This window comes from Clostridium celatum (assembly GCF_021412605.1).
GTDB lineage: Bacteria > Bacillota > Clostridia > Clostridiales > Clostridiaceae > Clostridium > Clostridium celatum.
The window spans coordinates 1-57,671 of the sequence record NZ_JAJKGM010000007.1; the positions used below are offsets into that span (position 1 = coordinate 1).

The following is a 57,671-nucleotide window of genomic DNA, read 5'->3' on the forward strand; positions in this document are numbered from 1 at the left end:
CGCTTCATTGGCTCAATGGCAGAGCAGCTGACTTGTAATCAGCAGGTTGTTGGTTCGACTCCGACATGAAGCTCCAAATAAGGGGGAGTTCCCGAGTGGCCAAAGGGGGCAGACTGTAAATCTGTTACGTTTCGTTTCGATGGTTCGAATCCGTCCTCCCCCACCATTAAACATGATATATTATATATCATGTTTTTTTTGCTTTAGAATAAATTTTTGAAGATAGTAGTATATATTTAAAGTACTGATTTATAAATCTTATGTACATTCACTTATTCAGAATTTATTCAGCAGTACAAGTAAATGTATGTAAAAATAACATAAAAATAGTATTGACATAGTATAATTAAATTGATATTATATTCAAGAAATAAAATTTGATATTAGTTCTTATCCAGAGAGGTGGAGGGAAAAAGGCCCTGTGAAGCCCGGCAACCTATTTAGAAACTAAGGAATTAAGTAATTAACTTTAAATTACTTAATAAGCTAAATGCTCTTAATTAATAAGATATATTAATTAGCGTAAGTAACTTAGTTACTATTTGTGGTGCAAATTCCTGCAGAACATTATATTTTTGCAAGATAAGAAGAAAGACCTTTAGATAATATAGTCTCTTCTTATTTGAAGAGACTTTTTTTATTGCTTAGAATTAATATCAAAAGATTTGAAAGGAGCTAAGCAAAATGAAGAGATTATTTACATCAGAATCAGTAACAGAAGGGCATCCAGATAAAATTTGTGATCAAATATCAGATGCAGTTTTAGACAGTATATTAGCAAAGGATCCAATGGCAAGAGTTGCTTGTGAAACAGCAGTAACTACAGGAATGGTATTAGTTATGGGAGAGATATCAACTAATTGTTATGCTGATATTCCTAAAATTGTTAGAAAGACAATAAGAGAAATCGGATATGATAGAGCAAAGTATGGATTTGATTGTGATACATGTTCAGTTTTAACATCTATAGATGAACAATCAGGTGATATAGCTATGGGAGTTGATGAAGCCTTAGAATCTAGAGCAGGAGAAAAAGATGAAGTTGAAGCAGTTGGAGCTGGAGATCAAGGAATGATGTTTGGTTTTGCAACTAATGAAACTCCAGAATATATGCCTTCTCCAATTGCTATGGCACATAGATTATCTAGAAGATTAACAGAAGTAAGAAAGAATGGAACTTTACCATATTTAAGACCAGATGGAAAAACTCAAGTAACAGTAGAATATGATGATAATAGAGTAGTGAGAATTGATGCTATAGTAATTTCTACTCAACATGACGAGCATGTTACGCAAGAGCAAATAAGAGAAGATTTAATGAATCATGTAATTAAAGCTGTAATACCAGCAGAATTATTAGATGATGAAACTAAATATTATATAAATCCAACTGGAAGATTTGTTGTTGGTGGTCCACAAGGTGATAGTGGATTAACTGGTAGAAAGATAATTGTTGATACTTATGGCGGATACGGAAGACACGGTGGTGGTGCATTCTCAGGAAAAGATCCAACAAAAGTTGATAGATCAGCAGCATATGCAGCAAGATGGGTTGCAAAAAATTTAGTAGCAGCAGGGGTTGCAGATAAATTAGAGATTCAACTAGCTTATGCTATTGGTGTTGCAAAACCAGTGTCAATAGAAGTTGAAACATTTGGAACAGGTAAATTAAATGACAGTCAAATAACAAATATTGTTGAAAAGGTATTTGATTTAAGACCAGGTGCTATAATAAGGGATTTAGAATTAAGAAGACCTATATATAAACAAACAGCTGCATATGGTCATTTTGGAAGAAATGATTTAAATCTTCCTTGGGAACAATTGAATAAGGTTGAGGAAATTAAAAGATACCTTTAGTTAGATTTTAATAATTAGTAGTTTAAAGATAATAAAACCAGTAGAAATTAGATTAGAATTCTACTGGTTTCTTTTATAAATTTTTTTAGTATTAATTTAAAATATTGTGTACAATTTTTCCACCAACTATTGTCATTTTAACATCTATATTTTCATCAAATATAACTAAGTCAGCATCAAAATTTTCTTTAATTTGCCCTTTTCTATCATCTACGTTACAGTATTTAGCTCCATTATAAGATGCCATTTTAACTACTTCATATAATGGGTAATTAGTATTGTTAAATACATTTCTTACTGCTACATTTAAGGTTAAAACTGAACCGGCTAATGAGCCATTTTCAAGTCTTGCGGCACCATTTTTAACAATAACTGGTTGTCCGCCAAGAGCATAAGTTCCGTCAATCATTCCACATGCACACATAGCATCACTTACTAATAAAGTTTTATCAGTTCCTTTTTGATTATAAGCAACTCTTAATGATGGATAAGAAATGTGTATACCATCAGAAATTGTTTCTGTAGTTATATCAGAATCAAAAGTTGCCCCCACAACTCCAGGTTCTCTATGAGTAAAAGCTGTCATTGCATTAAATAAATGTGTTGAATGGCAGAATCCAGCTTTAATACCTTCAAAAGCTTCTTCATAAGTAGCTTTGGTATGTCCCATAGAACAACGAATTCCCTTAGAAGTTAAAATAGTAGCAAGTTCTTTTGCACCTTCCACTTCAGGAGCCATAGTAATAGATACTACAGCATCTTCAGCATCGCCAGTCATGGCTTTAAAGTTTTCATAAGAAGGTTCAATTAAGAAATTAGGATTTTGAGCTCCTATGGCACTAGGACTAATAAAAGGACCTTCTAAATGAGCACCTAAAACTTCAGCACCATCAGTACCTTCTAATTTTGCTTTTTTAATTTCAAGTATTGATTTTAATATAGCTTCAGATGACATAGTCATAGTTGTTGGAGTAAAGGCTGTTGTTCCGAATTTACAAATAGTTTTAGAAATTTCATTAATAGCTTCGTATGTTCCATCCATAGTATCGTGCCCACCAGCTCCGTGTATATGAATATCTATAAATCCAGGTGATACGTATAAACCTTTACAATCGATTGAATCGATATCATCTTGATTAGCAGGATTTATTTCTTTAATTTTACCATTTTCAATAAGTAATGAACCGTTTACTATTTCGTTTAGTAGTATTATTTTGCAATTTTTTAATAACATTTATATTCCCTCCATTTATATGTTTACAATAAGCATTATATGTCCATATTAAATAATAAGTAAACCTATAACTTATATTTAAATATGAAAAAAGTTTCTTATGATATAATTATATAATATTAATAATTATAATAAAAGGTTTGGAGCGATAATATGGAGATATTAGAAGGTTTAGTAGAGGCAATTGTTTTTAAAAGTGATGATAGTGGTTATACTGTAGCAAAAATTACTACTGATAAAAAAGTTATAACTATAGTTGGAATTATGCCTTTACTAAAGGAAGGGCAACAAATTGAAATTAAGGGTAATTGGATAAATCATAAGCAATTTGGCAAACAATTTAATGTAGAAGAATTTAAAGAAATATTGCCTACTTCTGTAAAGGAAATAGAAAAATATTTAAGCACTGGAATAATACATGGAATTGGACCAGTAACAGCAAAAAAGATAGTTAAGGCTTTTGGGGATAAAACATTAGATATATTAGATAATGATATAGAGAGATTAAAAGAAGTTGAAGGTATTGGTGAAAAAAAATTTAATATTATATATGAATCTTACTTAGAAAGTAAAGAGTTAAAGGATATAATAATATTTTTTCAAAAGCATGGAGTTACAACCAATCAATGCTTAAAAATTTACAAGAAGTTTGGACCAGACTCAAAAAATATTGTATCTAATAATCCATATATTTTGAGTGATGAAATATCAGGAATAGGTTTTTTAACGTCTGATAGAATAGCTAAAAGTTTAGGAATAGAAGCAACATCAGATTTTAGAATTCAAAGTGGAATAAGATATGTTTTGAATAATTTTTCAGGCCTTGGAAATACGTATATGCCAAAGGATAAACTTATATCTGAAAGTCAGAAAGTATTGATGGTAGACAAGGAATTAGTAGAAGCAAATATATATAATAGTGTTTTAGATGGAAAGCTTAAAGCAGAAAAAATAAATGATATTGAAGCAGTGTATGCTCTGCCATATTATTATTGTGAATTAGGAGTAACAAATAAAATAATTACATTAAGTATAGAAAATTTTCAAACTATAAATTCAGATATATTATTTGAAATAGAGGCTTTTGAAAGAAAGAATAACATAAAGTTTGCTGATTCTCAAAAAGATGCAATAATAGGTGCTTTTGAAAATGGTATAGAAATTATTACAGGAGGACCAGGTACAGGAAAAACAACTATAATAAAATGTATAATAGAGATATATGAAAATAATGGAATGAAAGTGCTTTTAGCTGCACCTACAGGAAGAGCTGCAAAAAGAATGACAGAATCTACAGGAAGAGAAGCTAAAACAATACATAGACTGCTTGAAATGGGAGTAAGTGATGAGGATAACTCTTTCTTTGGTAGAGGAGAAGGGGAACCTTTAGAAGGTGATGTAATAATTATAGATGAAGCATCTATGATAGATATAATGCTAATGAATAGTTTACTTAAAGCAATAAAATTAGGAACTAGAGTAATTATAGTTGGAGATGTGGATCAATTACCTTCCGTTGGTCCTGGAAATGTATTAAGAGATTTAATAAATAGTAATTTTATTAATGTAGTAAGATTAAATGAAATATTTAGACAAGAAAAGGAAAGCATGATAATTGTTAATGCACATAAAATAAATAATGGAGAGATGCCTTACTTAAATAAAAAAGGAGGAGATTTCTTTTTCGATAATAGAGAAAGTAATGAAGGAATTTTAACTACAATAATAGATTTAGTAAATAGAAGATTACCATCATTTAATCCAAATTGGAATAAAGTAAGGGATATCCAAATACTTTCTCCTACAAGGAAAGGTATTTTAGGTGTTGATAATTTAAATAACGAGCTTCAAGCTATACTAAATCCACCAGATGAAAAAAAGCGAGAGAAAAAAGTAAAAGAAGTTATTTTTAGAGAAGGCGATAAAGTTATGCAAACTAAAAATAATTATTCATTAAAGTGGACTAGAATAAGTGGGTATGGTGATAAAGAAGGTGTTGGTGTATTTAATGGTGATATGGGGTTTATAGAATCTATAAGCGAGGAGAATAGAACTATTACTGTTGTATTTGATGACGAAAGAAGAGTAGTGTATGAATATATTTATTTAGAAGAATTGGAACTTGCATATGCTATTACAATACATAAAAGTCAAGGGAGTGAGTTTAGAGTGGTAATAACACCTGCATTTATGGGATCAGCATTCTTAATGAATAGAAATATTTTATATACAGGAATAACTAGGGCAAAAGAACTAGTAGTTGTTGTTGGAAGTCAGAAGGCATTAAAATTTATGATAGAAAATACTAATAATATGGAGAGATATTCATCTTTAAAGGAAAGAATAATTGAAATTACATCTGAGGATAAAATATATAAAGAATAGAAAAAATGAGGTTTTATAGCTATGAATTATAATGAGTTAAATAAAATTTTAAATGAAATAAATAAGTGGTATAGCAGAAGAACCAAGGTATTGTCTATAAAAACAAGGCCTTTTAATACATTTGAAGTATTTACAAATATAATAAATAAAATACTAAATAATAATGGTAAAGTATTGTATATTTTATGTTCAATAATTAATGAAGATATGTATAAAAAACAAAAAGAGATAGAGGAGAGTATATTTAAAAATAAAACAGATGAACAATTAAAGAAAAACTTAGTATTTTCTCCTATTGATAATATTAATGATAAATATGAAAAATATGATTTGGTAATATTTGATGATATAAGCTTATTTTCTAAAATAGGAAATGAAAGTATTAAGGAGCGTGTAGAGCAATTATATTGGAATTCTAGAAAGATGATAATATACACAGCGGAATTTATCTTTCCGATAGGAGAAAGATTGGAATTAATGTATTTACGATCTAAAAATCCAATGGTTGAACCAAGATTATTAATGACTAGAATAAAGCTAGAGGAAGATATACCATTAGCTTTATTTGAATATTTTAAATGGTTTAAGGAAAATAAAAAAAAGGTGTTAATAATTGTTCCATCTAATGATAAAGTGAATAAGGTGTATAAGCATTATTATGGAATTTTGAAATCTTTTAATATAAGTGTTGTTAAATATAATAAAAATCAAAATTTTAAATTTTTAATTAATGTTTTTAAAGAACACAAAGAAAGCGTGTTCATAATTACTAATAATGTTGGAGATTATATAAATCAAATTAATGATTTAAATATAGTAATGTTATTTGCAGATGATTTTTATTTTAATTACAAAAAGATAGTGTATATATGTGGAGCAGTCCACAATGATATCAATATAGTATCTGAAGTGTTAATGGTAACAAAGGAATTATCAGAGGATATAGATGTGGCTAAAAGTATTATAAGGGGATTTAATCAAAGCCTATGGGAAAAGGGTTATTTAAAAATATAAAGACTATCATTAAAGAAGTAATAGAAATAATATATCCAATAGAAGAAAAATGCACTCTATGTAATGCTGATGGTTTTATAAAGATATGCCCTAATTGTAAGTCTATGATAAAAAGATCAGAAATAACAAACCAAGAAGAGATATCATATGGATTTTATGGAGGAATATTAAAGGAGCTTGTATTAAGTTTTAAATATAGGAAAAATTTTGTAGCAGGTGAAGTTTTAGCTGATTTATTTATAGAAATTATAAGAGAACAAAATATAAATGCAGATTATATTTGTTATATACCAATGAGTAAAAAAGCTGAAAAAAAGCGCGGATTTAATCAGTGTGAAGTTATTGCGAAAAATGTTAGTGAATATATAGATATTCCTATTAATAATTCAATAATAAAAAATAAATACACAAAAGAACAAAAAAAATTATCAAAAGAACAAAGGATATTAAATATTAAGGGAGCATTTTCAATTAAAAGAAAGAGTAATCTTTATGGAAAAGATATTATATTAATAGATGATGTTACAACAACAGGGGCAACTTTGACTGAATGCAGAAAAGTATTAAAAAAATATGGTGTAAATAAAATTATTTGCTTGACAATAGCCAAAAGCAATATATAATAGTAATGTAAAGTTAGGTCTGTGGATGAAAGTCGATGCCAGTCGCAGGCGAAACGATCCACGTAAGTTAAACAAAGTTTTAATGAGCATGGTGCGGTATAGAAGTAAGCCCTGCCAGTAGAGATACTGAGAGTGTTAGTAGTGAGAGGTTAATTCCGGGTAGCAAAAGCTCCAGCAGGCGAGTGTGGGGTCAAAATCCAGGTCAGCTAACTTTATGAAAAAACATCAATTCATATGAATTGATGTTTTTTTATTTTAAATTAAATGAAAAATTAAGCTAGAGTTAGTAAAAGTAAGTTATGTAGAGTAAAGAAGAAGAAATTTTCTGCAAATTCTGAAAAAAGACTTTGAGTAATAAAATAGTTAATGGTAAAATATACATATAGTAAATAATAACTATATTAGTTGAAGTCTTAACTATATAATATAACTTAAAGAGAGGGGTTGACCTTATGAGAGTAACTGTAATAGGAAAGAATATTGATGTGACACCTGCATTAAAGGAGATAGTAGAAAAAAAGATTTCAAAGCTAGACAGGTATTTTGATCCAGAAGTACAAGCAAGAGCAACTTTAACTGTACAAAAAAACAGACAAATATTTGAGGTGACAATACCTTTTAATGGAGTAATTTTAAGATGTGAAGAATCAACAGACGATATGTATAAATCTATTGATTTAGTAGAAACAAAACTAGAAAGACAAATAAGAAAACAAAGAACTAAGTTACAAAGAAGAAATAATGAATCTTTAAGATTTAATAATTTTGATGAAATAGCATCAGAAGAAGATGAACATAATGAAATAGTAAAGATTAAAAAATTTAATATAAAACCAATGAGTACTGAAGAAGCAATATTACAAATGGAACTAGTTGAGCATAATTTCTTTGTATTTAAGGATTGTGATACAGATAATGTTAATGTTATATATAAAAGAAAAGATGGAAATTATGGACTTTTAGAACCAGATTATATTTAATAAAATAAGGTTTTCAGTTAAAAAAAGAGAGAACATTAATTAATGTTCTCTCTTTTATACTATACAGAAATATAGAAAAAATTGATATTTTAGCTTGTTGTGACATTATTTGTAATGAAATTTAAAAGCATACATATTTATTGTTGAATTATAAACGCTATAAATGGTATAATTTATATATATGAAATATAAAAGGGGTAACTTTGTATAGTAGATAAAATAGATTAAGTAAATTAATATTTAATTTAATGTTTTAAGTATTAATTATTGAAAGGAAATACATTATGGGATTTTTAGAAAAACTTTTTGGGACATATAGTGAAAGAGAAGTTAAAAAACTTCAAGTTATAGCAGATAAAATAGAAGCTTTAGATGAATCAATGCAAAAGCTAAGTGATTCAGAGCTTCAAGCAAAAACAGTTGAGTTTAAAGAGAGAATAAATAAAGGTGAATCTTTAGATAATATATTACCTGAAGCTTTTGCGGTATGTAGAGAAGCTTCAAGCAGAGTTCTTGGAATGAAGCATTTCAGAGTACAATTGTTAGGTGGTATGGTACTTCATCAAGGAAGAATTGCTGAAATGAAAACAGGTGAAGGTAAAACTCTTGTTGCAACATTACCAGCTTATTTAAATGGATTAACAGGAAAAGGTGTTCATGTAATAACAGTAAATGACTACTTAGCAAAAACTCAAATGGAAGAAATGAGTGTATTATATAATTTCTTAGGGTTAACTACTGGATGTGTAATTCACGGAATAACTCAAGATCAAAGAAGAGCAGCATATAATGCAGATATAACTTATGGAACAAATAATGAATTTGGATTTGACTATTTAAGAGATAATATGGTAATTCATATGGAAGAAAGAGTTCAAAGATCATTAAACTTCTGTATAGTTGACGAAGTTGACTCTATCCTAATAGACGAATCTAGAACTCCACTTATAATATCTGGAATGGGAGATAAATCAACTAAGTTCTATAATGTTGCAGATAATTTTGTAAAAACATTAATAAATGAAAAAGACTTCACTGTTGATGAAAAAGCAAGTGCCGTTTTATTAACAGATGATGGTGTTGTTAAGGCAGAAAAATATTTTGGAATTGAAAACTATGCTGATTCTCAAAATTTAGAATTACAACACTATGTAACTCAAGCATTAAAAGCTAATTATACTATGAGAAATGAAAAGAACTATATGGTTAAAGATGGAGAAATAGTGATAATAGATGAGTTTACAGGAAGACTTATGGAAGGTAGAAGATACTCTGATGGTCTTCACCAAGCTATTGAAGCTAAAGAAGGAGTTAAGATTCAAAGAGAATCAAAAACTCTTGCTACAATAACATTCCAAAATTACTTCAGAATGTATGAAAAATTATCAGGAATGACGGGTACAGCATTAACAGAAGAAAATGAATTTAGAGAAATTTATAATCTTGATGTTATTGTAATACCAACTAATAGACCTGTTCAAAGAATAGATAGACCAGATATGGTATATAAGAATGAAACAGGAAAGTATAAGGCTATAATTGAAGAGATAATTGAAGCACATAAAAAAGGTCAACCAGTTCTTGTTGGTACTGCAAGTGTTGATAGATCAGAATACCTTTCTTCTTTATTAAAAAAGAGAGGAATAAAACATCAAGTTCTTAATGCTAAATATCATGCTCAAGAAGCTGAAATTATATCTCATGCTGGTGAACTTGGAATGGTTACTATAGCTACTAATATGGCAGGTAGAGGTACTGATATAAAGCTTGGAGAAGGTGTTTTAGAAGCGGGAGGATTAAAAGTTCTAGGTACTGAAAGACATGAATCAAGAAGAATAGATAATCAGTTAAGAGGTAGAGCAGGACGTCAAGGAGATGTTGGTGAATCTATATTCTTTATATCATTAGAAGATGATCTAATGAGAATATTTGGTTCAGAAAGAATTCAAGGAGTAATTGATAAATTAGGACTTGAAGATGATGAAGCAATAGAAAGTAAAATGGTTACTAAGGCTATAGAAAATGCTCAAAAGAAGGTTGAAGGAAATAACTTTGATGTAAGAAAAAATCTTCTTGGATATGATGATGTTATGAATGTTCAAAGAGAAATTATATACAGACAAAGAACTGAAGTTTTAGAAGGTAAAAATCTTAAAGAACAAATAGAATCAATGATTGAAGAAGTAGTATCTGATGCAGTTAACTCACATTTAATTGGTGAAATGGAAGATATAGAACATGAAGTTAATACATTACTTCAATACTTAGGTGATATTTGCTTACCTCATGGATCAGTAACAGCTGATGAATTAGTTGATTTATCGAATGAACAAATAAAAGATAAATTATTAGAAGTAATTATGAACACTTATAGAGGTAAGGAACTTGAATTTGGTGAAGAACAATTAAGAGAAATTGAAAGAGTAGTTCTTTTAAGAGTTGTTGATCAAAAATGGATGGCTCACATAGATAATATGGATCATTTAAAACAAGGAATGGGATTAAGAGCTTATAAGCAACAAGATCCAATTCAAGCATACCAAATGGAAGGTAGTGCTATGTTTGAAGAAATGATTGAAGGAATTAAGACTGAAACTGTTAAATTCTTATTCCATGTAAGAGTTGAAAGACCAGTTGAAAGAGAGCAAGTTGCAAAAGAAACTTCAGCTAGCCATGGAAGTGATGATAAAAGCTTAAAGAAAGAGCCAGTAAGAAGTGAGCATGTAGCAGGAAGAAATGATATGTGTCCATGTGGAAGTGGAAAGAAGTATAAAAACTGCTGTGGCAGGGAAGTATAATAAAAAAAGTGCCTGAAAAGGCACTTTTTTCAGTGAAAAGTTAGAAGTTAAGAGTGAGTAGTTTAAGAAATAAAGTTATTATTTTTGGATTAAATCAAAACATCTAACTACATTAAAGGGGTGATTTTTTTGTTAATAAAGTTAGAGCAAGAACTAGCTAAGGTTAGTGGATTAAAACAAACATTAAAAGAAATGGGGGCTTCACTTTGACAAAGAAAGCCTAGAAAAAAGATTTCAAGAATTAGAACTTCAAATGCAAGAAAAAGGCTTCTGGGATGATATAAAAAGAGCAGAGGATGTAACTAAAGAAAGCAAAAGTATTAAAGATAAAATAGATAGGTATGAAAGCTTAGTTACAAGGCTTGATGATGTAGAAGTTTTAGCTGAACTTGCAGAAGATGATGAAGAGACTATAAATGAAGTAATAGTTGAAATTAGAGATATAGAAAAATTAATCGATGAATATAAAATAGAGTTGTTATTATCAGGTGAGTATGATAAAAATGATGCAATATTAAACCTCCATGCTGGAGTTGGAGGCAGTGATGCAAATGATTGGACACTTATGCTCCTTAGAATGTACACTAGATGGTGTGAAAAAAAAGGATATAAGGTTGAGACTTTAGACCTACTTGAAGGTGATGAGGCTGGTATAAAGAGTGCAACACTTAGAGTAAAAGGTGAATTTGCTTATGGATATTTAAAGGCTGAAAAAGGAGTACATAGATTAGTAAGGATTTCACCATTTAATGCCAATGGTAAGAGACAAACATCTTTTGCATCAATAGAAGTTCTGCCAGAGCTTACAAAAGATCAAGATATAGAGATAAGACAAGAGGATTTAAAAATAGATACTTATAGAGCTAGTGGAGCTGGTGGGCAACACGTAAATAAGACAGAATCAGCTATAAGAATAACACATATACCAACAGGTATAGTAGTTCAATGTCAAAATGAAAGAAGTCAATTTGCAAATAAGGATACAGCAATGTCAATGCTTAAATCTAAACTTATAGAGCTTAAAGAAAGAGCTCATAAAGAAAAGATTGAAGATTTAACTGGCGAACTTAAAGATATGGGATGGGGAAGTCAAATTAGATCATATGTGTTCCATCCATATAATATGGTTAAGGATCATAGAACTAATGAAGAAACCTCAAATGTAAATGCTGTTATGAATGGAGAAATAGATGCGTTCATAACAACATATTTAAAGAGTATTTCGAAATAAAAATGAATTTCTGAAAATACAGTTATAATATTTTTAATTTATTATATGACAAATGGCAAATTAATAATTATCACTAATTTTTTAATTTGCCATCTGTCTTTTTTATTTAATTTTAATATTAAGCGTTAAGTTTTTTATTTCCAAGTATTAATGTTAATATAGAAAAAACAAATATTAATATAATGAAAAGTGAAGTTTTATAACCTTTAAAATAAAATATAGTGGATACTATTGATGCTATTAGACCTATCAAACAAAAGAACTTTATTCCTTTTTTATCTAATATTACTTTGCTCTTATCGAAAATTCCCCAAGCTATTAAAATTATTAATGTTATAAATAGCCAAAGCAATGATTGAGAGCTATATACAAAACGAGTAAAGCCACTATAACAAGAAGTTTTTATTTTTTCATCAACTATATTATAAACAGTATCGATAGCTTTTGTATCTATATAGTCAATAGTATCATTAGGAGTATGGATTTTACTCATATCACTATGACAAAAAGTAACAGCATCAATATTCAAGTTATTAAAGCTAGCGTGATCACTAGAATTTTCAAAAACTACTGTATAGTCAGTATTGTATTTTTTACAAATCGTTTCTATTGAGGATAGGAGCTCAGAGCCATTATTTTTAAAGGCAACACCTTGCATTAAGCTAATTGGACAATTAGAACTTCCTATCATATCAAAATTAATTACTTCTGAATTTTGAATTTTAAATAGATTTTTTTCGGCAAAGGCTTTAGAGCCCAATAATCCAAATTCCTCTGCATTTAATCCAACGAAAATTATATCTCTTTTAGGCTTGCCATAAGTAGAAAGACTTCTACTAAGCTCTAGCATAAATGAGGCGCCAGAAGCGTTATCTAAAGCACCATTATAATTTGTTCCAGCAGCATCTTTTCCAAGATGATCATAGTGTGCAGTAATTATAAAAGGTGCAAGGGAAGAATTAGAACCTTTTATAACTCCAACAATATTAGAGATAGTTTTTTCCTCATTAGAAAATGGGATGTGCACCGAAATTTCTTTACCTAATTCTAGGCTATCCTTTATTTTTTTATAAGTATTAGATGTAATCATTATTATTGCATCATGAGAATATTCACTAAAAAAAGAACTTCTAAAAGAAAGATTATCATTTTCAGGAATATAAAATAAGAATTTACCATCAGAACATTTTACCTCTATAAAGGAAGAGTATGAAGTTATAGTGTCTTTATTAGAAAAAGAAAAAGTATTGTTTCTGAAATTTATCATATCTTCTTTAAAGTCAACTCCATATTGTAATTCTTCTTCTTCATCATTAGATAATATCTTTAAATATGGAGAAGTATTTGTATTTACAGGACATGTAGTTACAAAATCTTCATTGTAGTCATCATCTAAAGGTACTAAGCCATAGGATTTAAAGCGATTTTTTATTATTTCACCAGCAACAGAGTTTTCAGTACTACCAGCTAATCTTCCTGTCAAAACATCAGAAGATAAAATATAGATATTATCTAATACATTGTTAGAATTAAAGTTTGAATATGTATTATTAAGAAAAATAGTAGTGAGCAACAAAAATGAAGTAATAGATAATAATGAAAAGTATATAATTTTTTTTCTCATAAAAAATACCTCAAAAAATAGTAATTTATAATAAATACTATTAAATGAGGCTTTATAATATGATAGTTACATAAATTAAACTTGAATTTTTAATTAAAATATTAGGCATTACTATGAACAAGATCAAGAAATCCTTGAAGAAGTGAAAAAAACAAACAAAAGTAAATTAATATGTTAAGTTGTTTATCGGCAACTGTATATATACCACCAATTATTGCACAAGCTAATATTAAGATGCTTAATGCTTTGCTAATCCTAGAGCTTCCAGTTAAAAGCTCTTTTGAAGAAGTTAGTAATATTAGAGTTAATGTTAAAAATATAAATACATCTCTAATGCTATCTGAAAATTGTATAATATAAAATTGATTTAAAACTAAAAAGGTTATTAACATTATAAGAACTATATTTAAAAATCTATTTATAAACTTATTCAAAGAAATTCCTCCTTTTTAATATTAATTGTAAAATTTTTACAATTTAATTATACTATTAATTTTACTTAATATCAATAGTGTAAAATTATGTTATAATTGAAATTACAATATTAGATTAAATAATAAAAATTTATAGGAGGTACAGATGGTAAATGTAGAAGAAAGATTGTCTAAAGAATTAGGCATATCCTTAAAACAAGTACAAAATGTAATTAATTTATTAGATGAAGGAAATACAGTACCTTTCATTTCAAGATATAGAAAAGAACAAACAGGTGGGTTAAGTGATGATGTTCTTAGAAAGTTTTTTGAAAGATTAACTTATTTAAGAAATTTAAAAGAAAGAAAAGAAGATGTATTAAGATTAATAGATGAACAAGGTAAACTAAATGATGATATAGTTAAAGCTTTAGAAAAAGCAGAAACATTAACAGAAGTAGAGGACATATATAGACCGTATAAACAAAAAAAGAGAACAAGAGCAACAATAGCTTTAGAAAAGGGATTAAAACCATTAGCAGATTTAATATTAGAGGGGATTTTTAAAGGTGATATAAATAATGAAGCTGTTAAATATATAGATGATGAAAAGAAGGTATTAACAGTTGAAGATGCCATAAATGGCTCTTTAGATATAGTAGCTGAAATTATTTCAGATGATGCATCATTTAGAAAGTGGATAAGAGAACTTGTTGTTAGGGAAGGTAAAATTGAATCCAAAGGTTCAAGTGAAGAACCAACTGCTTTTGAAATGTATTATGAATATAGTGAAGATGTGAATAAAATTCCTGCACATAGAATATTAGCAATAAATAGAGGTGAAAAAGAAAAAGTATTATCAGTTAAAATAATATCTAATGAAGATAAAATAATAACATATCTTCAAAATAGATTATTAAAAGGTAATACAAATACAGATGAATATTTAAAATTAGCAATTAAAGATTCTTTAAAGAGATTAATATATCCATCTATTGAAAGAGAAATTAGAAATGAATTAACTGATAAGGGAGAAGAAGGAGCAATATTAATATTTAAAGAAAATTTAAAAGCATTGCTTATGCAACCTCCAATAAAGGGAAAAGTGGTTATGGGTTATGACCCTGGATTTAGAACAGGATGTAAGGTGGCTGTATTAGATTCTACAGGTAAATTTTTAGAAAAGGCTACAGTATATCCAACAGTACCAAAGAGGGATGTTGAAGGTACAAAAAAGGTATTAAAGGAACTTATTTATAAGTATGATGTTGATGTTATTTCTTTAGGAAATGGAACTGCATCAAGAGAATCAGAAGAAGTTATTTCAGAAATGCTTACTGAAATAAAGAATGAAAGTGGAAAAGAATTAGCATATGTAATAGTGTCTGAAGCCGGTGCATCTGTTTATTCTGCTTCTGAACTTGCAGCTAAAGAGTATCCAGATTTAGATGTTACTATAAGAGGAGCAATATCAATAGGTAGAAGACTTCAAGATCCAATGGCTGAATTAGTTAAGATAGATCCAAAAGCAATAGGGGTTGGACAATATCAACATGATGTTACACCAAAAAGGTTAGAAGAATCATTATCAGGTGTAGTTGAAGATTCGGTTAATAAAGTTGGTGTAGATTTAAATACAGCCACACCATCATTGTTAACTTATATAGCTGGTATTAATGCATCAATTGCGAATAATATAGTTGCTTATAGAGATGAAGTTGGTGGATTTAAAAGTAGAAAGGAATTATTAAAGGTTAAGAGACTTGGTCAAAAAGCATTTGAGCAATGTGCAGGATTTTTAAGAGTTATGGAAAGTAAAGAACCTTTAGATAATACATCAATGCATCCAGAGTCATATGCAGCAGCAGGGAAGCTTATTGAAATTTTAGGTTACACTAAGGAAGATTTAAAAAATAGAAATTTAAGTGATATTGAAGATAGAGTTAAAGAAAAAACTTTAAATAGCTTAGTTAAAGAACTTGAAATTGGTGAATTAACTTTAAAGGATATAATTAAAGAATTACAAAAGCCAGGAAGAGATCCAAGAGAGGATATGCCAAAACCAATTTTAAAAACTGGTGTTATTGATTTGAAAGATTTAACTCCTGGAATGGTCTTATTAGGAACAGTTAGAAATGTATCAGACTTTGGTGCTTTTGTTGATATTGGAGTTCATCAAGATGGATTAGTTCATAAGAGTCAAATGGCAAATAAATTTGTTAAGCATCCTTTAGATATAGTTAAAGTTGGAGATGTTATTAAAGTCAAAATAATGGAAGTTGATGAAAAAAGAAAAAGAATATCTTTGACAATGAAGGACGTAGAGTAATAAGAATTTTAGCAAAAGTAGCATAAAAAAATTAATAGTATATATTGAAAAAAATGGAGTGTAGATATATAATAAGATTAAATAATAAATATCTTCAGGGCAGGGTGAAAGTCCCTACCGGCGGTATAGCCCGCGAGCATTTTTGCAGATTCGGTGAAACTCCGAAGCCGACAGTAAAGTCTGGATGAAAGAAGGTAAGAGTTAGGTTTAATGAATATAAGTATTATAAATTAATTTATTATTTAAAAAATTAAAATAACAAGTTAATTTAAGAAATTTATATTTATTAATAGCTTTGTTTTTAATGCCCTGATGTAAATTGCATCAGGGCTTTTTTGTATTAAAAAATAAAAAATAGACAAACTATTATTAAGTATTATTAATATTGAAGTATTTACTAAACTAACTAGTGCCCCAGAAGATAACTTTTGGGAGGAGTAATAAATATGAACACATCAACTAAATTAAACAAAATGATTAAAGTGGCTGTATTAGTAGCAATTTCAGTAGTATTAATGTATTTTGACTTTCCAATCATTCCAGCATTCCCATGGCTAATGATTGATTTAAGTGAAATACCAGCACTGATGGGAGGATTTGCATATGGTCCTATAACTGGAGGCGTAATAGTAATTTTAAAAGTACTTTTAAGATTTTTACTTAAGGGAACAGGAACTGGATTTGTTGGAGAAGTAGCGAATATAATAATTGGACTTGCTTTAGTAGTACCGGCAGCTTGGATTTATCACAGAAATAAAAGTAAAAAGACTGCTATATTAGGAATGATTGTTGGAGCATTAGTGATGCAAGTAGCAGGTGTATTTGCAAATATATATATATTATTACCATTGTTTAATATGCATTTAGAAGGTGCAGAACTTATGGCTTATATATTTGGTGGATTAGTACCATTTAATGGAGTAAAAGCATTATTAGTTTCCATTGGAACTTACTTATTATATAAGAGAGTATCTGTAGCAATATTTAAAGTTGATCATAATTTTGGAGCAAAGAAAAAACAAACGGTATAATACAAAAAGTGGATTCATATCGAATCCACTTTTTTGTATTAAATAATATTTCTTTTCCACATTATTATGGCATCTTCACCATTATCAGAATAATACTTTTTTCGAATGCCTTCTTCTTGGAATCCAAATTTTTTATAAAGGTTTTGAGCGGGAGTATTAGAAGCTCTAACTTCTAGTGTTATATCAGTACAGTTAAATTCTTTAGAAAATTCAATCAGCTTACTTAAAAGGTTTGAAGCTATTCCTTGCTTTCTATAAGAGGAGTTAACAGCAATATTAGTTATATCACCTTCACCAGCTATTATCCACATGCCAACAAAGCCAATAACTTCATTTGTGGATAAATCTTGAGCTATTACATATTTTGCTAAAGGGTTGTTTAATTCATTATTAATAGAATCTAAAGTCCAAGGAATAGCAAAACATTCTTTGCTTAATTGATAAACTCCATTAATATGAGAAGCGTCCATTAGACTATAATCTATTTTCATTTTTCATAGCCAACCTTTGTTCAAGTTCTCTTTCAGCTTGTGGTTTCTTTATATAAAGAGGAGCAGAATTCATATCATCAACTTCTCCAGTTTTTATCTTTTCCATCCCAAGTTCACCAAGTGATGAAGCTCTTATTATACTTAAATGATTTGGTGCAAATTCACAAGACTTAACATTATTAATTAAGAAATCCTTATGCTTAAATACTCCATCACCAGTAAATATTACTTTTTCACCTTTTTCATTTAAAATATTAGCAAGATCAGTTAAATCTAATGCAGTACATTCTAAAATATTAGTTAGTTTTCCATCTATATTTTTATAAAGTCCAGTATAAACACTATCTCTTAAAGCATCCATTATAGGACAAATAATTCCATCAAAAGTTAATAATGAATTAGCTAAAGCATCTAAACTTGAAACAGATACATATGGTTTGTTTGATCCCATACTTAATCCCTTAACTGTTGCCATACCAATTCTAAGACCTGTAAATGAACCAGGTCCTTTAGAAACGACAAATCCATCTATTTCATCAATATCAACTTCACAATCTTTAAGTAGCATTTGAACTTTATCCATTAAAATTACTGAGTGTTCTCTTTTAAAGTTTAAAGTGTATTCTCCTAAAATATATTCATCCTTAAGTAAAGCAACAGTAGTTACTAAAGATGAAGAATCTATACTTAAAACTATCATATCTTTAACTCCTTTATGTAATTATATCTTTCTCCGTATGGTGTTATAGTAATTTTTCTATAATCTTCACCATTATCCAAATCTTTTTCTATGTAAATATGTAAAAAGTCTTTAGGTAATATTTCTTCGATATAGTTTGCCCATTCTATTATAGAAACAGCATCAGAAAAAATATAATCATCAAAGCCTATTGCATAAATCTCATCGGGATCTGAAACTCTATAAACATCGAAATGATTTAATTTTAAACGACCAGAATCATATTCATTTACAATGGTGAAAGTAGGGCTTGTTATATAATCAGTAACACCTAAACCTTTAGCAATACCTTTAGTGATGTGAGTCTTACCAGTACCTAAATCACCAGTTAAAGCAATTATGTCACCTGAATTTAAAAGTTTACCAAGTTCTACACCTAGTTTTGTAGTTTCTTCAACGCTATTAACTGAAAAAATCATATTAAAATCCTCCATTTAAACTAGTTAGCAGTTAACAAGATAAATTTATTAACTACAAACTGTATCAGCTAGTTTATATTTTATCCAAAATTTTAGAAAAAGAAAAGAATAATAAAAAAATAGTAGAAAAATATTGATTTTATGAAAAATATAATGTATAATGAGTATTGTACTTAGGGGTATGGCTCAACGGTAGAGTAGTGGTCTCCAAAACCATTGGTTGTGGGTTCAAATCCTACTGCCCCTGCCAAAAGAACTAGTAAGATTTTCTTGCTAGTTTTTTTTATACGCATTTTTACCAATTAAATAGAGAAATATTATTTAAAATAAAATAATAAGTATTTTAATGTTTAAAAATTAATTAATGCAAAGGCTAATGTATAGATAAATTAAATAGGGTAAGTATTAAAAATATTTAAGTGGTTATTTAATATAAATTAATATAGAAGGAGAAGTTATGGAAAAGGCATTAGAATTATTAAAAAAATATTATGGATATACTTGTTTTAGACAAGGACAAGAAGAAATAATAAGAGAAATTTTAAATGGAAATGATGTATTAACTATTATGCCAACAGGTGGAGGAAAATCTATTTGTTATCAAATACCAGCATTATTATTAGATGGTGTAACTATAGTTATCTCCCCACTTATATCTCTTATGAAGGATCAAGTTGATAATATTAATAATTTAGGTATAAAATCTGCCTATATTAACTCTTCTTTAAGTAATATTGAAATAGATAATATATTAAATGAAGCTGCAAAGAATGAAATAAAAATATTATATGTAGCTCCAGAAAGATTAGAATCATATGCATTTATGGAGCTTATAGCAAGTATTAATATTTCTATGATAGCTATTGATGAAGCACATTGTGTTTCGCAATGGGGACATGATTTCAGAAGTAGTTACAAAAAGATTAGTAGAGCAATTTCACTTTTAAGAAATAGGCCTATTGTTACAGCATTTACAGCAACAGCAACAAAGGAAGTTAGAGAGGATATTATTAATCTTCTTGAATTAAATAGTCCTAAGGTATTTATATCTGGGTTTGATAGACCAAATTTAAAGATAGTAATTGAAAAAGGTGTAATTAAAAAGAGATATATTTTAGATTATATAAATGAAAATAAAGATCAGTGTGGAATAATATATTGTTCTACTAAAAAGGAAGTAGAGGCACTTCATGAATTTTTAGAGAGTAAGGGAATTGAAAGTAAAAAATATCATGCTGGTTTAAGTGGAGAAGAAAGAAAACAGGCTCAAGAGGATTTTATATATGATAGAGTTAATATAATAATTGCAACAATCGCATTTGGTATGGGAATTGATAAACCTAATGTTAGATATGTAATTCACTATAATATGCCTAAAAATATAGAAGGATATTATCAAGAAATTGGTAGAGCAGGTAGAGATGGTGAAAAAAGTGAGTGTATAATGTTATTTTCACCAGGTGATGTTACTACTCAAAAATATATAATAGATAACTCAACAGAAAATATTATGAGAAAAGAGAATGAGTTAGCTAAACTACAAACTATGATTAATTTAATTTATACACAAGATTGCTATAGAAAATATATATTAAATTATTTTGGTGAAGAATTTAATGATAGATGCAATAATTGTAGTAATTGTGAAGCACCAGGAGAGTTAATAGACAGAAGTATTGAAGCACAAAAGGTAATTTCTTGTGTGTATAGAATGAATCAAAAGTTTGGAATAGGTATGGTTGTTAATGTTCTTAGAGGGTCTAAGGAGAAAAAGATATATGAACTGGGATTTGATGAGTTATCGACTTACGGAATAATAAAAAATTATACTAAAGACGAATTAACAGAATTTATAAATATACTTGTATCATATGGATATTTAAATTATAAAGGCGAGTTTCCAGTTTTAACTTTAAATAAGCTTTCTATGGAAATAATTAAAGGTGAAAGAAAAGTATTTGTTAAAGAACATGTTGTTAAGAAAATGAAGCTTGAGGAAAATGAACTATTTACAGTATTAAGAGAGTTAAGACGAGAAATTGCTATAGAAGAAAAAATACCACCATATATGATATTTGGAGATGCTACTCTAAAGGAATTAAGCAATAGAATGCCAACAAACGAGGAAGAATTCTTAGATATTAGTGGTGTTGGTAACTCTAAGTTAGATAAATACGGGGAAATATTTATTAATAAAATAAAAGATTATATTGATGAAAAAAATATTGAAGTTAGGTTCATATTTAATAAAAAAGTTGCTAAGGATAGTGAGAGTAAAATAAAAGATAAGAATAATAAGGAAAAAGAAGGAAAGATAAAATCATATGAACAAACAGTAAACTTAATTAGAGAAGGAAAAAAATTAAAGGATATAGCTAAAGAAAGAGGATTAGCATTATCAACTATTGCATCACACATTCAACAATATATAGGTAATGGTAACGAAATTGATTTTGAAATTAATTTTGATGGGTTATTTACTGAAGATGAAGAAAAAATAATATTAGATGCAATTGATAAGGTTGGATATAATAAGACAAAAGAAATAAAGGAAATAATACCAGAAAATATTAGCTATGATGCTATTAGAGTAGTTATTTTAAAGAAAATAGCGAATCAATAGTAATATTTAATATTGTTACTAAATTTAAAGAAAACCTGTAATATTATGTTGACAAAAATATATTATAATTATATAATATATTTTGTACTTAGGGGTATGGCTCAACGGTAGAGTAGTGGTCTCCAAAACCATTGGTTGTGGGTTCAAATCCTACTGCCCCTGCCAAAAGACTTAACATTTAAAATGTTAAGTCTTTTTTTGATATAACGACAAAAAATATTGAAAACATTAACAATTGACAATGGTAAAATGCTTTGCTAATATAGTAATACTTGAAATAAGAGGGATTGTATCAAAAAGAAATAATCTATTTTACTTAAATTAGCACATAGTTTTATTAGTAGAATAAAAGTTATTTTGGTACAGCCCTTATTTTATTAAATTCCATAAGGGGGATAGTAAAAATGCTAGTGGAAAAAGTCTTAAACAATAATGTTGTTGTTTCAATAGATCCTAAAACAAGAAAAGAAGTTATTCTCATGGGAAGTGGAATAGCATTTAATAAAAAGGCTGGTCAATTAATAGATGAAAGAAAAATTGAAAAGGTCTTTTATGTTGAAGATGAAAATTTGGGGAATAAAATAAAGAAATTAATTAATCAAATTCCAGAAGGTATATTTGAAATTGCAGATGAGATAATAACTCATGCAATAGTTGAATTAAATACGGAGTTAGATAAACAAATATATATATCTTTATCTGATCATATTGCCTTTGCGGTAAAAAGATTCAAAAGTGGCATAACAATAAAGAACGATTTATTAAATGAAATAAGAAGAGTTCATAAAAAGGAATTTAAAATTTCCTTATGGGCTGTTGATTATATTAATAAAAAGTTAGACGTAGAATTACCAGAAGATGAAGCTGGATTTATAGCTTTACATTTTGTTAATGCGGGATATAAAGAAACTACAATGAAGTCTGTAGAATCAACAAAAATTATAAAGGATATATTAAATATAATTAAATATCATTTTACTATAGAGCTTGATGAAGATGATTTAAATTATGATAGATTATTAACTCATTTAAAGTATTTTGCAAAGAGAATAGTTAATAATAATCAACATGAAAGCACTGATGATTCATTTGTAAAGATGGTATCTAACACATATAAAGAAGCTTATGGATGTGCTGAAAAAATAGGTGAATATATATTAAATAATAATGAATACAAGGTAAATGATGATGAGCTTGTTTACTTAACTATGCATATACAAAGAGTTGTATCAGTAGCTAGAGAAAAAAATAATAGATAGTTATAATTAAATATATTAGTGGAAAATTGAAATAGTGTATGCATATAAATGCCCCAATTAAGATTATCTTAATTGGGGCATTTAATGATTATTCAGTTATCCATTGAGAATAAGTTTTTTCGTAATTAGTAGATTTATTTTCAGATACATAGTTATAGAATTCTTGTAGGAATTCAAGTTGATTTTTATTATCTGTTAAAAGTATCCCACCTATATTATATTGATAAGATATTATTTGATTTAAAGATAGATTAGTATTATTTAGCATAGTTTGATACATTGCCATAAATAAGGTAGTTCTTCCTTCACCAGCATCACAATGAAAATGGATATGTAAATCAGTAGGTTTGTTTTTTATAAATTCAACAAAATTATCAACAATGATAGGTGTAGGTGAACCGTTGTCTTTTACTGCATATCGTTTATATTGCATAGTATCATTTGTTACAATAGAATCTTCATTACTTACAAATTCAGCAGTTACTTCTTTAAATAATCTTCCAGTTTTATGATAAATATCAACGTCAGAGCCAATTTTTATAGAAGATAATTGAGAGTTTTCTTTCTTTATAACTTCTTCTGTTGTTAATCCATTATTTAAATCAGTATATGGGCTAAAAAAGCTTATTGCAAAATCGTTTAACATTCCATGAGATTCTTGTCTAAGATCCACTATACAAATATTGGGTTTGTTTATGGCTTCCTTTAGATTATTTATTTGAGATTTTGTAAATTGAGAACTACCAGATATATTTAAATTAGTAATATCTCTGAATCTATCAGGTAAACCAGAATTTGATGCACTGTCTAAAACAATAAGTGTTTTGTTATTTTTAAATAAATTGTTCATAGGATTAGCAGATATAAAGGTAGAAAGTAGAATAAAAACAAAAATTAAATTAACCTTTCTAAAAAAATAACTTTTCATATATAACCTCCAATAATTAATTCTTATAATATTTTCTGTAACTTAAAAAGGATTTATTCTTTGTTTAAAAAAATGTGATTTGGATAGAATTTAAATAAATTAAAACCTAAAATAAGTGAGAGGTGAAATATGAATTTTATTCAAATTCAAATAATTATTTTTTTTAGTATTTTTTTTAGTTCATTAATTATAGGGAAGAAAGCTTTGTTTATATCTAGCATAATATGGGTTATAGAAACATGTATAGTTTATAATGTAAGTGCCACTAATCGTTTGCAGTTAATAACTCTTTCAGTATCGTTTCAAATAGGCCTTGTAGTAGCTGTTATTAGAGATTTTATATTAAGTAAAATAAAAAAGAATAAAAATAACCAAATCAATGAAGGATAAGTCAAAAAAAGAATTAACTCCAAAATTTACTTGTAATATAAAAACTTATACTGGTTAATATAATAGTGTAAACAGAAACAACTTAAATTTAAAAAAAGTTTAAGTTAAGTTTACAAAAAACCTGGAAGCCAAAGGAGGAATCTATTATGTCAAAAGCATTAGTTCCAGAAGCAAAACAAGGATTAAGCGCATTCAAGAACGAAGTAGCAGCGGAAATGGGAGTACCATTCACAGATTACAATGGTAACCTAACATCTAGACAATGCGGTTCCGTAGGTGGTGAAATGGTTAAGAGAATGGTAGAACAATACGAAAGTGGATTAAAGTAATCATCACTAACGGAGACTCAAATTAACTTAAGTAAGGAAACAATACTTTCGAGAGGGTGAGTACTGTTATGAGTGAATTACCACCTGAAACTTAAGACTATCGTTCAAAAGGGAAGAACTATATTTATGTAGAATTAATTTCTATAAAATATGGTTCTTTTCTTTTTTATTACCAAAAAATGTGATAAAATAAGAACAAAAGTTCGTAAATAAGAAGGGTAGTAAATGAAAAAGGTTAAGATTTTACATTGTGGGGATTTACATTTTGATACTCCATTTAAAGAATTAAATAAAAATATTTCAAGAAAAAGTAAGAATGAATTATTAGAAGTATTTAAAAAAATTATAGATTTAGTCATAGAGAAAAAAGTAGAAGTATTACTTATTGCAGGCGATGTATTTGATAATTTAACAGTAAATAGAAGTACTATATTTTTTATAATAGAGCAATTAAAAAGAATATCTAATGTATATGTTTTTATATCGCCAGGAAATCATGATCCATATGGAGAGAAATCATTTTATAAGCTTATAGACTTTCCAAATAATATTTATATATTTAAAGGTGAACTAGAAAAAAAGGAAATACCAAAACTAAATGTAGTTATATGGGGAGCTGCTTTTAGAAAAAAATATGAAAAGAGTACGTTAATAGAAAAAGTAAAAATAGATAAAGAGAAAATTAATATAATGCTGCTTCATGGAGAAATTTCAAATGAAAATAAAGAAAATGAATACAATCCTATTTATTTAAATGATATAAAAGAATCTAAAATGGATTATATAGCATTAGGTCACAGACATAAGTTTTCAGGGATTTTAAGGGAAAATTCAACTAGTTATGCTTATTGTGGATGTCCTCAAGGTAGAGGATTTGATGAAATAGGTGAGAAGGGCGTAATTTTAGGTGATGTATTTAATGGTGGTACCCATTTAGAGTTTATTCATACACATAAAAGAAAATATATAATAAAAGATGTTGATATAAGCAATTGTATTACTTATAAGGAAGTAATGCAAAGCATATTATCTAACTGTGAAGCTGATGAAAGAAAAAATAATTTTTATAAAATAGTATTAAGAGGCAATATAAAGGAAAATCTAAATTTTGATGAAAAAGTTATAACAGAAATGTTGGAAGATGAGTTTTATTATATAAAAATTATTGATAATAGTAGCATAGAAATAAATTTAGATACGATATCCGAGAATTTTTCTATAAGGGGAAAATTTATCTCTAAAATCTATAAATTATTAGAAGAAGCAAAAAATGAGGATGAAAAAGAAATATTAAATATAGCCTTAAAGCTTGGTATAAAGAGTATTTCACAAGAAGAGGTGAAATTAGATGATTATTAAAAAAATAAATATAATTGCTTTTGGGGGATTGAAAAATAAAGTTTTAGAGCTAAATGAAGGAATAAATATTATATATGGAGAAAATGAAGCAGGCAAAAGTACAATTCAATCTTTTATAAAGGTATGGTTATATGGATTTTCAAGCTATAGAGGAAAAGATTATAGAAATAATGAAAGGTTAAGATATTCACCTATAAATGGTGATAAAATTAGCGGAGAATTATATATAGAGCATAAAAATAAAGAGTATATTATAAAAAGGGTTTTTGGTAAAACAAAAAAGGAGGATTCATGCATAGTAATAGATGCTATAACTGGGAATGCAGCCAATGAAATAAGTTCTGATGAGCCTGGAAAGAGCCTACTAGGAATAAATAGAGCAACGTTTTTAAACACATTGTTTATTGGGCAATTAGCTGTGAATGTTAAGAGAAATAAAGATGAAGAGATATTAGATAAGATAGTTAATTTAGTTAGTGAAAATGAAGAAGAATCTTCGATAGATTCATCATTTCTTAAAATAGAAAGGTATAGAAAAAGTATTTCTAATAATAGAAAGAGCGGAGAATATGATTTATTAACACAAAAGTACAGCAGTTTACTTAAAGAAAGATATGAGGCATATGAATTATCCGAAAATAATTTAAAAAATGAGGAAAATATTATTAAATTGAAAGAAGCAAGAAAATATTTAAATTTTAAGTTAATTAGTTTAGATGAATATAAAAAGTATTTAAAAAAAATAAAATTAAAGAAAGAGTATGAAGAAATAAATAATTATTTTTTAAGAAAACAAGAACTAGAAAATGAAGAAAAGAATATTATAAAATCTTTAAAATTTAATGATAAAATAATTGATAAAAAAATCATAGATAATATCAAAGAAGAATATTTCATTTATTTAAGGCTTTTAGATACAAAGAAAAAGCAAGAAGAAGAAATGAAAATGAAAGAGGATAATTTAAGAAAAGCCAAAGAACCTTTTAAACAATATGACTATATAAATAAATTTGATGAGGATATTGTAAACAGACTAGAAAAGTTAAAAATCCAAAAAGATATATTAGGTGAGAAAGTTAATATAAAGAAAAAAATAGATAGTGAAATTAGCTATTTAGAAAATAAAGAAAGTGAAGCAAGAAAAATAGTTAGAAATTTAAAAAAAATAGAAGAAATCAAACCTGAAATAGAAAGCACTCTTAAAGAATATAAAAACAAATTAGTAGAATTAAAAACTAGCATAGAAGAAAATAAAAAAGTTAAAATTAATGTGCTTTCTGATAAAGGATTAATATGTATAGTAATTTTTGCTTTAATTATTGGCCTTATTATTAAAAATATTGTTTTAAGCTTAAGTTTATATATTATAGCGATGGTAACATTTTCGTTATATGTTTATAAGGTGTACTCTTCAAATAATAATAATAAAAAGATAAATAATTTAAAGAAAAGCATAGATGATTTAGAAAAACAATTAAACTCTTATATGAGTATTATAGGAGTTGAAAGTTATGAAGAATTATTAAAGAACTTAACGATCTATAATGATTATTTAAGTATACAAGAAAAGATAAACGAGAGAATATTAGAAAATATAAGACAAAAAGAACTATTAGATTTAGATAAAGCATTAATAAATTACAATGAAAATGAAATAGAGATAAAAAAATATTTAGAAATTGCTAATGCTAAAAATATAGACAAGCTAATAAATACTATAAATAATTATAAAAAAATTGAAAAAGATTTTGTTGCAATGGAAATAGAAATTAAGAATTTAGCTACTTCCTTAAATAATACAGTAAATGAATTAAATTTAAAGCAAAAAAAAATAGCTGAAGAATTAAGCTTAATTGGAATTAAAAATAATAATATAAATAATACAGGGCAAGTTATTTTAGATTTAGAAGAAAAGATAGTATTAAAAGATGAGATAGATAAAAAACTTGCATCTGTTGAGGAAGCCTATTTAGCATTAACTAAAGATAAAGATATTGAGTTAATAAAAGAAGAAATGTTAGATATAATTCATAATAACGATAATTATGATTATAAAAATGAAGAAGAAGTTGATAAAGCTATAAGAGATAAAAATAAAGAGTTAATTGATATAGAAAAACAAATTAAAGATATAGAAAATGAAGTTAATACTAGATTTAAGGGTAAAAGAAATATTCCAGAAATAGAAGAGGAAATAGAAGAAACTAACAGAAAAATTATTAGGTTAAAAAAACAGCTTGAAGCAAGCATTATTGCAAATAATATTTTAAAGGAAGCTTATGATGAACTTAGGGGTGGGATTGGAGAAGTACTAAATGATAAAGTAATAGAAGGATTTAAAGAGCTTACTTATGAGAAATATAATAAAGTTATGGTTGATGATAATTATGAAATGATGGTTAAAGATGAAAATAATATGTTAAGATCAGAGTTTTTAAGTAATGGAGCTAATGATCAATTATACTTAGCTTTGAGATTAGCATTTATAGAAATGATATTTAAATTAAAAGATTTAGCAATTTATTTAGACGATACTTTTATTCAATATGATGATAAAAGATTAGACAGAGCTTTAAAACATTTAATAAAGTTAAATATTAAACAAATACTTATATTTACTTGCCAAAATAGAGAAATAGAAATATTAAATAGGGAAAATGTTAAATACAAATATAATGAATTAATGAAATAAAATTACTTTTATATGGATTAAATGATAAAAATAGTCTAAACTTAAAATATAAAATTAATTAAAAAGAGGTATTGTTAATGAAAAAGGCACTTAAATATTATGAAGATAATATTATTAAGTTTAAAGAAGAATTAAGAAGTTTAGAAAAAGAACTTATAATATTCTCAAGCATTAGATTTGTAATAGTTGCTATTGCATTAATTATGGTATATTTTGCATATAAAAGAGATAATATTAACGGAATGATTATTATTGCAATAATATCCGTTATAACTTTTATGTTAATAGCATTCGTTCATAATGGAAAAATAAATAAAAAAAATAAGATATTAATAATGCTTGAATATAATGAAAAAGGGAAAAAAAGATTAAATGGTGATTGGAAATCATTTGTGGATACAGGAGTAGAATTTATAGAAGAAGATAATCAATTCGCAAGTGATTTGGATATCTTTGGAAAAAATTCATTATTTCAGTGGATAAATATAACTATAACAAAGTTTGGAAGAGAAAGTTTAGCTGAAAAATTAATGCTGAAAAACATTCCTACTAGATATGAGATTAAGGATAATCAAGAGGCTATAAAAGAGTTAGCTGATAAAAGGGAATTTTGTGAAAAAATATATCTTGAAGCATATAGGGAAAAGAAAGAAAAAGATAAATTAGATTTATTAATTAAATGGATAAATGAGAAATCAGATAATAATTTTACTATAAGATTTATTCCGTATTTTTTTATAACTATTACAAGTATTTTATTATTTTTAACCGTTATAGGAAGATTGGAAATAAAATATTTATTATTGGATTTAGTTATAAATTATTTAGTAATTAAGCTACTTACAAGAAGATTAACAGATGTCATTGATATTTTTATAAGTAATAAAAAGAAAATAGTTCAATATAGTAATATATTAAGCATAATTCAAGAGGAAAACTTTAAATCAGATAAATTAGTTAAATTACAAAAGGGTTTATTCAGTAGAGATGTAAGTTGCAAAAAACAAATGTCTAAGCTTAAGAATATAATAAATTGGCTTGGAGATAGTAATGCAAATGCTTACTATTTAATAATAAATGTACTATTTATGTCAGATATATTTATTCTGTATAATTTAGAAAAATGGAAGAGCACTAATGGTGAAAATTTAGAAAAATGGCTGAAAATAATGGGAGAAATTGAATCATTAATAAGTCTTTCTAGTTTAGCATTTGAACATGAAGATTGGGTTTATCCAAGTATTTCAGGTGCAAATGAGATTGAGATAGTAGATGGGGGACATCCGCTACTTGGAGATAGAGCTAAAGTTAATAGTTTTAAATTAAGTAATTCAGAGAAGGTTGCATTGATTACAGGTTCAAATATGTCAGGAAAAAGTACCTTTTTAAGAACAATTGGATTTAATATGGTGCTTTCATATTTAGGATTACCTACATTTTCAAAATCGTTTAAATGTGGAATATATAATATTTATACATGTATGAGAACACAGGATAATCTAGAAGAAAATATATCATCTTTTTATGCAGAAATATTAAGAATTAAATTAGTAATTGAAGGAGCTAAACGTGGAGAAAAAGTATTTTTCTTGTTAGATGAGATTTTTAAAGGTACTAATTCAAGAGATAGACATGAAGGTGCTAAAATATTAATAGAACAACTTGTAAAATTGGATGGTATGGGATTAGTTTCTACACATGATTTAGAGCTATGTAATTTAGAAAATGAAAGAAAGTGGCTTGTTAATTATAATTTTAGAGAATACTATAAAAATAATGAAATACATTTTGATTATATTCTCAGAAAAGGAAAAAGTGAGACACAGAATGCAAGACATTTGATGAAATTAGCAGGTATTGAGATTTAGGGGGGAGAATTTTGGCTTTTATAATAATTGACTTAGAATTTAATAATTTAAGTGGAATACATAAGTGTTTTCCTAATATATATAATGAAATTCCAAATTTGAAAAATTTAGATTTAGTAAATGAGATAATTGAAATTGGTGCAATAAAATTAGATGTACATCTTAAACCATTAGAAGAGTTAAGGGTATTTATAAAGCCAAGTGTAATTCCAGTAATAAATCCTAAAATATTAGAGATAACTAATATTGATGTAAAAAGTTTAGAAAATGGAGTACCTTTTATAGAAGGAATTGAAAAATTAAGGAATATGGTAGATGATGGAGACATTATTTGTTCATGGGCAAAGGATGATATTGCTGAAATAATAAGGAATTCTAATTATTATGGCTATAATGATTTAAGTTGGATACAAAATTATCTTGATATTCAAGAATATACAACCAAAATATTAGGATATAAAAAATCATTAAGCTTAAAGAATGCTCTTAAGTATTTAAAAATAAAAGCAAATGAAGAGCTATTACATGATGCTTTAAATGATGCTATTTATACAGCTCATGTATTTAAGAATATATATAATTCAAGAGCTGTAAAAAACTATATTATAAAGGATATATTTAAAATGCCAGCTTTAGATGTAAAATCATTAGAGGATATTGAATTAGACTATAGTAAGATTAAACAAATTTGTCCTAAATGTAAGAGTAAACTAGATGTTAGTTATCCATTTATAATAGTAGGGTGGAGATTTATATCTCTTGGTATATGTTCAAAATGTGATAGTAAAGTTATGGACGAGCTTATTGTAAAAAGAAGTTTATGTGGTGATGAAATATATAAAGAGGTATCAACAATTATTGACGAATATGAGTATATAAGATATGAAGATAAGTTTAAAAATAAAATTTTCAATAAACACGCAACTAAATTAACAAATTGTTAAAAATCAAAATATTTACAACATTTACATTGAAAATATGATAAAATGAAATAGGAAGATATAATTATAAATTAGAATTAAAAGAAGGGGAAATGATATGAATATTGCGTTTCTTTTAACTCCTAAAAGTGAGGTTATTTACGAAAATATAGAAGCAACAATGAGGCAGGTTATAGAAAGAATGGAACATCATGGTTACACTGCTATTCCATTAATAGATAAACAAGGCAAGTATATGGGAACATTAACAGAAGGAGATTTGTTGTGGAAACTAAAAAATACTCCAAATCTTAATTTTAAGAATACTGAAAATGTTAAGGTTAGTGAAATACCAAGAAGAACAAGGCATAAATGTGTATCAATTAATGCTGATGTAGAAAGTATTATAAGATTAGCAACAACTCAAAATTTTGTACCAGTTGTTGATGATGAAGGTATTTTTATTGGTATAATAAAGCGTGGAGATATAATAAATTATTGCTATAACATCATTAGTAAGGAAAAAAGCTTAATATAGTAAATAAAGGGCCTCTTACTGAATAGAGGTTCTTTTTTTATTATTTACAATATTTTTAATAAGTTAAATTTTGAGAGTTACACTTGTATAAAATTAAAGGGTAGCTTAAAATTAAGAGTGAAATGTTTGTTATATGAGGAGTGGTATTATGACAGTTGAATTAAACGAAAACTCAATGGGAGATTTTTTAAAAGATTTTGATGTTAAGAGAATAAGTTCAGGAGATATATTAAAAGGTCAAGTTATTGATGTTAATGATAAAGAAGTTATAGTTAATATTAATTACGCATTTGATGGTGTTATATCTAAAGAGGAATTAACAAATAATGATGTTTCTTTAAATGAAGTGGTTAAACCAGGAGATATTTTAGATGTATACGTTATTTCACCTAACGATGGAGAAGGTTATGTGCAATTATCAAGATTAAGAGCACTTCAAATTACTGAAAAAGAAGATTTAAAGACTGCATTTAAAAATGAAGAAACTATTAAGGTTATAGTTAAAGAGGAAGTTAAAGGTGGATTAGTTGCATATTATGGATCTATTAGAGTATTCATTCCAGCATCATTAGCTTCGAGAGAAAGAGTTGATCTTAAAACTTTACTTGGAAAAGAAATTGAAGTTAGATTAACAGAATTAGACTTAAGAAACAGAAAAATTGTTGCTTCTAGAAGAATTTTAGAAGAAGAAGCTTATGAAGCTAAAAAGAAAGAAATTTGGAAGTCTATTAAAAGTGGAGAAAAAAGAGAAGGTATAGTTAAGAAAGTAATAAAAGCTGGTGCAATTGTTGATATCGGTGGAGTTACAGGATTAATTCACATTAATGATTTAGCTTGGGAAAGAGTTAAAAGAGTTGAAGATGTTGTTAATGTTGGAGATAAGGTTACAGTATTTGTTGGTGAAGTAGATGCTCAAAATGAGAGAGTTTCATTAATATTAAAAGATGTAGATAAAGAACCTTGGAAGGTACATGCAGATAGCATAAAAGCAGGAGATGTAGTAGAAGGTAAAGTAGTTAAGTTTATGTCATTTGGTGCATTTGTAGAATTATTCCCAGGAGTTGAAGGATTAGTTCATATAAATGAAATTACAGATGAAAATATAGCAAAACCATCAGATGTACTTCAAATGGGTCAAACTGTAAAAGTTAAGGTTCTTGATGTTAATAAAGCAGATAAGAGAATATCTTTAAGTATTAAAGATGCAGTAGAAAGATCAAATGAATACATGCAATATAATGATACAGAAGATGGGGTTACTCTAGGAGAATTATTCAAAGGTTTATTCTAGGATGAAAGAAATATATTAGAGAACAGTTATCTATGAAATTAGATTAAATGTTAGAGTAGAGAAAGTGCTTATATAACATTTCAGTTATATAAGCACTTTTTAGGTTAATTTTAACTATATTTTTTCTATTTTTAGCATGTTGGTTCCGCCAGTATAGTTTGTTGGCATGCCTGCAGCTACAATAATATCATCACCTTCTGTAGCGAGTTCTAGCTTCTTAGCAACTCTTTTTGCTTCTGCTAAAATATCATCAGTACTTTCAAAATGAGAACATAAAACTGGAAAGACACCAAAATTTAAGCTTAATCCACGCATAACTTCATCATGAGGAGTTATTGCAATTATAGGACACCTAGGTTTATATTTTGATACCAGTTTAGCTGTAGAACCAGAGTTTGTGGCAGCTACTATTGCCTTAGCATGAAGAACATTGGAAGTTCTACAAGTTGAATAACTTATAGCTTCAGCAAAATCGTACATTGCAGGTTCCTTTAAGCGTTGATTTAAAAAGTTATAATCTAAATGTGATTCCGTCTCTTTTGCTATTTTAGACATAGTTATTGCTGCTTCTATAGGATATAATCCACTTGCACTTTCACCACTTAACATTATTGCATCGGTACCATCAAAAATGGCATTGCATATATCGCAAGCTTCAGCTCTAGTAGGAAGTGGGTTTCTTATCATTGAATCAAGCATTTGGGTAGCTGTAATTACTATTTTTCCAGCTTCATTACATTTCCTTATTATAGTTTTTTGAATAAGAGGAACTCGTTCTATTGGAATTTCAACGCCCATGTCTCCTCTAGCAACCATTATTCCATCAGATACTTCTAAAATAGAATCTATGTTGTTTACGCCTTCCTGACTCTCAATTTTAGCTATTATTTGAATGTTACTTCCGTTATTGGCATTAAGCAAATCTCTAATTTCTAAGATATCAGAGGCTTTTCTTACAAAAGATGCAGCAATAAAATCAACACCCATTTTACATCCAAATATTAAGTCGTTTTTATCTTTTTCTGTTACAGAAGGAAGATTGATACTAACGTTAGGGACATTAACCCCTTTATGATTTCTAATTACACCATCAGTTAATGTTTTGCATACAATACTTTTATTTTCTACAGAGATAACTTCAAATTTTAAAACACCATCATCTACAAGAATAGTGCCACCAGGCTTAACATCTTTATATAATTCGTCATATGTTATAGAACAACATGTATTATCTCCTAAAATTTCTTCACCACATATAAATGTAAATATTTGTCCAGCCTTTAACTCTACAGCATCATTAATAAAGTTATGAGTTCTAATTTTAGGTCCTTTAATATCTAACATTATTGCTGTTGGAGTATTTAGGGATTTTCGTATTTTTTTTATAAGGTTTATTTTATCTTTATGGGTTTCGTGAGTTCCATGGGAAAAATTTAATCTAGCAACGTTCATTCCTATGTTTATAAGTTTTGTTAAAGTTTCTTCATTATCACTTGCAGGTCCAATTGTAAAAATCATTTTAGTCTTTTGCATAAAACCACCTCACTTTAATTAAAATAAAAATTATATAGCAGTAAATTTTATTGATATATAGATTATAGTATACTGTTTGATATATAATTATTTTAACATAATTAACAAAATAAGGAGACAACAATATGAAAGTTTTACAAAATTTAGAACCAAAAGCTGTTTTTGAATATTTCGAAGAAATTTCAAATATTCCTAGGGGATCAGGAAATGAAAAAGAAATAAGTGATTATTTATTAAATTTTGGTAAAAGATTAGGTTTAGAGTCTATCCAAGATGAAGCGCTAAATATTATTATAAAAAAACCAGGTACAAAAGGATATGAAAATGCACCAACGGTAATTATTCAAGGTCATATGGATATGGTTTGTGAAAAGAATAATGGAATAGAGCATGACTTTGAAAAAGATCCATTAAAATTAAGAATTGTTGATGATTATATTTATGCAACAGATACGACATTAGGAGCTGATAATGGTATTGCAGTTGCTTATGCAATGGCTATTTTAGCATCAGATGATATTCCACATCCACCAATAGAGGTATTAATTACTACTGATGAAGAAACAGGAATGTCAGGTGCAATGGCTATAAATAAAGAACATATAGATGGGAAGATATTAATTAATCTTGATAATGAAGAAGAAGGTTACTTATTAGTTAGCTGTGCAGGCGGTATAAGAAGCAATGCTACTATAGATGTAAATTATCAAGCTATAAATGATAAAAAGTTAATAAAAATAAACATATCAGGATTAAAGGGTGGTCACTCTGGTATGGATATAATTAAAGAAAGAGGAAATTCAAATAAAATATTAGGCAGAATTCTTAAGGGATTATTAAGAGAAGTTAAATTTAACCTTGTAAGTTTAAATGGTGGTTCAAAAAATAATGCTATTCCAAGAGAAGCAGAGGCTGTAATAGCTATAAATGTTAATGATGAAAATATAGTTGTGGATATAATTAATAATTGGAACACAATAATCTCAAATGAACTTAGAGCTCAAGACCCAGGATTAAAAATAGAGGCTTCAATTTATTCTAATAATGAAGGAAAAGAGTTTACAGATGAATGTACAAGTAAAGTTGTGAATTTATTATATCTTTATCCAAATGGAATAAATACAAAGAGTACAGAAATAGAAGGGTTAGTTGAAAGTTCAACAAATTTAGGAGTATTAACTACTGTAGATAATAAAGTTATATTTGATTCTGCTATTAGAAGTTCAGTACCTTCATTAAAGGAAGAAATAGTTTTAAGAAGTAAAACTATAGTTGAGCTTTTAGGTGGAGATTTCTCTACAACATCAGATTATCCAGCTTGGGAGTATAATCCAAATTCAAAGATAAGAGAAATATGTCAAAATGTTCATAAAGAAATGTATGGTAAGGAAGCAGAGATAGTTGCGATTCATGCTGGGGTTGAATGTGGATTATTTAATGAAAAGCTAGGAAACCTTGATATGATAAGTTTTGGGCCAAATCTTTATGATGTTCATACACCAGATGAACATATGAGTATATCTTCGGTAAGAAATTGCTACGAATACTTAAAGGCTATACTAAAAGAGATTAAATAAATATAAGAAATCTTAGCAACAAAAGATTAGAAGTTAAAAGTTACATTAGAAAAAGTGATGATATGACTGGAAAGAATATATATTAAGAAGCAGTAAGCTACTTATTAGAATGTATAAATTTCTGTATAATATATCATCACTTTTTTGTTAAATTTAGTAAATAATTAAATCAAGATAATATAGAGTTTGATGATATCTATTTAGAGGTTATTTTGGAAAAATAAAAATAAGTTTTTACATAATGTATATAAGCTATTACTGATGAATATATTGTAATGTAAGACTATTAAAACAACAATAAAGGTAGGGGAGAGGGAGGATGAGAAAGTGAGGTATACTAAATACAATTATAAAAAAAAGAAAAACAATGATATTTGGAAATCAATTTTATCATTTGTAGTTATGAGTGTATTTGTAATTATAGTTGGAGTATTATTAGCAAATGTAATTATCTATTTTTTACCTGCAAATGATGCAAATGAGAATTTAATAGATGCCAATGAGAAACAACAAATAAGTGAAAATACGAAGATTAATAGTGAAGAAGTTGATAATAATACTGATGATAATTCGACTATAACAAGTAGTAATAATGTAGTTTCTTCTTTCGTAATAGTTCAATGTGGATATTTTTCAAGCAACGAAAATGCTAATGTTATATTAAGTAAAATTAGTAGTGAATATAGCGCTTTTATATTTAATGATAGTGATAAGTTTAAAGTTTTAGCAGGTATATATAATAGTGATGAGGCGGATTCAGTAGTAAATAAATTAACATCTAATGGCATAGAAAGTGCAAAAGTTACAATTAATTTAAATGTAAATGATGAAGTTCAAAGTCAAGTGTCTGCAATTTGTGATGGTTACTTAAAATTATTAAATACATCTCTTAATAGTGATGTTAAATCCGTGTCTACAGATGATTTTAAAACTTGGGTTTCAAATTTAGACAGTGTAGAATCAGGAGATAAAATAGAAGTATTAAATAATTTAAAACAGCACATAAATGAAAGTGCATCAGAAATTAAAAAAGAAGATGTATCACAAGAAATGCAATTTATATATACGACACTAATTAACTTTAGTTAATTTGGGGACTTATAATATTATTAGATAAACATATAAATCTATATAAAAATTCATATATAAAAAGAGGAAAGTGCTTGTTTGAATATCTATAAAGTGTTAAACTATATTAGAAAAAAGATAGGTGACAGGAAGCATTTACCTCTTTTTTTATTTTGTTATTAATTAAAATTTAAAGTTAAGTGTAAGACTGATATAAAATTGGGAATAATAAAAAATAAATGTTGTAGGATGTGATAGTTTGAAAGTTATATTAGCATCCGCTTCAGAGAGAAGAAAAGAATTACTAGCTAGAATAGTAGATGACTTTGAAGTAAGGGTTAGCAATTTTGATGAAGAAAAAATAAGTTTTAATGGTGATGTAGATTTATACGTTAAGACTTTATCAAAAGGAAAAGCTAAAGACATAGAATCTAAGGTCAGTGAAGACTGTGTTATTATAGCAGCAGATACTATAGTAGTTATTAATGATAAAATACTAGGAAAACCAAGAGATGAAGAAGAGGCTATGGAAATGCTTAAACTTTTAAGTGATAATGTCCATAGAGTATATTCTGGTGTTACTGTTATTAATACTTCTACGGGAATTATGGAAAGTAAAAGTCTTTATACAGAAGTTTACTTTTCAAAATTAACAGACGAAGAAATACATAGATACATAGAAACAGGAGAATGTTTAGATAAAGCAGGAGCCTATGGAATACAAGGCTTTGGCGGAGTTTTTGTTGAGAAGATAAATGGTTGTTATTATAATGTAGTTGGTTTACCGTTAAATTTACTTAACAAAATTCTAAAAGATATTACATAACAATGAGGGGTGGGTATAAATTTACTTTAAGGAGTTTTTATGCCAGAAAATATAAGAGTAAATGATATACCATTAAATGAAAGACCAATAGAAAAATTACTTAAATTTGGAGTGAAAAGTTTAAGTGATGCGGAACTATTAGCCATATTATTAAGGACAGGTACAAAGGGTGAAAATGTTATAAATCTCAGTAGTAGGATTATTGCTGAGCTTAAAGGATTAGACGGACTTTTAAATATAAGTTATGATGAAGCAAATAAAATAAAAGGTATTAAAAAAGTTAAAGCTTGTCAAATAATAGCAATGACAGAGTTGTTTAATAGATTTAAGACTTTAAAATCTATTAATGATAGCTTTAAGGTAACGTCGCCTAAAGATATCTCATCTTTATTAATAAATGAGATGAGTAATTTAAATCAAGAAATATTTAAAATTATATTGTTGAATACTAAGAATATTATTATTGCTACAAAAGATGTTTTCAAGGGAACTTTAAATTCATCAATAGTTCATCCAAGAGAGGTTTTTAAGGAAGCAGTTTCGATGGGGAGCGCAAGTATTATAGTATGTCATAATCATCCTTCTGGTGACCCAAGTCCGAGTAAGGAAGATATAAATATAACAATTAGACTAAAAGAATGTGGAAAGATAATGGGAATTGAAGTGTTAGATCACATTATAATTGGAAATAATAAATATGTCAGTTTAAAAGAAAAAGGAATTATATAATCGAAAGGGGAATTCACATGGGATTTTTCAGTAGTAACAAAGATATGGGAATAGATTTAGGAACAGCTAATACGCTTGTTTTCGTAAAAGGAAAAGGAATAGTATTAAGTGAACCTTCAGTTGTAGCTATAAATAGTAATACAAAAAGACCATTAGCAGTTGGTCAAGAAGCAAAGTTAATGATAGGTAGAACACCAGGAAATATTGTGGCAATAAGACCACTTAAAGATGGAGTTATAGCTGATTTTGATGTTGCTCAAACTATGTTAAAAAAATTAATAGAGAAAGTTACAAGCAAAAGTGCTTTTACTAGTCCAAGAATAATAGTATGTTATCCATCAGGAGTAACAGAAGTTGAAAGAAGAGCTATAGAAGAAGCTGCAAAATTTGCTGGAGCTAGAGATGTAGTTTTAATGGAAGAGCCAATGGCAGCAGCTATAGGTGCAGGACTTCCAGTTGGAGAGCCAACAGGAAGCATGATAGTTGATATTGGTGGAGGAACTACAGAAGTTGCTATTATTTCTTTAGGAGGAATAGTAACAAGCAAATCTTTAAGAGTTGCTGGTGATGAATTAGATCAATCTATTATAGCTTATGTTAAAAAAGAATTTAACTTAATGATTGGTGAGAGAACAGCAGAGCAAATAAAAATGGAATTAGGTTCAGCTTATAAAATAGATGAAGAAGAAGCAAGTATGGATATTAAGGGAAGAGATATGATAACAGGGCTTCCTAAAATAGTTACTATAACAGAAGATCAAATAAGAGAAGCATTAAAAGAACCTGTATATGCAATTATTGAATCAATAAAAACTACACTAGAAAAAACACCACCAGAATTATCAGCTGATATAATGGAAAAAGGAATAATGTTAGCAGGTGGTGGAGCTATGTTAAAAGGCCTAGATCAATTAATTAATAAGGAAACTAATATGCCTGTTCATATTGCTGAGTCACCATTAGATTGTGTTGTTTTAGGAGCAGGAAAAGCTCTAGATAATTTTGATGAATTAAGCAAAACTCAAAGAGGTCAATAATGAAACCTTTTAAAAACAAACTGGCAGTAACTATTGTGGTACTGTCAGTTGCCTTTTTAGGCGTAATTATGTTTAGTCTTAAAAAAGATTCAAATAGTATATCTAGTGGTGTTGGGACAATAATAAGTCCTCTTCAAAGAATTATTTATTCAGTAAATGATAAACTTAAAAATTCATTTGATTTTTTTGTGAATTTTAAAAATGTAAAAGAAGAAAATGATGCTCTTATTTCAGAAAATGCAGAGTTAGAGAATAAATTAGTTGAGTATAATAGGTTAAAAGAAGAGAACGATAAATTAAGAGAAATATTAAATTATGCAAATGCTAATAAAAACTACGATTATCTAGGATGTAATATAATTGGATATAGTGGTGGAAATATTTCAAATGGATACCTTATAGATAAGGGAACTAAAGACGGTGTAGAAAAAGATATGGTTATAATTAGTTCACAAGGGTTAGTTGGAAAAATAACTAGATCAGAAGAGAACTTTTCAATAATGCAAACTATATTAAATGAAAATATTGCTGTTGCAGCTATGGTTGAAAGTACAAGAGAGTCTACGGGAATTATAAAAGGAATTGGTGATGGAAAAAACAGGAATCTAATTTCGTTAACAAACCTTCCTATTGATTCAGAAATAAAAGAAGGTGATGTTATTTTAACATCAGGACTTGGACGTATGTACCCTAAGGAGATTAGAATTGGGGAAGTAATATCAGTTGAAACAGATAATGTAAAAGTTATGAAGAGTGCTGTAGTAAAGCCATATGTTGATTTTAATAAATTAGAGGAATTAGTTATAATTATTCCAAAAGAAAAAGTAAAATATGATTAGAGGTTAATTTATGAAAAGGTTAATATTAATATTAATATCAATATGCTTACTAGTTATAGATAACACTATATTACCATATTATTCTATAAATGGAGTATTTCCGAGCCTTTTATTTGTATTTGCAATTGCATATTCTATAATTTGTGGAAGTGAAGAAGCAATATTTATAGGTATTGTAAGTGGACTTTTACAAGATATTTTCTTTTTTAAAGGATTTGGGGTAAATTTGCTTTTGAATATGCTTTTATGTGTATTAGCAGCAAAGGTTGGAAAGAATATATTTAAAGAAAATAGATTAATTCCAATAGCAACTGCTTTGGGGATATCAATATTAAAAGTATTAGGGGTAGCGATAATATTTAAAATTTTCTCATTAAGTATTGATTTAAGAAGTGCATTATTATCTAGTATTATGAATTCAATATGTATGATGTTATTTTATAAGTTAATTTTAACTACTTTAGATAAATATATTGCTAGGGATACATGGAGGTTTTAATGATAGTAAATAAGCCTAAAAAGGATAAGGGAGATGTAAGGTACACAATTTTATATATAATAATGTTTATAATTTTAGGTACTATAGTATTCAGATTGTTATTCCTTCAAGTATATAAATACGATGAATATAAGGAAAAAGCTGATGTTAGTTCAACTAGATTTATTGCTGAAAATGCACCAAGAGGAATTATATATGATAGTGATGGAAATATTTTAGCAAGTAATACACAGACATATGTATTAACTTATATGGAAGCAGAAGAAGCAACAGAGGCCTTTTATAGCACTATGGCAAAAGTGTTTAATATACTTAAAGAAAATAATGAGAGTTTTAATGATGATTTATCTTTAAAAATAAACTCAGAAGGCGAATTCTATTTTGATTTTAAAGTATCAAGTGAGGATGCAAAAAAATCATCAGAGATAAGATTTAAGCGTGATAGAGGAATGAATGAAAGTATAGAAAATGAACTGTATAAAGATAAATCTGGAGATTTAACCGATGCGGAAATAGAAAAGGTTAATGAAAAACTTTTAGCAATAACACCGGAAGAAACCTTTTATTATTTGATAAATCAATATGATTTGTTTGAATTATTATTACCAGATGGATATACAATTGATGAATATAATACTTTATATAAAAAATATAACAATAGTGGTAGCAAGTTAACCTCATATGAAATTGGAGAATTAATATTTAATGACATTGTTAGTAATGGATATTCTATAGAAGATATTAGAAAGTATGTTGTTGTAAAAGATGCTATTAAAATGAAAAGTTATGAGGGATATAAGGCTGTTACAATAGCTAATAATATAAAGAGAGATACTTCATTTATAATATACCAAAGATTAAGTGATTTACCAGGAATAGATGTTAGTTTACAACCAGTTAGAACATATCCTTACAATAATTTGGCATCATCAGTAATTGGATACGTTTCATCTATAAATAGCTCTGAGGCAGAAAGCTATGAGTTAAGAGGATATGATATATCTACAGATTTAATAGGTACTTCAGGTATAGAAGCTGCTTTAGAAGATCAATTAAAAGGAAATAAAGGTGGAACAACTGTAAAAGTTAATTCACAAGGTAGAGCAACTGAAGAGTTGTTTAAGCTAGAGTCTTATCCAGGAAACAATGTATATTTAACAATTGATAAAGATGTTCAATATGCAGCTCAAGAAGCACTAAAAGATACACTTGAACGTGTTAGAAATGAAGATGGACAAAAAAGTGCAACAAGAGGTGCTGTTGTAGCTATTGAGGTTGGAACTGGAAGAGTGTTAGCTATGGCTAGTTATCCGGATTTTAATCCAAATGATTTTGCTATTTCTGGGCAATTAAGTGATGAATTATATGAAAAGTATTTTTCACCGAACTTAGAGGCTTTTGGATTACAACATATAAAAGATACTGGGGCAACAATGAGTTTAGATGAATTATTCCCTAAAAATGAAAGTGGAATCAGAGAAGATATCTATGATATATATCCAAAACCATTATTTAATTATGCGACTCAAGGTACTTTACAACCAGGTTCAGTATTTAAACCACTTACATCAATAGCTGGTTTAATGGAAGGCGTTATAACAGTAAATGAAACAATGAATGACGTTGGTACTTGGAGTGGAGCGGGACTTACAGTTAAAAACTTCCAAGGAAGTGCTAATGGAGTAATTACAGTAAAAGAGGCTCTTCAATTTTCATCTAACTACTTTTTCTATGAAACAGGACTTAGACTGTATTTAAAAGGGGTTGAAGAGACAGGTTCCGAGATAGAGGGATTAAATACATTAGCTCATTATGCATGGAAATTTGGGCTAGGAGTTGAACAAGGGAAAAATCCTTCTACAGGAATAGAAATATATGAAGATTTTGGTCAAACATATAACTTTACTTCATGGAAAAATGCCGTTTTAGGAAGTCATATGTTCACTTTAGTAGATTATTTAGAAAGTGGAAAGTATGGAGCATATTATTTCGTTCCATTTGATATCGGTTATAAAGATACGGATACTGATGAATTAAAGAATTTAAAATCTAGCTTAAAAGAGAAAATTAATTCGACATTGGAAAAAGTTGGAACAAGTGAAGAAGTTGATGATGATGTTGCCTTTAAGGAATATATTGAAAATGATGTATTAAGTATAATGAATACATCAGAAGAGTATAAAAAAAGCATAGCTAATTATGAAAAAGCTAATAATACCAAGGTTACTATAGAAGATCAAGCAGACATTATTTCAACTATAATAGCTGATTATACTATTTTTAGTATGACTACTGAAATTAAAGGACCATCTCAAGCGGTAACTGATGCAATAGGTCAATCTATGAATAACTTTACTCCGCTTCAATTAGCTAATTATGTTGCAACGTTAGCATCAGGAGGAACTAGATATAAGGTTTCTATAGTTGATAAAATAACATCTCCTACAGGAGAAGTGTTACATGAGTTTAAACCAGAAGTTGTAGATGAGTTAGATATTCCAGAAGAATATTTACAGGCTGTAAAAGAAGGTATGAGAAAAGTTAATACATACGTTAATAACGGTTTAGCGTATGAATGCTTTGGTAATTTTCCTATAGAAGTTGTAGGTAAAACAGGTACGGCCGATTTTAGTACTGAGGAGCATTATACTGAAATAGGAAGAAGGCCTCACGGTAACTATATAAGCTTTGCTCCTATGGATAACCCTAAGATAGCTATTTTTTCAACTCTTTATGATGGTAATAAGGGAAGCTCAGGAGCTACTGTTCATAAAGCTATATATGAGGCGTATTTTAAAGATGAGTTATTAAAAATTAATCCTAATTATGCGTCAACATCTTCAAGTTTCCAAAAGTATGTTGTAAATGCACCAGCAGATAATAAAGAAACAGAAGAAAGCAATGTAGAAGCAAATAAACAAGACACTAATAATCAAAATACTAATACAGAAACAAATAATATAGAACAATAAAGTATAAAGGCACTTATTTACTAGAACAAATTGTGGTATAGTAAAATAAGTGCTTTTTTTGTAAAAACTTACATTACTTTTTAATGAAATATGTTACTAAGTGTAGATATATGATATAATTAGGGGTATAATTACATTGAGTTAAAAATTGGTGGAGGGTAACCAATGAATGATAATAGGATACAAATTAGAGGGAATAAAGATGGAGTTAATGTTATAATAGACATAGAAAAATTTCCAACTTTTGATGCTGTAATAGAAGGTGTAATATGTACCTTAGAAAAAGGAAAGGCCTTTTATAGTAACTCTATAATAAAAATCACATCAAATTTTAAGAATGTTACAGATAGTGATATAGCAAAATTAAAAGATGAAATATGTGAAAAAATAAATGTAAGAGATTGTGTTTTTGATGATATTAATGAATTTAATAAAAGTAATAATAGTAGTAGGATTTTTAATGGTATTAATGAAGGAAAAACAAAATTTATCAAAAAAACAGTACGAGGTGGTCAATGCATTGAATATCCAGGTAATATTATTATTATAGGTGATGTTAATAGTGGTGCGGAAATAAAAGCAGGTGGAAATATTATAGTATTAGGTAGTATAAAGGGACAAGTGCGAGCTGGTACAGGTGGAAATAAAAAATCTATAATAGCCGCATTTTTGATGCAGCCAGAATTAATGCAAATTTCTGATATATTAACACTATCACCAGATGATGGTATAAAGCCATCTTATCCAGAGGTTGCTAAAATAAAGGATGGTTATATAGTAGTAGAACCATATTTACCTAATAAATATATTTATTAAAAAAGTGGAGGGATTTACATGGGAGTTTCGATAGTTATTACATCAGGTAAAGGTGGAGTTGGTAAAACTACAACGACTGCAAATTTAGGAACATCTTTAGCTAAGCTAGGGAAAAAGGTTGTAGTGGTTGATGGAGATACTGGTCTTAGAAACCTTGACGTTCTTATGGGATTGGAAAACAGAATAGTCTATACAATTATAGATGTTATTGAAAATAGATGCAGATTAAAGCAGGCTTTAATAAAGGATAAAAGATATTCAAATTTATGTCTTTTACCAACAGCTCAAACCAAAGATAAAGATGATATTAGAGCACAAGATATGTTTGAGTTGGTAAATAAACTAAAGGAAGACTTTGATTATGTATTAATTGACTCGCCAGCTGGTATAGAGCAAGGATTTGAAAATTCAGTAGTAGGTGCTGATAGAGCTATAGTTGTTGTTAATCCAGAAATAACATCAGTTAGAGATGCAGATAGAGTAATTGGAAAGCTAGATGCAAAGGGATTGGAAGATCATGCAGTTATCGTTAATAGATTAAATTATGAGATGACTAGAAGAGGGGATATGCTTGACGTATCAGATATTATAGAAACCTTATCTGTTAAACTTTTAGGAGTAGTTCCTGATGATAAAAATATCACAGTTTCAACTAACAAAGGAGAACCTATTGCTTTAGATGACAAATCTATGTCAGGTCAAGCATTTAGAAATGTTGCAAGAAGAATTACAGGAGAAGAAGTTCCATTATTAAAATTGGGATCAGAATCAACAGGACTTTTTTCAGCAATAAAAAGAATGTTTAAGAAAAGCTAGGGGGAATATGGGAAATGGATTTATTAAGGGTATTTTCAAGTAAAGTTACACCAAAAGAAGTTGCTAAAGATAGATTAAAGTTAATACTTATTCATGATAGAGGAGATTTAACCCCAGATACTTTAGATAAGATAAGAGAAGAGATATTACAGGTTATTTCTAAATATATAGAAATTGATGCTAATGATGTAGAAATTTCATTAAATAGAAGTGATAGTATTGAAGGAGAGGGTGGACCTTCACTTATAGCAAATATCCCTATAAAAAATGTAAAGGGAAGGTAAGATATAAGAAGTTTGTATCAAAATAAGAAGTGTAAATAATTTATTTATATTTAATTTTGATGCAGGCTTTTTTATATTATGGAGATTAAGTTAATATAATAAAGATATAGGGGCAAAAATATTGAATATAGGATATTAAAAAATGATTTCATCTAACAAAATTACTTGAATTTAAAGTTGATATAAAAAAATATTTAGTTGATTAAAATATTAAGTTTTTCTGAATTTTATTAGAGTATTTTAATTATTTATGGTGAAAAAAGTTGAAATAAGATATAATGATTAAGTAAAATTTAAGGAGATGAGACAATGATACCTTTATCAAATTTTAAGATAGATTTTAAAAAATTAAAAGAAATAGATAAATGGATGCTTATATCAATAATAGTTATTACTATATTTGGAATACTAAACATATATTTAGCAACTAAAGCTCACTATGATTTAGTTTATTTGAAAAAGCAAGGAGCATTCTTTATTTTATCATTAGTTGTTTTATATTTTGTTATTGCATTAGATTATACTATAATTAAAGGATTTACGCCTTTGTTTTATTGGGGGTCTATTGCTTTATTAGTACTTGTTTTGGTAATAGGAAAAACAGTAAATGGTGCTCAAGGATGGATATCATTGGGACCGCTTTCGTTCCAACCAGCAGAGCTTGCTAAAATAGGAACAATTATGATGATGGGTAAAAAACTTGAAGATTTAGATGGTGATATAAATAATTTTAAAAACTTCTGTATATTAGCAATTTATGCAATAATTCCAGCTGGTCTTATAGTTATACAACCAGATATGGGAATGACAATGGTTTTATTTTTCATGGTTTTAGGAGTATTTTTTATAGGTGGATTAGATAAAAGGGTTATACTTGGAGGGCTAGGAGCATTACTTTTAGGAATAGTGTTATTATGGAATTCTAGTCTTATACAAGATTATCAAAAGACAAGAATTACCTCATTTATGAATCCGGAGCTGGATAGTTCAAGTAGCGGATATCATTTAAGACAATCGCTTATAGGAATTGGATCAGGCGGATTTTGGGGAGCTCATAATAGTTTAGCAAATGATAAAACAGGTGGATATGCATCACAAAATGTACCAGAAGTTGAAACTGATTTTATATTTGCACAAATATCAGAACAATGGGGAACATTAGGAGCAATATTTTTATTAAGCTTTTATGCTTTATTAATATCAAGAATGATTAATATTGCAAGAACAGCAAAAGATCTTTTTGGGAGAATTGTATCCATAGGTATGGTAGCATATTTTTTATTTGCTATTTGGCAAAACATAGGTATGACTATTGGGCTTATGCCTATAACAGGAATAACACTACCATTAGTTAGTTATGGTGGAAGTTCCCTTTTAACAACAATTGTATCACTTGGATTAGTGCTTAATATAGGAATGAGAAGAAAAAAGATAAGTTTCTAAAAAATAGATGTGTAAGTTAGTTTACACATCTATTTTTTTATGTCCTTTTAACTTAGAGATAAAATCATTAGAAAGTTCTAATTTGATATTGTTAAAAATACAATATAATAAGCAATTTTTTTAGGAGGAGAAATGAGAAATTATAGTAGAGAATATAAAAATTATTATGAAAACTTAAGACATACAAATGTAAAAGATAAAAGGTCTGCTGTCTATAATAGAAGTAATTTTGAAAGTGTGTATGGTAATAGCGGTAAAAGGATTAATAAGAAGGAAGGCTTTTTTTCTAGCATGATAAATATTTTTATTTATCAATTAGTAGTTGTTTTAGTAATGATAATGACTGTATTTTATTTAAAATATTCTTCAAGTGAAGAAGCTACAGAAAGCTATAACAATATAAAGGCTGTAATGAATAGTAATGTCTATGAGGAAAGTGGTGAAAATATTGATATTGATGCATTCTCTACAATAAAAAAGATTAATGAATACATAAAGTTGAAAATAAATGGAAATAAAATAAATTTGTAAAAGTGAGGATTAAAGTTTATATGTGAATAGATTAATATAGCACTTTTTAAGGTGAGATTGATGAAAAGAGGAAAGCGGTTATTTGTAGCAGAATTATTATTATTAGCAGTTTTATTTAGTATGAATAAACATACAATTAGAGCGTTTATTAGTATTTTTATACATGAGATTTGTCATATTATTGTAGCTAATTGGAAGGGAAGTCAGTTTAGTAAATTTCAAGTTCATATATATGGAACACGAGTAAAATTATCAAATTTGGATGAATTATTAGATAAAGATAAAATAAAAATATACATTGCTGGCCCTGCAATTAATTTGTTTATATCAGGAATGTTTTTTTGTATAAATTTTTTTGTTGATAGCAATATAGTTAGTGAATTTATATTAATAAATTTAGGATTATTTTTATTTAATATGATTCCTGCATATCCATTAGATGGAGCAAGAATTTTAGAAATAATACTGTCTAATAAGATGTTTTACAAAAAGGTTCAAAGTATAATGTCACAGGTTAGCTATGCTTTTGGATTATGCTTTATAATTTTATTTTTTCTTTTCATTTTAAAAGTAGGTGAAATAAATTTAAGCTTATTAATTTCGGGAATATTAATATGGTATATAACGTATTCTCAGCAAAAAACAAGCACTTATATATTAATGGGGAATATATTTATGAAAAGGAATAAACTAATAAGAAATAAGTATTTAGATAATAGAATTATTTCAGTATATTATAAACAAGGTTTAGTTAATTTAATGAGTATAATAGATAAAAATAGATTTAATACATTTTATGTATTAAATGATGATTTAAAACTTTTATTTATAATGCATGAAGATGAGCTTATTGAAGCATTAAAAGTATATGGAAATATTAGCTTAGAAGAGTATAGCAAGAAAAGACTTGGTAAAAGCATTTAGTTTACTTTTAGATGTTTAGTATGCTAGAATATCATAAGAATAGTTAGGAATTAGAAGTGAGGAGTTAAGAGTTCAACTAGGTAACTCTTATTGGGTTTCTAAAATATATTTATAAAGTCAGCTTTGCTGACTTTATTCCTATGCTTGAAACTCTACACTACAAGATCCAAACTGATTAAAAGGAGGGTACTTATGAATAAAATAACTGATGATATTTTATGTAAGGTAGAAAAACCATCTAGATATGTTGGTGGTGAATTAAATCAAGTTATAAAAAATCCAGAGGATGTTAATATAAGATTTGCATTTTGTTTCCCAGATGTATATGAAGTTGGTATGTCTCACTTAGGAACAAGAATTTTATATCATACTATAAATGAAAGAAAAGATACATATTGTGAAAGAGTTTTTGCACCATGGCCAGATATGGAAGCATTAATGAGAGAAAATGACATAAAACTATTTACATTAGAAACTAAAACTTCATTAGATAAGTTTGATATGTTAGGATTTACTCTTCAATATGAAATGAGTTATACAAACATATTAAATATGCTTGATATGTCAGGAATAGCTATAAGAGCAAGTGAAAGAGGAGAAGATGCTCCGATAATTATGGCTGGTGGCCCTTGTGCATATAATCCAGAACCTTTATATGATATTGTTGATTTCTTCGAAATTGGTGAAGGTGAAGAAATGATGAATGATGTCTTAGAGGTTTACGCAAGACATAAAGAAGCAGGCACTTTTAATAAAAAAGAATTTTTAAGAGAAATATCAAAGATAGGTGGAATTTATGTTCCAAGTCTTTATGATGTTACTTATAATGAGGATGGCACAATAAAAGAATTTAAACCAAAGTATGATGATGTACCTGCAAAGGTTAAAAAGAGAATAGTTAATGATTTTGATTCAGTAGCATTCCCAGATGAAATGATAGTTCCTTATACTGAAATAGTTCATGATAGAGTTGTTTTAGAAACTGCTAGAGGATGTACAAATGGTTGTAGATTCTGCCAAGCAGGTATGATTTATAGACCAGTTAGAGAAAAGACTACTAATACATTATTAGAACAAGCAAGAAAGGCATTAAAGGCTACTGGATATAATGAGGTATCATTAGCATCTTTAAGTATTTGTGATTATTCTAATATTCAAAATTTAATATCTAGCCTAGTTTTAGAGCATGAGCAAAATAAAGTAGGTATAGCTCTTCCATCAATAAGAGTAGATGCCTTTTCTGTTGATTTAATAAAAGAAATTCAAAAGGTTAGAAAGACAGGTTTAACTTTTGCACCAGAAGCAGGTTCTCAAAGAATGAGAGACATAATAAATAAGGGGTTAACAGAAGATAGAATTCTAGAAGCAGCTAAAAGTGCTTTTGAATCAGGATGGAGTACTATTAAGTTATACTTTATGATAGGGCTTCCTTATGAGACAACAGAAGATGCTGCTGGAATTGGTGAATTAGCAGAAAAAATGGCAGATGTTTACTTTAGTATTCCAAAGGATAAGAGAAGCAAGGGACTAAAAATTACTGTTAGTGCATCAATATTAGTTCCAAAGCCATTTACACCATTCCAATGGGCTCCAATGGAAAGACCAGAAGTGGTTTATGAAAGAATTGGTGCTGTTAAGGGTGCAATAAAATCAAGAAGTATAGTATTTAACTACCATGAACAAGAGACTTCATTTATGGAGGCTGTATTTGCAAGAGGAGATAGAAGAACTTGTGATGCTTTAATTAGAGCATTTGAAAAAGGCGCTAAATTTGACGGTTGGTCAGAGTACTTTAATATGGATATATGGAAAGAATCTATGGAGGAATGTAATTTAGATCCAGAGTTCTATGTATATAGAGAAAGAACATATGATGAAGTACTTCCATGGGATTTCATTGATATTGGTGTTAATAGAAAATATCTTGAAAGAGAAAATGAAAAGGCTAAGAAAGCTGAGCTTACAAGAAACTGCCTAGAAGGATGTACAGGTTGTGGTATAAATGTAAACTTTAAAGAAGGGAAGTGTTTTGAAGGTGCGATACGTAATCAAGTTTTCTAAGGGTGAAGAAATTAAATTTATTGGACATTTAGATTTAATGAGAACTATTCAAAGAATAATAAAAAGATCAGGATTACCAGTTGAATATTCAAAAGGATTTAATCCACATATGGCATTATCAATAGCACAACCACTTTCTGTTGGTGTTTATTCAGATGGAGAATACTTAGATTTAGTTTTAACTGAATCTCTTGGAGTAGGAGAGGTAATAGAAAAGTTAAATGAAAGTGCGCCTCCTACAATTAAATTCTTACATGCAAATGCAGTAGAAATAGTTGAAAATGTTAAAAGATTACCACAAGCAATGGCTCTTTTAGATGGTGCTAGATATATAATTAAGATAAAGTTAAATGGAACTTCAAAAGTTGAAGAAGAAATGAATACTACTCTTAATGAAAAAGTTTGGGAAATAGTTAAAAAAACTAAAAAGGGTGAAAAGCTTACTGATATTAAACCTTTTGTTAAAGAATTTAAATATTGGATAAAAGATAATGAGTTAATATTAAATACATTAATAGCTACAGGAAGTAGAGAAAATCTTTCAGCTGATCTTTTAGTTACTTACTTAAAGGGAAAAGTTTCAGAAATAAACCCAGAGGCTTTTGTTAATATAAAAAGAGAAGAAATGTATATATTAAAAAATAATAAATATTTTCCTTTATACAAAGGAATTTAGGTAGTAAAATATGAGAGAAGTTTTTGTTGAGAAGAGGCAAAATCTCTTAAGAATTGCATTAAAAGAAAATGATGAACTAGTAGAATGTTTTGCACATGAGGATTCTACTAGTCCTCAAATTGGAGAAATATATAAAGCTAGGGTTAAGAATATTATTCCAGGAATTAACTCTATATTTTTAGATATAGGATTAGAAAAAGAAGCTTATATGTATTATAGCGATGAGCTAAAAAGAAGAGGAATAAAAAAAGGTGAGGAGTTATTAGTTGAAGTTCTAAAAGAGCCTTTAGGAAACAAGGGAGCAAAGGTTAGTAATAAAGTGTCAATTTTAGGAAAACTTATGGTTTTAACTTTAGGTGACGAAGGAATAACTTTATCAAAGAGAATAACTCAACTTGAACATAGACAAAACTTGACTACATTTATAAAACCAATTAGGGGTATAGGCATAGTTTTTAGAACAGAAGCAGCTAATGCTACTAAGGAAGAGTTAGTAGAAGAATTAAATTCTTTATTAGAAAAGAAAGACGCTTTGGAAAGAAAACTTAAATATTCAAAAAATATAGGCAAGATTAAATCAAATAGTTTAATATATAGATTTTTTGAAGAGTTAGACGATAAAAAAACTAAGGTTATTAGCGATGATAAATATTTCTTAGATATAATTCAAGATTTAGTTAAAAGTAAGGAAAACTTTGAGTTTAAATTTTATGAAGATAAAAGAACTTTGTTTGATTATTATTGTATAGAAAAAGAAATAATTAAATTAAGGCATAAAAAAGTTAATCTTCCTTGTGGTGGATATATAGTTATAGATAAAACAGAAGCTATGTATGTTATAGATGTTAATAGTGGGAAAAATACAAAAGCTAGAGATTTTAATAAAACTATATATCAAACAAATTTAGAAGCAGCAAAAGAAGTTGGAAGACAAATTAGATTAAGAAATTTAAGTGGAATAATTGTGGTGGATTTTATCGATATGAGAGATGAATTGCAAAAATTACCAGTAATAAAAACTCTAAAGAAATCATTAGAAGCAGACAAAGGAAATGTCAAGATTTTTCCATTTACAGAGTTGGATCTAGTTCAAATAAGCAGAAAAAGAACAGGAAAATCTATTTATGAATATTTAGAAGAACCATGTAAAAAATGTAAATCCAATGGGTTTCTTTTAAAATTATCTTATATAGAAACTCTTATTAGTAATGAAATAATAAAATGTTCTAATGAAAATTCTATAAAGGATTTTTACATAGAAATAGATAAAAATTATGAAGATGACATAAAAGGCGATTTAGTTAGATTTCTGAAAAACATTGATGGACTAGATAAAGAAATTTATTTAAATTTTGTACATGACATAGAAGGATATAGGGTTGAACCATTAATTTTCTCTAATCAAAAAGAAAATTACCAAAAGTACAAAATAAAAACAATAGAAAAAGTATAATAAATTTCTTTACAAAATGTAGTTTTATATGATAAAATGTCATTTGTAAACCGCACATAACGGGTTTTATTAAAACAAAGTTAAATCTTTGTACCTACATTGGCGAGACCGTTTAAGAGGAGGTGTTTTTAATGTACGCAGTAGTATTAACTGGAGGAAAGCAATACAGAGTTCAAGAAGGAGACGTAATATACGTTGAAAAATTAAACGCTGAAGTTGAATCAACAGTAGAATTAACTGAAGTTTTAGCTGTTTCTAACGGAGAAAACTTAACAGTTGGAGCTCCATTAGTATCAGGAGCTAAAGTTGTTGCTAAGGTAGCAGCTCAAGGTAAAGCTAAGAAGATCACAGTTTTCAAGTATAAGCCAAAGAAGGACTACAGAAAGAAGACTGGTCACAGACAACCTTACACTAAATTAGTAATCGAAAAAATCGAAGCTTAATTATAAGTTATGATTAAGGTTATTATATTTAAGCAAAAACATGTATCTCTCGGATTTAAGATTGAAGGGCATGCTTTATCTAGAGAGGAAATTGAAAGTGCTACAGGTGATGTGTATGACATGATTTGTAATAGTGTTTCAGTTTTATCTCAAAGTACTGTAATAGGTATTACGGAAGTTTTAAAACTACCAGTAAAGTATGAGGTAAATGATGGATTTTTATCACTGAATTTATCAAGTCTTAAAAAAGATGATATTGAAAGAGGGCAAGTATTACTACTAACATTTGAAAAAAGTTTAGAAAGTTTAATGATGTCCTTAGAAGCTAGTTTTGGTAAAAATAGACGGAATAAATATATAAAAATAAAATTCGAGGAGGTGTAATGAGTATGTTAATGATGAACCTTCAATTATTTGCCCACAAGAAAGGGGTAGGTAGTTCTAAGAATGGTAGAGACTCTGAATCTAAGAGATTAGGTGCTAAAGCTGCTGACGGAGAATTCGTTTTAGCTGGAAACATCCTATACAGACAAAGAGGAACTAAGATTCACCCAGGTCTAAACGTAGGTAAGGGTGGAGACGACACTCTATTTGCTAAAGAAGACGGAATCGTAAGATTTGAAAGAATGGGAAGAGACAAGAAAAAAGTTTCTGTTTACCCAGTAAGCGTTGAAGAAATAGCTGAATAATTATATTTTATATAGATAAAAGCACCCTATGGGTGCTTTTATTCTTGTAATAAATATCTTTTTTTTATATACTATTATAAAATATATATGTTAAGGAATAATAAAAGATAGATTATTATGTTTAACATTAGGAAGTTACAAGGAGGAAAGTAACTATGTTTATAGATAGAGCCAAGATATTAGTAAAATCAGGTGCAGGTGGAAATGGTGCAGTTACATTTAGAAGAGAAAAGTATGTTCCACTTGGAGGACCAGATGGTGGAGATGGTGGTAAAGGTGGAAGCGTTATCTTTACAGTAGATACTGGATTAACTACACTTTTAGATTTTAAATATAAGAAAAAATTCGTAGCTGAGGCTGGTGGAAACGGTCAAGGTTCAAAATGTTATGGTAAAGATGGAGAAGATTTATACATAAGAGTTCCAATGGGAACTATTGTTAGAGATTTTGAAACTAACAAAGTTATATGTGATCTTTCTCATAAAGATGATACATATGTTATAGCTAGAGGTGGTAAAGGTGGTAAAGGAAACTGTAAGTTCTGTACACCTACAAGACAAGCGCCACACTTTGCAGAGCCAGGAATGCCAGCAGAAGAAAGAACTTTAATGCTTGAATTAAAATTACTTGCTGATGTTGGATTAGTTGGATTCCCTAATGTAGGTAAATCAACTTTATTATCAACAGTTACAGCTGCTAAGCCAAAGATAGCAAACTATCACTTTACAACATTAAAGCCAAACTTAGGTGTTGTTAAGGCTGAAGGAATTAATGCATTCGTTATGGCAGATATTCCAGGAATAATAGAAGGAGCTGCTGAAGGTGTTGGTTTAGGATTAGATTTCTTAAGACATATAGAAAGAACAAGACTTCTTATACATGTTGTTGATATATCAGGAATCGAAGGAAGAGATGCATTTGAAGATTTCGTTAAGATAAATGAAGAACTTAAAAAGTATTCAGTAAAACTTTGGGATAGACCACAAATAGTAGTAGCAAATAAAGCAGATATGCTTTATGATGAAGAAGTATTTGAAGATTTTAAGAAAAAGGTTAACGAATTAGGTTTTGATAAAGTATTTAAGATGTCTGCAGCAACTAAGTCTGGGGTTGAAGAAGTTATTAGAGAAGCAGGTAAGATGTTAACAGAAATTCCATTTATGGATTTAGAAATACCAGAAGAAGAAAGATATGTTGAAGAAGAAAAGAGATTCACATACACAATTGAAGTTGAAGAAGGCGAAGAATACGACACTTATGTTGTTACAGGATCATTTGTTGATAGATTACTTGCTTCTGTAAATATACATGATGCAGATTCATTAAGATACTTCCATAAGGTTCTTAAAAACAAAGGTGTATTAGATGAAATAAGAGAAATGGGAGTACAAGACGGAGACATGGTTAGATTAAATGACTTCGAATTCGAGTACATTTTATAGGAGGAATAATCATATGATAACAGGAAAGCAAAGAGCTTATTTAAGAGGGCTTGCAAATACAATGGATCCAATATTCCAAATCGGGAAAAATGGAATTGAAGAGGCATTCTTAAATCAATTAGAAGAGGCTTTAGAAGCGAGAGAGCTTATAAAGATAAAGGTTTTAGAAAATAGTGGATTAGCTGCAAGAGAGGCATCTGATGCAATATGTAGTGCTATAGGTTGTGAAGGGATTCAAGCTATAGGAAGTAAGATAGTTTTATATAAAAAATCATCTAAAAAGTCTAAGATAGAATTACCACAAGGGAAAAAATAAATATCAATGAAGAAATATGGTATTATGGGTGGAACTTTTAATCCAATACATTTGGCACATTTATATATTGCTTATGAGGCAAAGGAACAATTGAATTTAGATAAAGTTATTTTTATACCAGCAGGAAATCCACCACATAAGAAAAATAATGGAATAATAGATGCTGAGTATAGATATAATATGGTAAAAAAAGCTATAGATGGTTATGAAGATTTTATAATAAGCGATTATGAAGTTAATAAAAATGGATATAGCTATACTTATGAAACATTGAAATATCTAAAGAATAAATACTATGACACTGAAATATTTTTTATTTCAGGTGGTGACTCCTTAATGGATATAGAAAAATGGAGAGAGCCAGAACAAGTATTGAAAAATTGTACTTTTGTAGCTTTTAATAGAGGCGTATATACAAAAGAAATATTAAGTGAACAAAAGAAAAAGCTTGAAGATAAGTATAAATGTAAAATAACATTATTAGATGTTGTGGATATAGATATTTCATCTTCTATTATAAGAAAGAGAATTCAGGATGGAAAAAGAGTAGATTTTTTCCTATCTAAAGAAGTTAAAGATTATATAGAAGAGAATGCTTTGTATAAGGGAGAATAAGATGTGGGAAATAGATAAAATAAAGGATTACGTAAAGGAAAATTTAAAAGTTGGTAGATATAATCATACTTTAGGAGTAGTAAATACAGCGGTAGAATTGGCAAAGGTTTTTGGAGAAGATCAAAAAAAAGCTGAAATTGCAGCTCTTTGTCATGATGTTGCAAAAAATATGGATTTAGAGCAGTTAAGAAAAATTATAGATGAAGAGAATATTACTTTATCTATAGATGAAGAAAACACTAAAGAAATATGGCATTCTATAGCTGGACCAATTATAGCAAAAAATATATTTAAAATAAATGATGAAGAAATTTTGAGTGCTATGAGGTGGCATACTACTGGAAAAGAAAATATGAGTAATCTTGATAAGATAGTATATTTAGCTGATTTGATTGAACCTTCAAGAGAATTTGATGGAATTGATGAGATTAGATCTATTTCCTATAAATCTTTAGATTTAGCCATGATTAAAGCGTTAACTCACACAACAATATACTTATTAAATAAGGGATATGCAGTTGATATCAATACAATAAAGGCAAGAAATTATTTATTGTATAATAAAAATAAACTTGATAATTAGTATTATTGTATAAGGTGGGGAAGGTATAATGGCTAAGAAAACAGGTGATAATAACGAAAATATTAGGGAAGTCAAGCGTAAGGTAACTTCACAAAAGTTCAGTGCAAGGCAAGAATTTGAAAGAAAAAAAC

General features: G+C 28.0%; 52 protein-coding genes, 4 tRNA genes and 2 riboswitches (1 of these 58 running past the window's edge). Of the genes, 48 read left to right on the forward strand and 8 right to left on the reverse strand.

Annotation, left to right across the window (positions count from 1 at the left end; translation table 11 throughout):
• Window position 1: 1 nt before the first annotated feature.
• The 3 genes from LPC13_RS04650 (at window position 2) to metK (ending at window position 1,860) form a co-directional block, all read left to right on the forward strand.
• Window positions 2-76: transfer RNA gene (locus LPC13_RS04650), tRNA-Thr, on the forward strand.
• Window positions 77-81: 5 nt separating this feature from the next.
• A tRNA-Tyr gene (locus tag LPC13_RS04655) sits at window positions 82-166 on the forward strand.
• A gap of 221 nt (window positions 167-387) precedes the next feature.
• Window positions 388-589: riboswitch (SAM riboswitch) on the forward strand.
• A gap of 95 nt (window positions 590-684) precedes the next feature.
• The gene (gene metK, locus LPC13_RS04660; RefSeq protein WP_005216236.1) at window positions 685-1,860 is read left to right on the forward strand and encodes a methionine adenosyltransferase; all 1,176 of its coding nucleotides are present in this window, start codon (window positions 685-687) and stop codon (window positions 1,858-1,860) included.
• A gap of 91 nt (window positions 1,861-1,951) precedes the next feature.
• On the opposite strand, the gene nagA is transcribed toward metK, so the two are convergent.
• Window positions 1,952-3,094, reverse strand: a complete 1,143-nt coding sequence (nagA, locus tag LPC13_RS04665; protein ID WP_005216235.1) for an N-acetylglucosamine-6-phosphate deacetylase — start codon at window positions 3,092-3,094, stop codon at window positions 1,952-1,954.
• A 153-nt stretch (window positions 3,095-3,247) separates the two neighbouring features.
• Between nagA and recD2 the strand changes: the two genes are divergently transcribed.
• From recD2 to prfB, 6 genes are all read left to right on the forward strand, one after another.
• The gene (gene recD2 / locus LPC13_RS04670; protein ID WP_195245563.1) at window positions 3,248-5,479 is read left to right on the forward strand and encodes an SF1B family DNA helicase RecD2; all 2,232 of its coding nucleotides are present in this window, start codon (window positions 3,248-3,250) and stop codon (window positions 5,477-5,479) included.
• Between the two features lie 21 nt (window positions 5,480-5,500).
• A complete protein-coding gene (locus tag LPC13_RS04675; protein WP_195245562.1) occupies window positions 5,501-6,493 on the forward strand; it encodes a hypothetical protein in 993 nt (330 codons plus the stop codon).
• The gene (locus LPC13_RS04680) at window positions 6,466-7,116 is read left to right on the forward strand and encodes a ComF family protein (protein ID WP_005216230.1); all 651 of its coding nucleotides are present in this window, start codon (window positions 6,466-6,468) and stop codon (window positions 7,114-7,116) included. The genes LPC13_RS04675 and LPC13_RS04680 overlap by 28 nt, the downstream gene beginning before the upstream one ends.
• Before the next feature lie 452 nt (window positions 7,117-7,568).
• The gene (gene hpf / locus LPC13_RS04685; protein WP_005216228.1) at window positions 7,569-8,096 is read left to right on the forward strand and encodes a ribosome hibernation-promoting factor, HPF/YfiA family; all 528 of its coding nucleotides are present in this window, start codon (window positions 7,569-7,571) and stop codon (window positions 8,094-8,096) included.
• 284 nt (window positions 8,097-8,380) lie between these two features.
• Window positions 8,381-10,894, forward strand: coding sequence for a preprotein translocase subunit SecA (gene secA, locus LPC13_RS04690; RefSeq protein ID WP_005216227.1), 2,514 nt, complete (start codon window positions 8,381-8,383; stop codon window positions 10,892-10,894).
• A gap of 129 nt (window positions 10,895-11,023) precedes the next feature.
• Window positions 11,024-12,125, forward strand: a protein-coding gene (gene prfB, locus LPC13_RS04695; RefSeq protein ID WP_394371319.1) for a peptide chain release factor 2 whose coding sequence is annotated in 2 segments (ribosomal slippage) — window positions 11,024-11,089 and window positions 11,091-12,125 — 1,101 coding nt in all. Because the reading frame shifts where the segments join, the coding sequence is not laid out codon by codon here.
• A gap of 118 nt (window positions 12,126-12,243) precedes the next feature.
• Here the strand turns inward: prfB and LPC13_RS04700 are convergent.
• Both LPC13_RS04700 and LPC13_RS04705 read right to left on the reverse strand, forming a co-directional pair.
• Entirely contained in the window at window positions 12,244-13,749 is a 1,506-nt protein-coding gene (locus LPC13_RS04700) for a M28 family metallopeptidase (RefSeq protein WP_005216223.1), read from the reverse strand.
• Window positions 13,750-13,850: 101 nt separating this feature from the next.
• Complete coding sequence (locus tag LPC13_RS04705) at window positions 13,851-14,183, reverse strand: hypothetical protein (RefSeq protein ID WP_040420216.1); 333 nt, start codon at window positions 14,181-14,183, stop codon at window positions 13,851-13,853.
• Window positions 14,184-14,328: 145 nt separating this feature from the next.
• Here LPC13_RS04705 and LPC13_RS04710 point away from each other — a divergent pair, with 145 nt between their 5' ends.
• Together LPC13_RS04710 and LPC13_RS04715 are read left to right on the forward strand one after the other, a co-directional pair.
• Window positions 14,329-16,491, forward strand: coding sequence for a Tex family protein (locus tag LPC13_RS04710; RefSeq protein WP_234088637.1), 2,163 nt, complete (start codon window positions 14,329-14,331; stop codon window positions 16,489-16,491).
• 86 nt (window positions 16,492-16,577) lie between these two features.
• Window positions 16,578-16,691: riboswitch (FMN riboswitch) on the forward strand.
• Window positions 16,692-16,937: 246 nt separating this feature from the next.
• Window positions 16,938-17,522, forward strand: a complete 585-nt coding sequence (locus LPC13_RS04715; protein WP_005216218.1) for an ECF transporter S component — start codon at window positions 16,938-16,940, stop codon at window positions 17,520-17,522.
• Between the two features lie 38 nt (window positions 17,523-17,560).
• On the opposite strand, the gene rimI is transcribed toward LPC13_RS04715, so the two are convergent.
• The 3 genes from rimI to tsaE are packed head-to-tail and all read right to left on the reverse strand — an operon-like array spanning window position 17,561 to window position 19,171.
• On the reverse strand, window positions 17,561-18,013 hold the full coding sequence (gene rimI / locus LPC13_RS04720) for a ribosomal protein S18-alanine N-acetyltransferase (protein WP_195244699.1): 453 nt from the start codon (window positions 18,011-18,013) through the stop codon (window positions 17,561-17,563).
• Window positions 17,997-18,713 (reverse strand): tRNA (adenosine(37)-N6)-threonylcarbamoyltransferase complex dimerization subunit type 1 TsaB, encoded by a 717-nt coding sequence (gene tsaB, locus LPC13_RS04725; protein WP_005216214.1) that lies wholly within the window; start codon window positions 18,711-18,713, stop codon window positions 17,997-17,999. The genes rimI and tsaB overlap by 17 nt, the downstream gene beginning before the upstream one ends.
• Window positions 18,710-19,171, reverse strand: coding sequence for a tRNA (adenosine(37)-N6)-threonylcarbamoyltransferase complex ATPase subunit type 1 TsaE (tsaE, locus tag LPC13_RS04730; RefSeq protein WP_040420215.1), 462 nt, complete (start codon window positions 19,169-19,171; stop codon window positions 18,710-18,712). Before tsaE ends, tsaB begins: the two co-directional genes overlap by 4 nt.
• 175 nt (window positions 19,172-19,346) lie before the next feature.
• Between tsaE and LPC13_RS04735 the strand changes: the two genes are divergently transcribed.
• The 4 genes from LPC13_RS04735 (at window position 19,347) to licT (ending at window position 23,053) form a co-directional block, all read left to right on the forward strand.
• Window positions 19,347-19,421: transfer RNA gene (locus LPC13_RS04735), tRNA-Trp, on the forward strand.
• A 207-nt stretch (window positions 19,422-19,628) separates the two neighbouring features.
• Window positions 19,629-21,794, forward strand: a complete 2,166-nt coding sequence (recQ, locus tag LPC13_RS04740; RefSeq protein WP_234088638.1) for a DNA helicase RecQ — start codon at window positions 19,629-19,631, stop codon at window positions 21,792-21,794.
• A gap of 90 nt (window positions 21,795-21,884) precedes the next feature.
• Window positions 21,885-21,959 (forward strand) — tRNA-Trp (locus tag LPC13_RS04745).
• Between the two features lie 239 nt (window positions 21,960-22,198).
• Window positions 22,199-23,053: a BglG family transcription antiterminator LicT gene (gene licT / locus LPC13_RS04750; protein WP_195244697.1), complete on the forward strand. Its 855-nt coding sequence runs from the start codon at window positions 22,199-22,201 to the stop codon at window positions 23,051-23,053.
• 88 nt (window positions 23,054-23,141) lie between these two features.
• Here licT and LPC13_RS04755 read toward each other — a convergent pair whose 3' ends face one another.
• On the reverse strand, window positions 23,142-23,981 hold the full coding sequence (locus LPC13_RS04755) for a protein-tyrosine phosphatase family protein (RefSeq protein ID WP_005216207.1): 840 nt from the start codon (window positions 23,979-23,981) through the stop codon (window positions 23,142-23,144).
• A 129-nt stretch (window positions 23,982-24,110) separates the two neighbouring features.
• Here LPC13_RS04755 and LPC13_RS04760 point away from each other — a divergent pair, with 129 nt between their 5' ends.
• The 8 genes from LPC13_RS04760 (at window position 24,111) to rpsA (ending at window position 33,368) form a co-directional block, all read left to right on the forward strand.
• The gene (locus LPC13_RS04760; RefSeq protein WP_005216206.1) at window positions 24,111-24,371 is read left to right on the forward strand and encodes a hypothetical protein; all 261 of its coding nucleotides are present in this window, start codon (window positions 24,111-24,113) and stop codon (window positions 24,369-24,371) included.
• Window positions 24,372-24,517: 146 nt separating this feature from the next.
• Entirely contained in the window at window positions 24,518-24,700 is a 183-nt protein-coding gene (locus LPC13_RS04765) for an alpha/beta-type small acid-soluble spore protein (RefSeq protein WP_005216204.1), read from the forward strand.
• 225 nt (window positions 24,701-24,925) lie between these two features.
• The gene (locus LPC13_RS04770) at window positions 24,926-26,059 is read left to right on the forward strand and encodes a metallophosphoesterase family protein (protein WP_005216202.1); all 1,134 of its coding nucleotides are present in this window, start codon (window positions 24,926-24,928) and stop codon (window positions 26,057-26,059) included.
• On the forward strand, window positions 26,049-28,751 hold the full coding sequence (locus tag LPC13_RS04775) for an AAA family ATPase (protein ID WP_005216199.1): 2,703 nt from the start codon (window positions 26,049-26,051) through the stop codon (window positions 28,749-28,751). The genes LPC13_RS04770 and LPC13_RS04775 overlap by 11 nt, the downstream gene beginning before the upstream one ends.
• 77 nt (window positions 28,752-28,828) lie before the next feature.
• Window positions 28,829-30,619 carry a MutS-related protein gene (locus tag LPC13_RS04780; protein ID WP_005216196.1) on the forward strand — a complete coding sequence of 597 codons (1,791 nt, stop codon included), beginning with the start codon at window positions 28,829-28,831 and terminating at the stop codon, window positions 30,617-30,619.
• 11 nt (window positions 30,620-30,630) lie between these two features.
• Window positions 30,631-31,563 carry a 3'-5' exonuclease gene (locus LPC13_RS04785; RefSeq protein WP_005216195.1) on the forward strand — a complete coding sequence of 311 codons (933 nt, stop codon included), beginning with the start codon at window positions 30,631-30,633 and terminating at the stop codon, window positions 31,561-31,563.
• Between the two features lie 94 nt (window positions 31,564-31,657).
• Window positions 31,658-32,077 carry a CBS domain-containing protein gene (locus LPC13_RS04790; RefSeq protein WP_005216192.1) on the forward strand — a complete coding sequence of 140 codons (420 nt, stop codon included), beginning with the start codon at window positions 31,658-31,660 and terminating at the stop codon, window positions 32,075-32,077.
• A gap of 148 nt (window positions 32,078-32,225) precedes the next feature.
• Window positions 32,226-33,368 carry a 30S ribosomal protein S1 gene (gene rpsA / locus LPC13_RS04795; RefSeq protein WP_040420214.1) on the forward strand — a complete coding sequence of 381 codons (1,143 nt, stop codon included), beginning with the start codon at window positions 32,226-32,228 and terminating at the stop codon, window positions 33,366-33,368.
• 114 nt (window positions 33,369-33,482) lie between these two features.
• Here the strand turns inward: rpsA and pyk are convergent, their stop codons facing one another.
• Complete coding sequence (gene pyk, locus LPC13_RS04800; protein ID WP_005216188.1) at window positions 33,483-34,901, reverse strand: pyruvate kinase; 1,419 nt, start codon at window positions 34,899-34,901, stop codon at window positions 33,483-33,485.
• A gap of 125 nt (window positions 34,902-35,026) precedes the next feature.
• Here pyk and LPC13_RS04805 point away from each other — a divergent pair, with 125 nt between their 5' ends.
• The 25 genes from LPC13_RS04805 to LPC13_RS04925 all read left to right on the forward strand — a co-directional run.
• Window positions 35,027-36,478, forward strand: a complete 1,452-nt coding sequence (locus LPC13_RS04805) for an aminoacyl-histidine dipeptidase (protein ID WP_234088639.1) — start codon at window positions 35,027-35,029, stop codon at window positions 36,476-36,478.
• Window positions 36,479-36,805: 327 nt separating this feature from the next.
• Window positions 36,806-37,567, forward strand: coding sequence for an SPOR domain-containing protein (locus tag LPC13_RS04810; RefSeq protein ID WP_005216179.1), 762 nt, complete (start codon window positions 36,806-36,808; stop codon window positions 37,565-37,567).
• A 238-nt stretch (window positions 37,568-37,805) separates the two neighbouring features.
• Window positions 37,806-38,372, forward strand: a complete 567-nt coding sequence (locus tag LPC13_RS04815; protein WP_195244688.1) for a Maf-like protein — start codon at window positions 37,806-37,808, stop codon at window positions 38,370-38,372.
• Between the two features lie 39 nt (window positions 38,373-38,411).
• Window positions 38,412-39,101, forward strand: a complete 690-nt coding sequence (gene radC / locus LPC13_RS04820; protein ID WP_234088640.1) for a RadC family protein — start codon at window positions 38,412-38,414, stop codon at window positions 39,099-39,101.
• Between the two features lie 17 nt (window positions 39,102-39,118).
• Window positions 39,119-40,138, forward strand: a complete 1,020-nt coding sequence (locus LPC13_RS04825; RefSeq protein ID WP_005216172.1) for a rod shape-determining protein — start codon at window positions 39,119-39,121, stop codon at window positions 40,136-40,138.
• Window positions 40,138-40,977 carry a rod shape-determining protein MreC gene (gene mreC, locus LPC13_RS04830; RefSeq protein ID WP_005216170.1) on the forward strand — a complete coding sequence of 280 codons (840 nt, stop codon included), beginning with the start codon at window positions 40,138-40,140 and terminating at the stop codon, window positions 40,975-40,977. Before LPC13_RS04825 ends, mreC begins: the two co-directional genes overlap by 1 nt.
• A 10-nt stretch (window positions 40,978-40,987) precedes the next feature.
• Window positions 40,988-41,476 (forward strand): rod shape-determining protein MreD, encoded by a 489-nt coding sequence (gene mreD / locus LPC13_RS04835; RefSeq protein WP_195244686.1) that lies wholly within the window; start codon window positions 40,988-40,990, stop codon window positions 41,474-41,476.
• Entirely contained in the window at window positions 41,476-44,448 is a 2,973-nt protein-coding gene (locus tag LPC13_RS04840; protein ID WP_234088641.1) for a penicillin-binding transpeptidase domain-containing protein, read from the forward strand. Before mreD ends, LPC13_RS04840 begins: the two co-directional genes overlap by 1 nt.
• A 165-nt stretch (window positions 44,449-44,613) precedes the next feature.
• On the forward strand, window positions 44,614-45,264 hold the full coding sequence (gene minC / locus LPC13_RS04845; protein ID WP_005216160.1) for a septum site-determining protein MinC: 651 nt from the start codon (window positions 44,614-44,616) through the stop codon (window positions 45,262-45,264).
• Window positions 45,265-45,282: 18 nt separating this feature from the next.
• Window positions 45,283-46,080: a septum site-determining protein MinD gene (gene minD, locus LPC13_RS04850; protein ID WP_005216157.1), complete on the forward strand. Its 798-nt coding sequence runs from the start codon at window positions 45,283-45,285 to the stop codon at window positions 46,078-46,080.
• Window positions 46,081-46,094: 14 nt separating this feature from the next.
• Window positions 46,095-46,364, forward strand: a complete 270-nt coding sequence (gene minE / locus LPC13_RS04855; RefSeq protein WP_005216155.1) for a cell division topological specificity factor MinE — start codon at window positions 46,095-46,097, stop codon at window positions 46,362-46,364.
• Between the two features lie 309 nt (window positions 46,365-46,673).
• Window positions 46,674-47,807 (forward strand): rod shape-determining protein RodA, encoded by a 1,134-nt coding sequence (gene rodA / locus LPC13_RS04860; RefSeq protein WP_005216154.1) that lies wholly within the window; start codon window positions 46,674-46,676, stop codon window positions 47,805-47,807.
• A gap of 132 nt (window positions 47,808-47,939) precedes the next feature.
• Window positions 47,940-48,338: a hypothetical protein gene (locus LPC13_RS04865; protein WP_005216152.1), complete on the forward strand. Its 399-nt coding sequence runs from the start codon at window positions 47,940-47,942 to the stop codon at window positions 48,336-48,338.
• Window positions 48,339-48,398: 60 nt separating this feature from the next.
• Window positions 48,399-49,262: a site-2 protease family protein gene (locus LPC13_RS04870; protein WP_005216150.1), complete on the forward strand. Its 864-nt coding sequence runs from the start codon at window positions 48,399-48,401 to the stop codon at window positions 49,260-49,262.
• Between the two features lie 192 nt (window positions 49,263-49,454).
• A complete protein-coding gene (locus tag LPC13_RS04875) occupies window positions 49,455-51,323 on the forward strand; it encodes a TIGR03960 family B12-binding radical SAM protein (RefSeq protein ID WP_234088642.1) in 1,869 nt (622 codons plus the stop codon).
• Window positions 51,298-51,999 (forward strand): TIGR03936 family radical SAM-associated protein, encoded by a 702-nt coding sequence (locus LPC13_RS04880; protein ID WP_005216145.1) that lies wholly within the window; start codon window positions 51,298-51,300, stop codon window positions 51,997-51,999. The genes LPC13_RS04875 and LPC13_RS04880 overlap by 26 nt, the downstream gene beginning before the upstream one ends.
• A gap of 10 nt (window positions 52,000-52,009) precedes the next feature.
• The gene (locus LPC13_RS04885) at window positions 52,010-53,452 is read left to right on the forward strand and encodes a ribonuclease E/G (protein WP_005216143.1); all 1,443 of its coding nucleotides are present in this window, start codon (window positions 52,010-52,012) and stop codon (window positions 53,450-53,452) included.
• 131 nt (window positions 53,453-53,583) lie between these two features.
• Entirely contained in the window at window positions 53,584-53,895 is a 312-nt protein-coding gene (rplU, locus tag LPC13_RS04890; RefSeq protein WP_005216141.1) for a 50S ribosomal protein L21, read from the forward strand.
• Between the two features lie 9 nt (window positions 53,896-53,904).
• On the forward strand, window positions 53,905-54,279 hold the full coding sequence (locus LPC13_RS04895) for a ribosomal-processing cysteine protease Prp (protein ID WP_005216139.1): 375 nt from the start codon (window positions 53,905-53,907) through the stop codon (window positions 54,277-54,279).
• Window positions 54,280-54,284: 5 nt separating this feature from the next.
• Window positions 54,285-54,584: a 50S ribosomal protein L27 gene (gene rpmA / locus LPC13_RS04900; RefSeq protein WP_042399852.1), complete on the forward strand. Its 300-nt coding sequence runs from the start codon at window positions 54,285-54,287 to the stop codon at window positions 54,582-54,584.
• A gap of 155 nt (window positions 54,585-54,739) precedes the next feature.
• A complete protein-coding gene (gene obgE / locus LPC13_RS04905; RefSeq protein ID WP_005216135.1) occupies window positions 54,740-56,026 on the forward strand; it encodes a GTPase ObgE in 1,287 nt (428 codons plus the stop codon).
• Window positions 56,027-56,039: 13 nt separating this feature from the next.
• Window positions 56,040-56,342: a ribosome assembly RNA-binding protein YhbY gene (gene yhbY, locus LPC13_RS04910; protein ID WP_005216133.1), complete on the forward strand. Its 303-nt coding sequence runs from the start codon at window positions 56,040-56,042 to the stop codon at window positions 56,340-56,342.
• 6 nt (window positions 56,343-56,348) lie between these two features.
• Entirely contained in the window at window positions 56,349-56,957 is a 609-nt protein-coding gene (gene nadD / locus LPC13_RS04915) for a nicotinate-nucleotide adenylyltransferase (RefSeq protein WP_005216131.1), read from the forward strand.
• Window position 56,958: 1 nt separating this feature from the next.
• Window positions 56,959-57,540 (forward strand): bis(5'-nucleosyl)-tetraphosphatase (symmetrical) YqeK, encoded by a 582-nt coding sequence (gene yqeK / locus LPC13_RS04920; RefSeq protein WP_040420213.1) that lies wholly within the window; start codon window positions 56,959-56,961, stop codon window positions 57,538-57,540.
• Between the two features lie 28 nt (window positions 57,541-57,568).
• On the forward strand, window positions 57,569-57,671 hold the 5' portion of the coding sequence (locus LPC13_RS04925) for an LCP family protein (protein ID WP_005216127.1). The gene runs 1,256 nt beyond the window's last position; 103 of the gene's 1,359 nt are visible here — the first part of the coding sequence; its start codon is at window positions 57,569-57,571; its stop codon lies beyond the right edge, outside the window.

Bases quoted from the DNA above. Each gene is read 5' to 3' on its own strand.
- metK (WP_005216236.1), top strand. From the start codon at position 685: ATGAAGAGATTATTTACATCAGAATCAGTAACAGAAGGGCATCCAGAT.
- nagA (WP_005216235.1), bottom strand. From the start codon at position 3,094: ATGTTATTAAAAAATTGCAAAATAATACTACTAAACGAAATAGTAAAC.
- recD2 (WP_195245563.1), top strand. From the start codon at position 3,248: ATGGAGATATTAGAAGGTTTAGTAGAGGCAATTGTTTTTAAAAGTGAT.
- LPC13_RS04675 (WP_195245562.1), top strand. From the start codon at position 5,501: ATGAATTATAATGAGTTAAATAAAATTTTAAATGAAATAAATAAGTGG.
- LPC13_RS04680 (WP_005216230.1), top strand. From the start codon at position 6,466: ATGGGAAAAGGGTTATTTAAAAATATAAAGACTATCATTAAAGAAGTA.
- hpf (WP_005216228.1), top strand. From the start codon at position 7,569: ATGAGAGTAACTGTAATAGGAAAGAATATTGATGTGACACCTGCATTA.
- secA (WP_005216227.1), top strand. From the start codon at position 8,381: ATGGGATTTTTAGAAAAACTTTTTGGGACATATAGTGAAAGAGAAGTT.
- LPC13_RS04700 (WP_005216223.1), bottom strand. From the start codon at position 13,749: ATGAGAAAAAAAATTATATACTTTTCATTATTATCTATTACTTCATTT.
- LPC13_RS04710 (WP_234088637.1), top strand. From the start codon at position 14,329: ATGGTAAATGTAGAAGAAAGATTGTCTAAAGAATTAGGCATATCCTTA.
- LPC13_RS04715 (WP_005216218.1), top strand. From the start codon at position 16,938: ATGAACACATCAACTAAATTAAACAAAATGATTAAAGTGGCTGTATTA.
- rimI (WP_195244699.1), bottom strand. From the start codon at position 18,013: ATGAAAATAGATTATAGTCTAATGGACGCTTCTCATATTAATGGAGTT.
- tsaB (WP_005216214.1), bottom strand. From the start codon at position 18,713: ATGATAGTTTTAAGTATAGATTCTTCATCTTTAGTAACTACTGTTGCT.
- tsaE (WP_040420215.1), bottom strand. From the start codon at position 19,171: ATGATTTTTTCAGTTAATAGCGTTGAAGAAACTACAAAACTAGGTGTA.
- recQ (WP_234088638.1), top strand. From the start codon at position 19,629: ATGGAAAAGGCATTAGAATTATTAAAAAAATATTATGGATATACTTGT.
- licT (WP_195244697.1), top strand. From the start codon at position 22,199: ATGCTAGTGGAAAAAGTCTTAAACAATAATGTTGTTGTTTCAATAGAT.
- LPC13_RS04755 (WP_005216207.1), bottom strand. From the start codon at position 23,981: ATGAAAAGTTATTTTTTTAGAAAGGTTAATTTAATTTTTGTTTTTATT.
- LPC13_RS04760 (WP_005216206.1), top strand. From the start codon at position 24,111: ATGAATTTTATTCAAATTCAAATAATTATTTTTTTTAGTATTTTTTTT.
- LPC13_RS04765 (WP_005216204.1), top strand. From the start codon at position 24,518: ATGTCAAAAGCATTAGTTCCAGAAGCAAAACAAGGATTAAGCGCATTC.
- LPC13_RS04770 (WP_005216202.1), top strand. From the start codon at position 24,926: ATGAAAAAGGTTAAGATTTTACATTGTGGGGATTTACATTTTGATACT.
- LPC13_RS04775 (WP_005216199.1), top strand. From the start codon at position 26,049: ATGATTATTAAAAAAATAAATATAATTGCTTTTGGGGGATTGAAAAAT.
- LPC13_RS04780 (WP_005216196.1), top strand. From the start codon at position 28,829: ATGAAAAAGGCACTTAAATATTATGAAGATAATATTATTAAGTTTAAA.
- LPC13_RS04790 (WP_005216192.1), top strand. From the start codon at position 31,658: ATGAATATTGCGTTTCTTTTAACTCCTAAAAGTGAGGTTATTTACGAA.
- rpsA (WP_040420214.1), top strand. From the start codon at position 32,226: ATGACAGTTGAATTAAACGAAAACTCAATGGGAGATTTTTTAAAAGAT.
- pyk (WP_005216188.1), bottom strand. From the start codon at position 34,901: ATGCAAAAGACTAAAATGATTTTTACAATTGGACCTGCAAGTGATAAT.
- LPC13_RS04805 (WP_234088639.1), top strand. From the start codon at position 35,027: ATGAAAGTTTTACAAAATTTAGAACCAAAAGCTGTTTTTGAATATTTC.
- radC (WP_234088640.1), top strand. From the start codon at position 38,412: ATGCCAGAAAATATAAGAGTAAATGATATACCATTAAATGAAAGACCA.
- LPC13_RS04825 (WP_005216172.1), top strand. From the start codon at position 39,119: ATGGGATTTTTCAGTAGTAACAAAGATATGGGAATAGATTTAGGAACA.
- mreC (WP_005216170.1), top strand. From the start codon at position 40,138: ATGAAACCTTTTAAAAACAAACTGGCAGTAACTATTGTGGTACTGTCA.
- mreD (WP_195244686.1), top strand. From the start codon at position 40,988: ATGAAAAGGTTAATATTAATATTAATATCAATATGCTTACTAGTTATA.
- LPC13_RS04840 (WP_234088641.1), top strand. From the start codon at position 41,476: ATGATAGTAAATAAGCCTAAAAAGGATAAGGGAGATGTAAGGTACACA.
- minC (WP_005216160.1), top strand. From the start codon at position 44,614: ATGAATGATAATAGGATACAAATTAGAGGGAATAAAGATGGAGTTAAT.
- minD (WP_005216157.1), top strand. From the start codon at position 45,283: ATGGGAGTTTCGATAGTTATTACATCAGGTAAAGGTGGAGTTGGTAAA.
- minE (WP_005216155.1), top strand. From the start codon at position 46,095: ATGGATTTATTAAGGGTATTTTCAAGTAAAGTTACACCAAAAGAAGTT.
- rodA (WP_005216154.1), top strand. From the start codon at position 46,674: ATGATACCTTTATCAAATTTTAAGATAGATTTTAAAAAATTAAAAGAA.
- LPC13_RS04865 (WP_005216152.1), top strand. From the start codon at position 47,940: ATGAGAAATTATAGTAGAGAATATAAAAATTATTATGAAAACTTAAGA.
- LPC13_RS04870 (WP_005216150.1), top strand. From the start codon at position 48,399: ATGAAAAGAGGAAAGCGGTTATTTGTAGCAGAATTATTATTATTAGCA.
- LPC13_RS04875 (WP_234088642.1), top strand. From the start codon at position 49,455: ATGAATAAAATAACTGATGATATTTTATGTAAGGTAGAAAAACCATCT.
- LPC13_RS04885 (WP_005216143.1), top strand. From the start codon at position 52,010: ATGAGAGAAGTTTTTGTTGAGAAGAGGCAAAATCTCTTAAGAATTGCA.
- rplU (WP_005216141.1), top strand. From the start codon at position 53,584: ATGTACGCAGTAGTATTAACTGGAGGAAAGCAATACAGAGTTCAAGAA.
- LPC13_RS04895 (WP_005216139.1), top strand. From the start codon at position 53,905: ATGATTAAGGTTATTATATTTAAGCAAAAACATGTATCTCTCGGATTT.
- rpmA (WP_042399852.1), top strand. From the start codon at position 54,285: ATGTTAATGATGAACCTTCAATTATTTGCCCACAAGAAAGGGGTAGGT.
- obgE (WP_005216135.1), top strand. From the start codon at position 54,740: ATGTTTATAGATAGAGCCAAGATATTAGTAAAATCAGGTGCAGGTGGA.
- yhbY (WP_005216133.1), top strand. From the start codon at position 56,040: ATGATAACAGGAAAGCAAAGAGCTTATTTAAGAGGGCTTGCAAATACA.
- nadD (WP_005216131.1), top strand. From the start codon at position 56,349: ATGAAGAAATATGGTATTATGGGTGGAACTTTTAATCCAATACATTTG.
- yqeK (WP_040420213.1), top strand. From the start codon at position 56,959: ATGTGGGAAATAGATAAAATAAAGGATTACGTAAAGGAAAATTTAAAA.